The sequence below is a fragment of the Amycolatopsis sp. NPDC051061 genome (genome assembly GCF_040682935.1).
GTDB lineage: Bacteria > Actinomycetota > Actinomycetes > Mycobacteriales > Pseudonocardiaceae > Amycolatopsis.
Genome location: NZ_JBFBBZ010000030.1, coordinates 54529 through 110665 on the forward strand (window position 1 = coordinate 54529; position 56137 = coordinate 110665).

General features: G+C 71.3%; 49 protein-coding genes (1 of these 49 cut by a window edge). 18 read left to right on the forward strand and 31 right to left on the reverse strand.

All coding sequences use genetic code 11. The annotated features are described in order from the left end of the window. Positions 1-49 precede the first annotated feature (49 nt). The 6 genes from AB0N03_RS33760 to AB0N03_RS33785 form a co-directional block, all read right to left on the reverse strand. Positions 50-2422: a polysaccharide lyase 8 family protein gene (locus AB0N03_RS33760; RefSeq protein WP_364380250.1), complete on the reverse strand. Its 2373-nt coding sequence runs from the start codon at positions 2420-2422 to the stop codon at positions 50-52. Between the two features lie 145 nt (positions 2423-2567). After that, positions 2568-4022: an aldehyde dehydrogenase (NADP(+)) gene (locus AB0N03_RS33765; protein ID WP_364380252.1), complete on the reverse strand. Its 1455-nt coding sequence runs from the start codon at positions 4020-4022 to the stop codon at positions 2568-2570. 15 nt (positions 4023-4037) lie between these two features. Then, positions 4038-5171, reverse strand: a complete 1134-nt coding sequence (locus tag AB0N03_RS33770) for a hypothetical protein (RefSeq protein ID WP_364380254.1) — start codon at positions 5169-5171, stop codon at positions 4038-4040. Positions 5172-5175: 4 nt separating this feature from the next. After that, positions 5176-6432: a glucarate dehydratase family protein gene (locus AB0N03_RS33775; RefSeq protein WP_364380256.1), complete on the reverse strand. Its 1257-nt coding sequence runs from the start codon at positions 6430-6432 to the stop codon at positions 5176-5178. Next, entirely contained in the window at positions 6432-7367 is a 936-nt protein-coding gene (locus tag AB0N03_RS33780) for a 5-dehydro-4-deoxyglucarate dehydratase (RefSeq protein WP_364380258.1), read from the reverse strand. Before AB0N03_RS33780 ends, AB0N03_RS33775 begins: the two co-directional genes overlap by 1 nt. 50 nt (positions 7368-7417) lie before the next feature. Continuing rightward, positions 7418-8923, reverse strand: a complete 1506-nt coding sequence (locus AB0N03_RS33785; protein ID WP_364380260.1) for a sodium:solute symporter family protein — start codon at positions 8921-8923, stop codon at positions 7418-7420. Positions 8924-9082: 159 nt separating this feature from the next. Between AB0N03_RS33785 and AB0N03_RS33790 the strand changes: the two genes are divergently transcribed. Next, on the forward strand, positions 9083-9895 hold the full coding sequence (locus AB0N03_RS33790) for an IclR family transcriptional regulator (RefSeq protein ID WP_364380262.1): 813 nt from the start codon (positions 9083-9085) through the stop codon (positions 9893-9895). 26 nt (positions 9896-9921) lie between these two features. After that, on the forward strand, positions 9922-10728 hold the full coding sequence (locus tag AB0N03_RS33795) for an NAD(P)-dependent oxidoreductase (protein ID WP_364380264.1): 807 nt from the start codon (positions 9922-9924) through the stop codon (positions 10726-10728). Positions 10729-10820: 92 nt separating this feature from the next. Here the strand turns inward: AB0N03_RS33795 and AB0N03_RS33800 are convergent, their stop codons facing one another. Then, positions 10821-11978, reverse strand: a complete 1158-nt coding sequence (locus tag AB0N03_RS33800) for an integrase core domain-containing protein (protein ID WP_364380266.1) — start codon at positions 11976-11978, stop codon at positions 10821-10823. Between the two features lie 230 nt (positions 11979-12208). Between AB0N03_RS33800 and AB0N03_RS33805 the strand changes: the two genes are divergently transcribed. After that, on the forward strand, positions 12209-12940 hold the full coding sequence (locus AB0N03_RS33805) for a polysaccharide deacetylase family protein (protein ID WP_364380269.1): 732 nt from the start codon (positions 12209-12211) through the stop codon (positions 12938-12940). Here the strand turns inward: AB0N03_RS33805 and AB0N03_RS33810 are convergent. Beyond that, positions 12882-13871 (reverse strand): histidine kinase, encoded by a 990-nt coding sequence (locus AB0N03_RS33810; RefSeq protein WP_364380272.1) that lies wholly within the window; start codon positions 13869-13871, stop codon positions 12882-12884. The two genes, AB0N03_RS33805 and AB0N03_RS33810, sit on opposite strands and share 59 nt — an antisense overlap. Positions 13872-13894: 23 nt before the next feature. Between AB0N03_RS33810 and AB0N03_RS33815 the strand changes: the two genes are divergently transcribed. Both AB0N03_RS33815 and AB0N03_RS33820 read left to right on the forward strand, forming a co-directional pair. Beyond that, positions 13895-14473 (forward strand): response regulator transcription factor, encoded by a 579-nt coding sequence (locus tag AB0N03_RS33815; protein ID WP_364380275.1) that lies wholly within the window; start codon positions 13895-13897, stop codon positions 14471-14473. A gap of 147 nt (positions 14474-14620) precedes the next feature. Next, positions 14621-14986: a hypothetical protein gene (locus AB0N03_RS33820; RefSeq protein ID WP_364380278.1), complete on the forward strand. Its 366-nt coding sequence runs from the start codon at positions 14621-14623 to the stop codon at positions 14984-14986. Positions 14987-14994: 8 nt separating this feature from the next. Here the strand turns inward: AB0N03_RS33820 and AB0N03_RS33825 are convergent, their stop codons facing one another. Further along, positions 14995-15612: a TetR/AcrR family transcriptional regulator gene (locus AB0N03_RS33825; RefSeq protein WP_364380281.1), complete on the reverse strand. Its 618-nt coding sequence runs from the start codon at positions 15610-15612 to the stop codon at positions 14995-14997. A 68-nt stretch (positions 15613-15680) separates the two neighbouring features. Here AB0N03_RS33825 and AB0N03_RS33830 point away from each other — a divergent pair, with 68 nt between their 5' ends. From AB0N03_RS33830 to AB0N03_RS33850, 5 genes are all read left to right on the forward strand, one after another. Further along, on the forward strand, positions 15681-16319 hold the full coding sequence (locus AB0N03_RS33830; RefSeq protein ID WP_364380284.1) for an MSMEG_1061 family FMN-dependent PPOX-type flavoprotein: 639 nt from the start codon (positions 15681-15683) through the stop codon (positions 16317-16319). Between the two features lie 2 nt (positions 16320-16321). Further along, positions 16322-17206, forward strand: coding sequence for a PDR/VanB family oxidoreductase (locus AB0N03_RS33835; protein ID WP_364380286.1), 885 nt, complete (start codon positions 16322-16324; stop codon positions 17204-17206). After that, positions 17206-18417 (forward strand): helix-turn-helix domain-containing protein, encoded by a 1212-nt coding sequence (locus tag AB0N03_RS33840; protein ID WP_364380289.1) that lies wholly within the window; start codon positions 17206-17208, stop codon positions 18415-18417. Before AB0N03_RS33835 ends, AB0N03_RS33840 begins: the two co-directional genes overlap by 1 nt. 73 nt (positions 18418-18490) lie before the next feature. Next, positions 18491-20266, forward strand: coding sequence for a maleylacetate reductase and hydroxyquinol 1,2-dioxygenase domain-containing protein (locus AB0N03_RS33845; RefSeq protein ID WP_364380292.1), 1776 nt, complete (start codon positions 18491-18493; stop codon positions 20264-20266). Further along, positions 20263-22005, forward strand: a complete 1743-nt coding sequence (locus tag AB0N03_RS33850; RefSeq protein ID WP_364380295.1) for an FAD-dependent monooxygenase — start codon at positions 20263-20265, stop codon at positions 22003-22005. The genes AB0N03_RS33845 and AB0N03_RS33850 overlap by 4 nt, the downstream gene beginning before the upstream one ends. A gap of 133 nt (positions 22006-22138) precedes the next feature. On the opposite strand, the gene AB0N03_RS33855 is transcribed toward AB0N03_RS33850, so the two are convergent. The 4 genes from AB0N03_RS33855 to AB0N03_RS33870 all read right to left on the reverse strand — a co-directional run bounded on the left by AB0N03_RS33855 (position 22139) and on the right by AB0N03_RS33870 (position 28566). Then, positions 22139-23119 carry a peptidylprolyl isomerase gene (locus AB0N03_RS33855; RefSeq protein WP_364380298.1) on the reverse strand — a complete coding sequence of 327 codons (981 nt, stop codon included), beginning with the start codon at positions 23117-23119 and terminating at the stop codon, positions 22139-22141. Positions 23120-23204: 85 nt separating this feature from the next. Next, positions 23205-25481, reverse strand: coding sequence for a Tat pathway signal sequence domain protein (locus AB0N03_RS33860; protein WP_364380301.1), 2277 nt, complete (start codon positions 25479-25481; stop codon positions 23205-23207). 25 nt (positions 25482-25506) lie between these two features. Beyond that, positions 25507-27798, reverse strand: a complete 2292-nt coding sequence (locus tag AB0N03_RS33865) for a glycoside hydrolase family 95-like protein (RefSeq protein WP_364380304.1) — start codon at positions 27796-27798, stop codon at positions 25507-25509. A 141-nt stretch (positions 27799-27939) separates the two neighbouring features. Further along, on the reverse strand, positions 27940-28566 hold the full coding sequence (locus tag AB0N03_RS33870) for a helix-turn-helix domain-containing protein (protein WP_364380307.1): 627 nt from the start codon (positions 28564-28566) through the stop codon (positions 27940-27942). 46 nt (positions 28567-28612) lie between these two features. Between AB0N03_RS33870 and AB0N03_RS33875 the strand changes: the two genes are divergently transcribed. Beyond that, positions 28613-29452 carry a methyltransferase domain-containing protein gene (locus AB0N03_RS33875; protein ID WP_364380310.1) on the forward strand — a complete coding sequence of 280 codons (840 nt, stop codon included), beginning with the start codon at positions 28613-28615 and terminating at the stop codon, positions 29450-29452. On the opposite strand, the gene AB0N03_RS33880 is transcribed toward AB0N03_RS33875, so the two are convergent. From AB0N03_RS33880 to AB0N03_RS33905, 6 genes are all read right to left on the reverse strand, one after another. Then, positions 29449-30870, reverse strand: a complete 1422-nt coding sequence (locus AB0N03_RS33880; protein WP_364380313.1) for a M1 family metallopeptidase — start codon at positions 30868-30870, stop codon at positions 29449-29451. The two genes, AB0N03_RS33875 and AB0N03_RS33880, sit on opposite strands and share 4 nt — an antisense overlap. 91 nt (positions 30871-30961) lie before the next feature. Continuing rightward, the gene (locus AB0N03_RS33885; RefSeq protein WP_364380315.1) at positions 30962-34903 is read right to left on the reverse strand and encodes a Pls/PosA family non-ribosomal peptide synthetase; all 3942 of its coding nucleotides are present in this window, start codon (positions 34901-34903) and stop codon (positions 30962-30964) included. 253 nt (positions 34904-35156) lie between these two features. Next, the gene (gene der / locus AB0N03_RS33890) at positions 35157-36665 is read right to left on the reverse strand and encodes a ribosome biogenesis GTPase Der (protein ID WP_364380318.1); all 1509 of its coding nucleotides are present in this window, start codon (positions 36663-36665) and stop codon (positions 35157-35159) included. Between the two features lie 16 nt (positions 36666-36681). Next, positions 36682-37350, reverse strand: coding sequence for a lysophospholipid acyltransferase family protein (locus tag AB0N03_RS33895; protein ID WP_364380321.1), 669 nt, complete (start codon positions 37348-37350; stop codon positions 36682-36684). Further along, positions 37347-38051 (reverse strand): (d)CMP kinase, encoded by a 705-nt coding sequence (gene cmk / locus AB0N03_RS33900; RefSeq protein WP_364380413.1) that lies wholly within the window; start codon positions 38049-38051, stop codon positions 37347-37349. Before cmk ends, AB0N03_RS33895 begins: the two co-directional genes overlap by 4 nt. A gap of 198 nt (positions 38052-38249) precedes the next feature. Next, positions 38250-38816 (reverse strand): TetR/AcrR family transcriptional regulator, encoded by a 567-nt coding sequence (locus tag AB0N03_RS33905; RefSeq protein ID WP_364380324.1) that lies wholly within the window; start codon positions 38814-38816, stop codon positions 38250-38252. Between the two features lie 91 nt (positions 38817-38907). Between AB0N03_RS33905 and AB0N03_RS33910 the strand changes: the two genes are divergently transcribed. Genes AB0N03_RS33910 through AB0N03_RS33920 form a run of 3 tightly spaced genes read left to right on the forward strand, consistent with a single transcriptional unit; the run spans position 38908 to position 40996 of the window. Further along, positions 38908-39276, forward strand: a complete 369-nt coding sequence (locus tag AB0N03_RS33910) for a DUF4267 domain-containing protein (protein ID WP_364380327.1) — start codon at positions 38908-38910, stop codon at positions 39274-39276. Between the two features lie 36 nt (positions 39277-39312). Next, the gene (locus tag AB0N03_RS33915; protein ID WP_364380330.1) at positions 39313-39795 is read left to right on the forward strand and encodes a TrkA C-terminal domain-containing protein; all 483 of its coding nucleotides are present in this window, start codon (positions 39313-39315) and stop codon (positions 39793-39795) included. Positions 39796-39802: 7 nt separating this feature from the next. Then, a complete protein-coding gene (locus tag AB0N03_RS33920) occupies positions 39803-40996 on the forward strand; it encodes a cation:proton antiporter (protein WP_364380333.1) in 1194 nt (397 codons plus the stop codon). 101 nt (positions 40997-41097) lie between these two features. Here the strand turns inward: AB0N03_RS33920 and AB0N03_RS33925 are convergent, their stop codons facing one another. The 7 genes from AB0N03_RS33925 to xerD form a co-directional block, all read right to left on the reverse strand. Next, on the reverse strand, positions 41098-42939 hold the full coding sequence (locus AB0N03_RS33925) for a Xaa-Pro dipeptidyl-peptidase (RefSeq protein ID WP_364380336.1): 1842 nt from the start codon (positions 42937-42939) through the stop codon (positions 41098-41100). A gap of 178 nt (positions 42940-43117) precedes the next feature. Continuing rightward, entirely contained in the window at positions 43118-43870 is a 753-nt protein-coding gene (locus AB0N03_RS33930; RefSeq protein WP_364380339.1) for a pseudouridine synthase, read from the reverse strand. After that, positions 43857-44774, reverse strand: a complete 918-nt coding sequence (gene scpB / locus AB0N03_RS33935; protein WP_364380416.1) for an SMC-Scp complex subunit ScpB — start codon at positions 44772-44774, stop codon at positions 43857-43859. Before scpB ends, AB0N03_RS33930 begins: the two co-directional genes overlap by 14 nt. Positions 44775-44815: 41 nt before the next feature. Next, positions 44816-45730 carry a segregation/condensation protein A gene (locus AB0N03_RS33940; RefSeq protein ID WP_364380342.1) on the reverse strand — a complete coding sequence of 305 codons (915 nt, stop codon included), beginning with the start codon at positions 45728-45730 and terminating at the stop codon, positions 44816-44818. Continuing rightward, positions 45730-46140 carry a cobyrinic acid a,c-diamide synthase gene (locus AB0N03_RS33945; protein WP_364380345.1) on the reverse strand — a complete coding sequence of 137 codons (411 nt, stop codon included), beginning with the start codon at positions 46138-46140 and terminating at the stop codon, positions 45730-45732. Before AB0N03_RS33945 ends, AB0N03_RS33940 begins: the two co-directional genes overlap by 1 nt. Continuing rightward, positions 46137-47108 (reverse strand): ParA family protein, encoded by a 972-nt coding sequence (locus AB0N03_RS33950; protein ID WP_364380348.1) that lies wholly within the window; start codon positions 47106-47108, stop codon positions 46137-46139. The genes AB0N03_RS33945 and AB0N03_RS33950 overlap by 4 nt, the downstream gene beginning before the upstream one ends. A 146-nt stretch (positions 47109-47254) precedes the next feature. Beyond that, positions 47255-48157 carry a site-specific tyrosine recombinase XerD gene (xerD, locus tag AB0N03_RS33955; protein ID WP_364380419.1) on the reverse strand — a complete coding sequence of 301 codons (903 nt, stop codon included), beginning with the start codon at positions 48155-48157 and terminating at the stop codon, positions 47255-47257. 109 nt (positions 48158-48266) lie between these two features. On the opposite strand from xerD, the gene AB0N03_RS33960 reads away from it, so the two are divergent. Further along, complete coding sequence (locus tag AB0N03_RS33960; protein ID WP_364380351.1) at positions 48267-48794, forward strand: DUF1707 domain-containing protein; 528 nt, start codon at positions 48267-48269, stop codon at positions 48792-48794. 95 nt (positions 48795-48889) lie between these two features. Here the strand turns inward: AB0N03_RS33960 and AB0N03_RS33965 are convergent, their stop codons facing one another. From AB0N03_RS33965 to AB0N03_RS33980, 4 genes are all read right to left on the reverse strand, one after another. Then, positions 48890-49519: an NUDIX hydrolase gene (locus AB0N03_RS33965; protein ID WP_364380354.1), complete on the reverse strand. Its 630-nt coding sequence runs from the start codon at positions 49517-49519 to the stop codon at positions 48890-48892. Next, positions 49516-51216 carry a CTP synthase gene (locus AB0N03_RS33970; RefSeq protein ID WP_364380357.1) on the reverse strand — a complete coding sequence of 567 codons (1701 nt, stop codon included), beginning with the start codon at positions 51214-51216 and terminating at the stop codon, positions 49516-49518. The genes AB0N03_RS33965 and AB0N03_RS33970 overlap by 4 nt, the downstream gene beginning before the upstream one ends. A gap of 89 nt (positions 51217-51305) precedes the next feature. After that, positions 51306-52463 (reverse strand): acyltransferase, encoded by a 1158-nt coding sequence (locus AB0N03_RS33975; RefSeq protein WP_364380360.1) that lies wholly within the window; start codon positions 52461-52463, stop codon positions 51306-51308. A gap of 216 nt (positions 52464-52679) precedes the next feature. Next, positions 52680-53336, reverse strand: a complete 657-nt coding sequence (locus tag AB0N03_RS33980) for an aminotransferase class I/II-fold pyridoxal phosphate-dependent enzyme (protein WP_364380363.1) — start codon at positions 53334-53336, stop codon at positions 52680-52682. Between the two features lie 74 nt (positions 53337-53410). Between AB0N03_RS33980 and AB0N03_RS33985 the strand changes: the two genes are divergently transcribed. Beyond that, a complete protein-coding gene (locus AB0N03_RS33985) occupies positions 53411-53785 on the forward strand; it encodes a hypothetical protein (RefSeq protein ID WP_364380366.1) in 375 nt (124 codons plus the stop codon). Here the strand turns inward: AB0N03_RS33985 and AB0N03_RS33990 are convergent. Then, the gene (locus AB0N03_RS33990) at positions 53755-54438 is read right to left on the reverse strand and encodes a GntR family transcriptional regulator (RefSeq protein WP_364380369.1); all 684 of its coding nucleotides are present in this window, start codon (positions 54436-54438) and stop codon (positions 53755-53757) included. The two genes, AB0N03_RS33985 and AB0N03_RS33990, sit on opposite strands and share 31 nt — an antisense overlap. Before the next feature lie 209 nt (positions 54439-54647). Here AB0N03_RS33990 and AB0N03_RS33995 point away from each other — a divergent pair, with 209 nt between their 5' ends. Both AB0N03_RS33995 and AB0N03_RS34000 read left to right on the forward strand, forming a co-directional pair. After that, a complete protein-coding gene (locus AB0N03_RS33995; RefSeq protein WP_364380372.1) occupies positions 54648-56069 on the forward strand; it encodes an NCS1 family nucleobase:cation symporter-1 in 1422 nt (473 codons plus the stop codon). Then, positions 56066-56137, forward strand: partial view of an aspartate/glutamate racemase family protein gene (locus tag AB0N03_RS34000; RefSeq protein ID WP_364380375.1) — the 5' end (the start) only. The gene runs 636 nt beyond the window's last position; the window shows 72 of its 708 coding nt (coding positions 1-72); its start codon is at positions 56066-56068; its stop codon lies off the right edge, out of view. Before AB0N03_RS33995 ends, AB0N03_RS34000 begins: the two co-directional genes overlap by 4 nt.

A 56137-nucleotide genomic window follows, 5' to 3' on the forward strand; every position in this document is an offset into this window, starting at 1 on the left:
GGGACCCCGCCGGACCGGGTCGGGGCACCGGTCCGGCGGGGAGGACCACTTACCCAGGCACGACCTTCGTCGCGCCGAACGAGCCCTTGAGCGGCACCACCACGGACTTGCCGTGCACGGTCACCGTGACGCTGTCCTGTGTCTGCGTCGGGTCCGAAACCGCCAGCACGCGCCGGTACCCGGACCTCCCGATCGCGACCGACGCGGGCCCGGAGACGCGCACGTCGCCGACCGAACCGGCCGCGAAGAAGTTCGCCAGCAGCGTGTCGCCGACCTGGACGGCCTGGACCGTCGCGGTGTTGGCCCGCACCTGCCACGCCCAGGACGCGGCGACCGTGCCGAGGACCGACGCCCCGGGCAGCACCGCGTACGCGTACTTCGCGTCCGTCGGCTGCGCGCCGTGCTCCAGCACCAGCTTCTGGTAGCGACGCGTGTTCGGCGTCGTGGTGCCCTTGGTGTTGGCGCCCGTGTCGATGTCGCGCCACGCGCCGGTGCGGTCCTCGCGCAACGCCGTCACCGAAGCGTCGTCCAGGAGCACGTATCCGCCGACGTTCTCCAGGTGCACCCAGTGCGGCCGCCGCAGCGCGGAGGCTTTCCCGAGGTCGGTCGCGACGCGCCGGAAGTCCGCGGTCAAGGCACCGCGACCGCCTTCGCCGAGGTTGCGGTTCTCGATCGTCGTGCGCACCTTCGCCGCCGAGGTGCCGGTGATCCCCGCGCCGAGGCAGACGATCCCGGACGGCGTGAAGAACCACGACTTCTTGGCGACCAGCGACCCGTCCCAGGACTTGAAGTCGAACGCGTAGGTGCCGTGCTTGTCGTCCCAGCGGACGCCGCCGGTGTGCGGGTTCGGGCCGACCGGCACGTTGCCGAACTTCGGGTCCACCGGGCCGTCGTTCTCGGTCGTGCCCGGCAGCAGCAACGGGTCGACGGTCGGCCAGTAGGCGTCGGTGTAGTGGCCCTTGGCGTTCGGCAGGAACGTGTAGAGCACGCCGTCGCCGACGTAGTAGCCCTTGAGGTTCTGGCCGTTGATGGACTCGTAGCGCGAGATCCGCGTCGAGCTGACGCCCAGCGACGCCGACCAGTCGTCGGTGACGTGCACCATCCGGTCCTGCTGGCCGAAGTCCCGGTGCGTGGCGACGACCCGCGCGGGGCGCGCGCCCGAGGCCAGCATGTCCTGCGCGAACTCGATGCCCGGCGTCGCCACCAGGTCCGGGCCGGGCGCGAACCGCTCCGGGTCGGGGATCTTCAGGAACGGCGCGTAGGTGCCTTCCTTGATCCACTTCGCGGCGAGGGCGTTGAGGTCGGTCTTCGTCTTCCCCGACGCCGTGCGGGCCAGCACGAGCGTCGCGACCGTCAGCTGGTGGCCGATGTCGTGCCCGGTCTCGCCCTGCCGCGACAGCATCCGGCCGCGGACCGGCTCCATCAGCGCGCCCGCGTAGACGAACGGCGCGAAGCTGTCCGCGACCAGCGCGTAGATCTTGTCCTTGAGCGCCTGCGGCAACGCGAACCCGGTGCCCGCCGTGACGTGGATGGCGCCGGCGAGCGCGGTGAGCAGGACGATGCCGTAGTGCCCGGGGTACGGGATGGTGTCGTGCTGGATGAACGAGCCGTCGACGTGGAAGCCGTCGCCCGCCGCGCGGTCCAGCTTGGCGACGACGCTCGCCGCTCCTCCGCCCGCGACGTCGGTGAGGGCGTCGATGCCCGTCTTGATCCACGCCGTGTCGCCGATCAGCGCGCCGGCGACGATCGAGATCAGGGCCTTGTCCGCGCGGTTGGCACCGGTCTCGACGACCGCGGTGTTGTTCGCGCGGACGTTCGGGTTGCCGACGAACCGCTTGATCGGGCTGACGTACCGGGCCAGCTCGTCGGCGGTCAGCTGGTCGGCGACCACCGAAAGCGTGTGCAGCACGTAGTACGGGACGCCGATCTCGTAGGTGTACCAGTTGCCGATCTCGCCGACGTCCGGGTTGTACTGGCTCGCGTGGATCAGCTCGAGCGCCGCCTTGATCCGGTCGAGCACCACCGGGTCGCCGGACAGGGCGCCACCCGGCGTGCCCCAGTCGACGGCGATCGCGCGCAGCCGGGCGTACATCGACGTCGTGTAGTCGCTGCCCGGGCCGAGCGGCAGGTCCGTCCACAGTGGAGCGCCACCGCCGGCGACGGACAGGCTCGCGTTGTACGCCTTGGCGACGCGACCCAGGTTGGCCAGCGCCTCGGTGCGTTCCGGCGACGGCCGGTTGATGCCGGACTGCAGCTGCCGGTAGGCCGCGACGATCGGCGCGGTCGCGGCCGGCGCCCCGGTCGCGGCCGCGGGGCCGGCCGCGGGTGCGGCGCCGGCGACGAAGGCCGGGCGGGTCAGGAGCACGGTGGAAGCGGCCGCCAGGGCACCACCGCGCAGGGCATTTCTCCGGTTCACGGGCATGACGACGACTCCCAGGATCAAGACAGCCTTGGCTTGCGGGGAAAGGGATTCAGTTGTGCGGCGGCGGATTCGGTTCTCGGCACCGGAAACTGTCGGTGCCGGGCGATAGAGTGGAAACGGGGGGCGCCCCCGCGGGATCAGCGGGTCAGCGGGAGCCGTTGGTGCGGCGGGGCAGCTGCCAGGGGTTGGCCTCCTGCAGGGGTTCGGGCAGCAGGGCGTCCGGGAAGCCCTGCCACGCCAGCGGGCGCAGGAAACGCTCGATCGCGGCGGTGCCGACGGACGTCGTGGTCGGGGCCGTCGTGGCCGGGTACGGGCCGCCGTGCTGCTGGGCCCAGCTCACCGTAACGCCGGTGGGCCAGTCGTTCCACAGCAGCCGGCCGGCGATGCGGGCCAGCGCCGGCAGCACCGGCCGGATCCAGTCCACATCGGACTCCTCGCCGTGGATCGTGGCGGTGAGCCCCGGTTCGATGACGTCGAGCAGGCGCAGCAGCTCGGCCTGGTCGGCGTAGGTGACGATCAGCGACGCCGGCCCGAAGCACTCCTCGTGCACCGCGTCGCCGCCTTCGAGGAACTGCTTGCCGGTGGTCGCCAACAGGGTCGGCGTGAAGGCCGGCGATTCCGAAGCCGACTCGGACACGACTTCGACGCCGGGCACCTCCCGCAGCTGCGCCAGCTTGTCGGCGTACCCGGCGGCGATGCGGTCGTTGAGCATCGGCTGGGCCGCGGCGCCGTCCAGCGCCGAGCGAAGCGTCTCGGTCAGGTTGTGGTCCTCGGGCAGGAACAGCAGGCCCGGCTTGGTGCAGAACTGGCCGGCGCCGAGGCTGAACGACCCGGCGTAGCCCTTGGCCACGGCTTCCCCGCGCGCGGCGATGGCGGCCTCGGTGACGACGACCGGGTTGACGCTGCCGAGCTCGCCGTAGAACGGGATCGGCCGCGGCCGCGCGTTCGCGATGTCGAACAGCGCCCGCCCACCGGGGATGGAGCCGGTGAACGACGCCGCCGCGATCCGCGGGTCCTTCAGCGCGGTGACGCCCTCGTCCTGGCCGAAGATGACGTCGAAGATGCCTTCGGGCGCACCCGCGCCGACCAGCGCTTCGCGCACGACCCGGCCGGTCAGCGCGGACAGCTCGGGGTGGCCGGGGTGGGCCTTGAGGATCACCGGGCAGCCCGCGGCGAGCGCGGACGCCGTGTCGCCGCCGGCGACGCTGAACGCGAACGGGAAGTTGCTGGCCGCGAACACCAGCACCGGGCCGATCGCGGTCTTCACGCGGCGGATGTCCGGGCGCGGGCCCATCGGCCAGTCCGGATCGGCGTGGTCGACGGTGGCGCCGAGGTACTCGCCGTCGGTGAGCACCTCGCCGAACAGGCGGAGCTGGAACGTCGTGCGCTTCAGCTCGCCGGCCAGCCGCGGGGTGGCGGGCAGGTGGGTCTCGCGGTGCGCGAGCGGGACGAGGTCGTCCGCGGCGGCGTCGAGGGCGTCGGCGGCCGCGACCAGCCAGCGGGCGCGCTCGGCCGGGGTGGCCGCGGCGGCGGGGCGGGCGGCCGCGGCGGCCCCCGTCAGGATCTTCTCGAGCGTGGCGGTGTCAGTGGCCTGGCTCATTTCGGGTACAGCTCCTCAGTGCGTTTCGTGGGCGGCGGCGGTGGCCGTGCCCAGGTCGCTCCAGCGACCCGGACCGGCCAGTCCGAGGTGGTACAGGTGCAGCTCCGCGGCGCCTGCCTTGGCCAGCTCGCCGACGTACCCGGCGATGTCCGGCACCGGCGCGGCGGCGACCGCGGTGATGTAGCTGCCGATCGCGACCCGGTCGGGCAGCGCTTCCCTGGCCGCCGCGACGGCCTCGGCGCCGGTGGCGGGCGCCCACCCGAACAATACGACCGCGTCGACGTCGTCCGCAGCGGACGGCGTCAGGCCGGGCAGCGCGCCGGTGACCCACGGGTCGAGCGCGCCGTGCAGCACGACCCGCGTCCCCTCGGGCAGCTGGGCCAGCACCGCGGCCCGCAGCTCGTCGGTCGCCTTCTGCCGGGTCCGCAGCAGCAGCTGGGTCAGCGACGGCGGCAGGTCGTCGGCCGTGACGCCCAGGTCACCGGTCGCGACCAGCCGCCGGACCTCCTCGACGAGCTGGGCGCGGACGGTTTCGGCGTCGAGATCCCACGAAGAAGCGCAGGCGTCGCAGCAGCAGATCGACAACAACCGGGCCACCGCGGGCGCCCAGACGCCGTCGGTCTTCTCGTGCTGGTGCTGGTGCACCGCGCCGAGCGGGCCGCAGGCCTCGAGGATCACCGACGACAGCTCGAGCCCGGCGACGGCTTCCGCGGTCAGCGTCGCGGCGTACTCGCGCACCGCGGGCTGCGACGGGCACAGAGCCCAGGGGTAGGCCTCGCCGAAGCAGTTGCGCACCACGACGTCCGGGTGCTCGTAGCCGAGCTGGGAGTTGTGGGTCAGCACGATCCAGGCGGCCGCCGGGATCCCGGCTTCGTTGAGGAGCCGGACAGCGTCACCCCCACTGTCCTCCGACGACACCCAGTCCGGAGTGGACGGACGCAGTGAGCCCCAGGCCTCGGACCGCAAGGGCCGGTAGAAGGCCGCGTGCCGCGCGACCACAGCGGTGTGCGAAGCCGACCACGGCGTCGCGGCGCGAGCGCTGTGGTACGACAGCGCCACGGCCACCTCGTCGACGCCGAGATCCCGGGCGCGCGCGGCGAACCCGGCCTCCAGGACGTCCCAGGGGTAGGCGTATCCCGTCACCTTCACCGGATCACCACCTCGCCGTGTTCGGCTCGAAGCCCTCGACGTACTTGCGCATGTAGGTCACGTCGTCCCGCTTGGTCAGTCCACATCGGACGTAGTTCTCGTGCAGCCGGGCCAGCGCGTCCTCGTCCAGCTTGACGCCGAGGCCCGGGGCCGGCGGCACCGCCACGGCACCGTCGCGGAACTCCAGCACGCCGGGCTCGATGACGTCCTCGACCTTCCACGGCCAGTGCGTGTCGCAGGCGTAGGTCAGGTGCGGGGTCGCCGCGGCGACCTGCACCATCGCGGCCAGGCTGATGCCGAGGTGGCTGTTGGAGTGCATCGACAGGCCGACGCCGAAGCTCTCGCACGTCGTCGACAGGGACTGCGTCGCCCGCAGACCTCCCCAGAAGTGGTGGTCCGAGAGCAGCACGCCGATCGCGCGCGCCCGGAAGCCCGGGTCGATGTCGCCGAAGTTCACCACGCACATGTTGGTGGCCAAGGGCATCGACGCCTTTTCGGCCACCCGCGCCATGCCCTCGATGCCCGGTGTCGGGTCTTCGAGGTACTCCAGGACGCCGTCCAGCTCGGCCGCGACCCGGATGCTCGTCTCGACCGTCCACGCGGCGTTCGGGTCGATCCGCAGCGGGTGCCCGGGGAACGCCTCGGCCAGCGCGCGGATCCCCTCGACCTCCTGCGCGGGCTCGAAGACGCCGCCCTTGAGCTTGATCGAGCGGAAGCCGTACTCGTCGATCATCCGCTTCGCGGAGCCGACCAGCGTCTCCGGTGTGGTGATCTCGCCCCAGGAGTCTTCACGGCCGTCGACGTGCTTGCCGTACTTGTAGAACAGGTAAGCCGAGAACTCGACGGCGTCGCGGGCCTTGCCGCCGAGCAGGTCGGTGATCGAGCGGCCGAGGTACTGCCCCTGCGCGTCGAGGCACGCGACCTCGAACAGCGAGTAGACGCTCGCGACGGTCTTGCGGATGGAGAAGCCGCCGATCAGCCCGTGGGCGTCAGTGAGGACCGTGTCCGAGAGCGCCCGCGCGACCAGCCGCTGCAGACCGGGCAGGTCGAAGACGTCGTGGCCGCGCAGCTGCGGCAGCACCTTGCGCACCTCGCCGAGGAACGCGTCGTCGCCGTAGGACTCGCCGAGCCCGACGATGCCGTCTTCGCACTTGACCTGCACGACGCTGCGCAGCGCGAACGGCTCGTGCACGCCCATGACGTTGAGCAGCGGCGGGTCGGCGAACGCGACCGGCGTCAGCACCACATCGAGGATCTTCATCAGCCCAGCGCCTTCAGCGTGACGAAGCCGTCCTCCACGACCTTCTCGAGCCGGTGGATCTGCTCCGGTGTCGGCTCGACCAGCGGCGGCCGGACCGGGCCGACCTTGTCGCCGCGCAACCGGGCGGCGGCCTTGACCAGGGACACGGCGAAGCCGGGCGTCTCGTCCCGCAACGCCACCAGCGGCAGGTAGAAGCCGGTCAGCAGCGCGTCCATCACGCGGGTGTCGCCCTCGCCGAGCGCGCGGTGGAAGCGGTGCGCGATCTCGGGCGCGAAGCAGTGCACGGCCGAGGAGTAGCGGGCGACGCCGATCGAGGCGTACGCCTTGGCCGAGACCTCCGCGGTCGGCAAGCCGTTGAAGAACAGGAAGTTCCGCGCCCGCTCGGTGTCCAGCGACCGGATCGTGGTGACGATCCGGGTCATCACCTCGACGTCGCCGTAGCCGTCCTTGAGGCCCACGATCGAGGGAATCTCCAGCAGCGAGGCCGCGGCCGGCGCGCCGAACACGCCGGTGCCGCGGTGGTAGACGATCACCGGCACCGACGAGTCGCCGACGGCGTAGCGGACGAAGTCGACCAGCCCCGCCTGCGGCCCGGAAACGAGGTACGGCGGCAGCAGCAGGACGCCGTCGGCGCCCCCGGCCTGGGCCGCCGCGATCCCGGCCCGGGCCGCCGCCGCGCCGCCGCCGGCGCCCACCCAGACCGGGACGCGGCCGGCGGCCACCTCCCGGGACCGGGTGAGCACCGAGGCGTGCTCGGCGGGCGAGAGCGAGCTGAACTCGCCGGTGCCGCACGCGACGAACAGCGCACCGGCGCCGGCCGCGATGTGGCTCTCCACGTTCTCCGCGAGCGCGTCGAGGTTGACCTCGAGGTCCTCGGTGAACGGGGTGAGGGGGAACGCCAGCAGGCCGTCCAGCTCGATCTCGTTCTGTGCCATCAGTTTCCGCTCTCTCGTCCTTCTTCGGTTTCGGCCGGGTGTGGCCAGCGTCAGGCGGGCACGGCCGTGCCTTCCTTCGTGCGGTCGACGTCGTCGTCGGTGTTCACGGTGTCGACGATCTCATCGGCGACCGCGCTGCGCTCGGGCGCGATCAGGCCGAGGCCGACGTACAGGGCGAGCGAGACCAGGATCGGCGTCGCGACGAGCACCGTCTGGTTCGCGTTGAAGACGTAGTAGCAGAGACCGTAGTCGAGCAGGCCGCCCGCCCAGGAGATCAGCGCCGCGCGCGGGCCGCACTTGCGGAACCACGGCAGCATGCCCAGCAGCAGCGGGATCGAGATCGGGCCCATCAGCGCGGCGACCCAGTTGACGACGATCTGCAGCACGCCACCGAGGTTCTGCGCCTGCGTGGCCACGAGCATCGTCAGCGCGACGAAGATCACCGTGGTGATCCGCGCCGCCTTGAGGCCCTGGACGTCGGTCCACTGCCGGGTGCGGCGGAACATCGCCGGGATCATGTCGCGGGTGATCACCGCGGAGATCGCGTTGGCGTCGGAGGAGACCATCGCCATGGTGTGCGAGAAGATCCCGGCCAGCACCAGGCCGATCAGGCCCGGCGGCAGGAACGTGGTCGTCATGATCGCGTAGGACTGCGTGGGGTCCTTGACGCCCGGGATGAGCAGCGGCGCCGCGAACATCGGGAACATCAGCACCAGCGGCCACACGAGGTACAGCGCGGACGAAAGCCGCGCGCTGCGCCTGGCCTCGTGGGTGTTCGGCGCCGCCATGTAGCGCTGCGCCAGGTTCCACATGCCTCCGTTGTACTCCAGCGTCTTCACGAGCACGTAAACGAGCAAGAAGATGGTGGTGTACTTGGACGTCACCGGGTCGAGGTGGTTTTCGGGCAGCTTGTCCCACATCGTCCAGAGCGCGGAGATCCCGCCCAGCTTGCCCAGCACCACCACGATCATCACGATCGCCGCGATGCCCTGGATGACGAACTGGCCGAAGTCGGTGAGCGCGTCGGCCCACAGGCCGCCGATGGTGCAGTAGACGAGGGTGACGGCGCCGGTGATGAGGATGCCGAGGTTGTAGTCCAGGCCGGCGAAGACGTGCAACAGCGTCGCGACGGCGAACCACTTGGCCGCGATGTCGAAGATCTTCAGCAGGCTGCCGCTCCAGGCGAGCGCCTGCTGCGTCGGCACGTTGTACCGCTTCGCCAGGTACTCCAGCGGCGAGGCGACGCCGAGCTTCGAGCGCAGCCGGTTCCAGCGGGCGGCGAACAGCCAGCTGCCGATGCCCACGCCGATGCCGATGCTGGCGAAGCCCCAGAAGTACACGGTGACGCCGCTGGTGTACGCGACGCCCGCGTACGCGACGAAGAGCACGGCGCTGTAGCCGGACATGTGGTGCGAGATGCCGGCCAGCCACCAGGGCATCTTGCCGCCGGCCGTGAAGAAGTCCTTCACATCGCTCACCCGTTTGTGCGACCACCAGCCGATCACGATCATCAGCGCGAAGTACGCGCAGACCATCGTCCAGTCGAGTGCGTGCACCGCAGGCTCCTTTCCGCGTCCACGGTGATGCGGTCTCGAAGGAGATGTTCACATCCATGAACGGAGTCTGTTATAGTGATTATGTTCATCCATAAGAACGTTGTTCGGGACGCTAATATGGCCGGAGTCACAAGTCAACGGCCGGACGGAGGCGCACAAATGCCGCAGAAGGTGGACAACCTGGACGCCCGAGTGGACGGTGCCCCCGCCGAATCCTCGGGAGTGAAGTCCGCGCGGCGCGCGGTCGACCTCATCGAGACCTTCGCGGCGAATGACGTCTGGCTGTCTCTTTCGGACCTGCACGCGCGCACGGGCTTCCCGCGCTCGTCGCTGCACGGCCTGCTGCGGACGCTGCTGGAGGCCGGCTGGCTGGAGGCGGACGCCAACACCGCCCGCTACCGCCTCGGCGTACGCGCGCTGATCTGCGGCACGGCGTACCTGGACCGCGACGCCGTCGTCCCGTTCGCCACCGAAGCCCTGGAGCGCATCCGGGAGAAGACCGGCTTCACCGCGCACTTCGCGCGGCGCAACGGCACCGAGGTCGTCTACCTGGAGACGCGCGAGTCGCAGCGCTCCACGCACCTCGTCTCGCGCGTCGGACGCACGCTGCCCACGCACGCCACCGCGCTGGGCAAGGCGCTGCTGGCCGAGCTGACGCAGGAGGAGATCGAGGCGCTGATGCCGGCGTCGCTGACCGCGCTGACGCCGAACACCATCACCACGCTCGAAGGCCTGCACGCCGAGTGCGCCGCGACCCGCGAGCGCGGGTACGCCGCCGAGATCGAGGAAGGCACCCTCGGCGTCCGGTGCGTCGCCGCGGTGATCCCCTACCGGATCCCGGGCACCGACGCGATCAGCTGCTCGATGCCGATCTCCCAGGTGACCGACGCCGACGCGCAGCGCGTCGGCGAGCTGCTCGCCGAAATCACCGCCGAGCTCGGGCAGCAGCTGCGCCGGGCCGGTATTCGCTGACCGCCGCCTTTACCGAGAGGAATCCCATGACGGACCAGCGTGTGCTCATCACCGGGTCGGCGGGTGTCGTCGGCACCCTGATGCGCCCCCGCTTGAAGCGCGACGGCCGCGTGCTGCGCCTGCTCGACCTGGCCCCGCAGACGGCATCGGACGCCTCCGAAGAGGTCGTGACGGCGTCGGTCACCGACCCGGCGGCGATGGCGTCGGCGTGCGAAGGCGTCGACGCGCTGATCCACCTCGGCGGGCACAGCCGCGAGAACACGTGGGAAGCGACGCTCGACGTCAACATCAACGGCACGCACACGGTGCTGGAAGCCGCGCGGTCGACGGGGATTTCGCGGGTGATCCTGGCTTCCAGCAACCACGCGGTCGGCTTCCGCCGGAACGACTCCGATCTGCCGGCGGACTCTTCGCCGCGGCCGGACACGTACTACGGCGTCAGCAAGGCGGCGATCGAGGCGCTGGGGAGCCTGTACCACTCGCGCTTCGGCATGGACGTGATCGTGATCCGCATCGGCTCGTGCTTCGAGACGCCGTTGCCGCTCGGCCCGCGCGGCCTGACGACGTGGCTCTCGCCGGACGACGGCGCCCGGCTGTTCGAGGCTTGTCTTTCCGCGCCGTCGCCGGGGTACCGGCTGATCTGGGGCGTCTCGGACAACACGCGCCGGATCTACTCCTTGGCGGAGGCGGAGGCGCTGGGCTACAAGTCCCTGGACGACGCGGAGGTGTACGCGGAGCAGCTGGCTTCCCGCCCCGCGCCGACCGGGGCCGCGGCCGAGTACGTCGGCGGCCCGTTCTGCACCGCTCCCCTGGGCGTCTTCAACCCGCTCTGACGAAGTTCGTGAAGGCCACCTTGAGGAAGTTAGAGTTCCTGTTTTGTCTCGGTTGATCTGTCGCAGGGTTGTCTCGGTTGTTGTGACACATGTTAGGCGGCCGGGGTGAGTTTGCCCTGGTAGGTCTTGGTGTGGTCGAGGTGGATGTAGCCGATCGGGTCACCGTCGTTGGTGTAGGCGGTGGCCCGGTCGTGGTCGGCGACGATGGTGATGGTCTGTGCGGCGTGGGCGGTGCCGATGCGGATGCGGTGGCCGCGGCCGAGGTTGATGGTGCCGTTGTCGCTGACTTTGAGCTGGTGGATGGTCGCGTCGTCCTGGACGGGCAGATGCTGGGGGCCGCCGAGCTGTTGCGCGGTGGCCCAGATGTCGTGCGGGGTGCGGCGGCCGAGCGCGCTGTGCCGGCGGCGGGTGTTGTAGTAATCGCGGTAGGCGTCGAGCAGGGTCTGCAGGTCGGCCAGGGTCGCGGGCTGGACGGGCTGGCAGGCGAGCCAGCGTTTGAGGGTCTGGTGGTGGCGTTCGACCTTGCCGCAGGTTTGCGGGTGATACGGGCTGGAGTGGATCAGGCGGCTGCCCCAGCCGGTGACGGTGCAGGTGAATGCCGAGGGTTTGGTGTTGACGCGGTGCCGGGAGGTGAACGCGGATCCGTTGTCGGACAGCACAATCGCCGGTGCGCCGCAGGCGTCCTTGGCGGCGGTGACCGCGGCGATGGCCGCGGCCGAGGTCTCAGACACAGCGGCGTGGCAGGCCACCAGCAGCCGGGTGCAGTCATCAAGCACGTCAAAGACCACCACTGTCGTCCCGTCGGCGAGGACGACCTCGGTGGCGTCGATCTGGTAGCAGTCCCGCGGCCGGGCATAGGCGAAGCGGCGCAGCGAGGCTTTCGGTCGTTTCTTCGGGTTGCGTTCGAGGAGGCCGGCGCGGGCCAGGATCCGGTTGATCGTGGCTCGTGCCGGCACCTGCCAGCCCCGCGCGTCCCAGCCCTGCTCGAGGGCCAGCACCTGCAGCGCGTCCCGGATCGGGTCAGCGCCGTTGTCGGGGATCAGCTCGGTGCGCAGCCGCACGATCTGGGCCACCACCGGTTCCGGCGTCGCATGCGGGGAGGTTTTGGGCCGCCGCGACCGCTCCCGCCACTGGCCCTCGGCAAGGATCCGGGCACGGTGCCGATAGAACGTCCGCCTATCGACACCGTTGACCCGGCACCACTCCGACACGTTCCCCAGCTTCGCCTGAACCGCCAACGTCGCGTCCATCAGCAGCATCTTCGCCCGTTTCCGCGTCATGGCCAGCAACCACAACGCTGATCAAGCGACAGACCCCGAATATCACCCGACCCGGGTGTGTCACATGCCGAGAGACACAAACTGTGTCACATCAGCTGGGACTCAACAGGAAGTTAGAGTTCCTGAAGGTGGCCTTCACGGCTTTGGTACTAGTACCTTCGCGGCTTCCCGGCTGAGCGGGCCGTCGCCAGGGTGGCGCCATGATCTTGAAATCCCGCCGCGCGCGGAAGTGGACCATCGTCGTGGCGTGCGTGCTGGTCGTCGTCCTCGCCGCCGCGTTCACGCTGTTCGAAGTGTCGAAGTCGCGGACCTTCCAGTTCTTCGGCACCCTGGTGAACCGCGTCGAGACCACCGAGAAGATCGTCGCGCTCACCTTCGACGACGGACCCGACCCGGACGGTACGCAAGTCATCCTCGACACGCTTCGCAGTCGTGACGTGCCCGCTACCTTCTTCCTCATCGGCCGGGACATCGCCGCGCACCCCGATCTCGCGCGCGCCATCGCCGCAGCGGGGCACGAACTCGGCAACCACAGCTTCAGCCACGAGCGGATGATCGGCGTGACACCGGCCTGGGTCGCCGACGAGGTCGAGGCCACCGACGCCCTCATCCGGGCCTCGGGCTACACCGGCGAGATCCTGTTCCGGCCCCCGAACGGCAAGAAGCTCTTCGCGCTGCCGCACTACCTCGCCGAACACAACCGCACCACGATCACCTGGGACGTCGAACCCGACTCCGAGGGCATCCCGGACGCCGCCACCGTCGAGCGCACCACGCTCGACCAGGTCCGCCCGGGCTCGATCGTGCTGCTGCACGCCATGTACGGCTCGCGCGAGCAGACGCGGCAGGCGATCGGGCCGGTCGTCGACCAGCTCAAGCTGCGCGGCTACCGGTTCGTGACCGTGTCGCAGCTGCTGGCAGCTCGACACTGACGACCCACTCGCCGTCCCGCGGCCCGTGCGTCAGGGCTCCCCCGGCCGCCGCGGCCTGCTCCGCGAGCCCGGCCAGTCCGTAACCCCCGCCCGCGCGCGGACTGCCTTTCAGCGGGTTGCGCGCGGTGATCGTCACCCGGTCGCCGGTTTCGACGTCGAACCGGAGACGGGCACCAGGACCGTTGTGCCGCAAGGCGTTCACCGCCGTCTCCGCGACGAACCGCTCGGCCAGCTCGCGCACCGGACGCGGCAGGGCGGGCAGCACCGGGTCGCGCTCGAGGACCAGGCCCGCGGTGCGCAGCCGGGCCAGCACCTCGGCGAGGTCCGGCGCCCGCTCGGAGTCGTCCCGGAGGTCGTCGAGCGTGCGCCGGACCAGCGTGAGGGCACCGCGCCCGGCGGCCAAGAGGGTGTCGAGGCGTTCGCGGTCGGCGTCGGTCAGGTCGCCGACCGCGCGCAGCGTCTCCGCCTGCACGAGCATCACGGCCGTGGTCTGGGCGAGGGTGTCGTGCAGCTGCCGGGCCGCGCGCTCGGCCCGGTCGGCGAGCGCGCGCCGGCGTTCGGCGCCGAGCAGCCAGGCGACCGCGCAGATCGTGAGGGCCAGGACCGTGCCGTCGAACGGACCCTTCGCCGGGAACACGGCGCCGCCGACGACGAGCGCCGCCGCGGCCGCGAGCCACCGCCGCGGGGTGCTGTAGAGCGCGAGCAGCACCGGCACGTACATCGTGTTGCGCGGCTGGTCGAGCAGCAGGTGCCCGGCCGTCGCGAGGGTGACGGCCACCAGCACGGCGGCCGGCGCCCGGCGCGACCACAGCAGCGGGACCAGCTGGACGGCGCTGAGCAGCGCCGCGACCCAGCCCTGGTGCGGGGTCCAGGCCCCGCCGGCGAAGAACACCGCCGCGGCCGCGGCCGTCGTGACGAGGGACTGGCGCATGCGCCCGACACTAGAGTGCGAGCATGATCCGGGTTCAGGTCGTCGACGACCACGCGCTCGTGCGCGAGGGCATCGCCCTGATCCTGGGCGCGCGGCCGGACCTCGACGTCGTCGCGCAGTACGCGAGCGGGCCGGAACTGCTGGCCTCGCCCGTGGAAGCCGACGTCGTCCTGCTCGACCTCTACCTGCCCGGCATGGACGGCCTCGAAGTCCTGCGCCGGCTGCGGACCCCGGCGCCGCGCGTCCTGATGCTGACCACGGTCGGCCGTCCCCGCGAGATCCGCGAAGCGCTCACCGCGGGCGCGGCCGGGTTCGTGCTCAAGGACTCCTCCGGCGACGAGCTCGCGGCCGCCGTCCGCGCCGCGCACCAGGGCGTGACCGCGCTGAGCCCGGCGGCGGCCTCGGCACTGAGCGGCGGCGGCGCGCTGACCCCGCGCGAACGCGACGTCCTGGAGCTGCTCGGCGAAGGACTGTCCAATCGGGACATCGCGACGCGGCTGCGGCTGGCCGAGCGGACGGTCAAGGCGCACGTCGGGAACGTGCTGGCCAAGCTGGGTGTCACCAGCCGCACGCAGGCGGCGCTCGTGGCCAGGGACCGGTGAACTGGCTCCCGGCTTGGTGCGCGGAGCACCTGGGCAGCGTCCCGGGCGAGGTGCTGTTCGAGCGCACCTCGCTCTCGGCGGTCGTCGGGCTGCGGCTGGCCGACGGCCGGGAAGTCGTGGTGAAGGCTGGCCACGGACCTGCCGTGCGTGCTGGGCCACGCCGACTTCGAAGCGCAGAACCTCCGCTGGCACGACGACATCCGGGCCGTGCACGACTGGGACAGCCTGGCGTGGCAGCCGGAGGCGGCGCTGGCCGGCGCGGCGTCCGGGGCGTTCGCCAGTGACTCCCCGCCGACGCTCGCCCCGATCGGGAGTTCCGCCGCGTTCCTCGCGGCCTACCAGGACCTTCGCGGCCGCCGGTACACCGCGGAGGAGCAGGAGGTCGCATGGGCGGCGAGCCTGTGGGCGGCGGCGCACAACGCCCGGTGGGAAGCGCTGCACGGCGATCCCCCCGTGTCCGGCGACGCGGTCCGCGCGCAGGCGGCCGAACGCCTCCGCCGCGCGAACGCGTGAGCCGGGGTTCACCCCTTGACGTAGCGCGTCAGCATCGCGACCAGCTCGGTCTCCAGGCATCCGGTGTCCACCGGCTCGTGGTCGGCCACGAGCTGGTGGATCACCAGCTCGACCGTCGTGACGATCAGCCGGGCCGCCGTCTCGGTGTCGGTGACCCGGACCTCGGGGTGCTCGTCCAAGAGCGCCCGCAGGTACGCGGCCAGGTCCGTCTTGAGCCGTTCGACCCGCTCGAGGACGTCGTTCGACTTCGGGGCCTGCTCCAGCAGCACCCGCAGCAGCCGGGGCTCGTCGAGGTGGCTCTCGATCGCGCCGCGGACGAAGAGGCGGAAGATCTCCTCGATCGGTCCCGGTAGCGCTTCGCGCTGGACACGCTCGGCGATCGCCGCGCCGTCGTCGAGGTGCCGGACGAGCAGCTCGGCGAGGATCGCGTCCTTGTTCGGGAAGTACTGGTACAGCGAGCCGATGGAGATCCCGGCCCGCTCGGCGATGCGGTTGGTGGTGCCGGCGGCGTAGCCGTGCTCGCCGAAAACGTGAGCAGCCGCGGTCAGGATCCGCTGCCGGGTCAGCTCGGCGCGGACCTGCCGCGGCTGTTTACGTGGCTGGATGCGGCGCTGGTCCGACGACACGTCGCTCCCTTCGGCGCGTCTCGAAAAGCGAGTAGCGCAAGACCTGAATATTTGCTCATAATTATGCCATGACCAGCACAAACACGCTGAACACGCGGTACCGGCGGGTCTCCATGGCCGAGGTCCGGAGCCGGCTGGGCGCCCCCGAAGAGATGATCGAGGGCAAGAAGCTCGACCACGTCGACAAGCACGCCCGCCGCTTCATCGCCCACGCTCCGTTCCTCGCCCTCGCCTCGGCCGACGCGGCGGGCCGCACGGACTGCTCACCCCGCGGCGACTACCCGGGTTTCGTGAAGGTCCTCGACGAGCACACGCTCGCGCTGCCCGACCGGCCCGGCAACAAGATCGCCGACTCGTTCCGCAACATCGCCGAGAGCGACGGCGTCGGCCTGCTCTTCCTCATCCCCGGCCTGCGGGAGACCCTGCGCGTCAACGGACGCGCGTACGTCACCGACGACCCGGACGTGCTCACCCGGATGCGCACCGAAGCCAAGGCGCCGATGCTGGCGATCATCGTCGAGGTCGCCGAAACGTACTTCCACTGCGGGCGGGCGCTGCTGCGGTCGCGTCTCTGGGACCCGGCCAGCCAGGCATTGGCCGCGGAGCTGCCGTCGGCCGGCGAGATCGTCACCGACCAGCTGGGCGTGGCCGTCGACCCGGCGGTGTTCGAGCAGATCCTCGAAGACAGCTACCGGAAGTTGTACTGACCATGCAGAAAACAATGCTGGACCGCGTCGAGCGCGTCGCCGACGACGTCGTCTCGCTGGTGCTTCGCGGTGACGAAGGGCCCCTCGAAGCGTGGGAGCCGGGCGCGCACGTCGACCTCGCGCTGCCGAACTGGCTGACGCGGCAGTACTCGCTGTGCGGTGACCCCGGCGACCTCTCGGCGTACCGGATCGCGGTCCGGCTCGATCCGCTGAGCCGGGGCGGCTCGGAGTACGTCCACTGGTACCTCCGCCCGGGCCGCACCCTCGAGGTTTCTTCGCCGCGCAACCACTTCCCGCTGCGGCCCGCATCGGAATACCTGTTCCTGGCGGGCGGGATCGGGATCACGCCGATCGTGCCGATGCTGCGGGCGGCCGTCTCCGCCGGGGCCGCCGCTTCGCTCGTGTACGTGGGGCGCTCGGCTTCGACCATGCCGTTCGCGTCGGAACTCGTTGCCGCGTATGGCGAACGCGTGCGGCTGTTCTCTGGCGGACGGCCGGATCTCGCTGACTTCGTGAATTTCTCGGGTGCGGTCTACTGCTGTGGGCCGGCGTCGATGCTGGCCGCGGCGGAGGCGGTGTTCCCGCGGGTGCACGCCGAACGCTTCCAGCCCACGCGGCGCGTCTTCGGGCCGGACGAGCCGTTCGAGGTGGTGTGCGCGCGGTCCGGGGCGACGATCCGGGTCCCGGCCGACGAGTCCCTGCTCGACGCGTTGAACCACGCCGGGCGGCCGGTGCCCTCGGGGTGCCGCGAAGGCGTCTGCGGGAGCTGTGAGCTGTCGGTTCTCGAGGGCGAACCCGAGCACCGCGACGAAATCGGCGCGCCTGCGGGGCGGATGTACGCGTGCGTGTCACGGGCGTCGTCGCCGCGGCTCGTGCTGGACGTCTGATGATGATCACTCTCGAAGTCCTGGCGAACACTGCGCCCAGCCCGGCGTTCCGGACCATCACGCTCGGCGGTCCCGGGGTGGCGGACCTGGAGGTGGCGGGCGACGACCAGGCCGTGCGGCTGTTCTTCCCGCGCGTCGGCCAGGCCGGGCTGCGGATGCCGACCCTGGACAACGAGGGCTGGATGGCCGAGCCGCCCCCGGCTGACCCAGCCGGACGACACGCGTACCGGGATGGACGACACGCCGCTCGTGGCTGTGTCGTCCGGCTGAGTACGCGAGTCGTCCGGCCGGGTTCGCGTACCATCGCGGGCAGCCTCGACGTCGAGGAGGCAGGCGTGGGCGAACTCGGGCTGACCGACACCAACGGTATCCTCGCGCTGCCCTGGGTCCGGCCCGAACGGACCAGCGCCGGGCTCGGCTGGGACCGGGTCTACGTCTCCAAGCAGCGGGAACGTCCCTACCGCGCCGAGTTCGCGGCGGCCCGCAGCCACCAGCTGATCCTGCACCTCGACGGCCCCGTGACGGTCCGGCGCGGCATCGGGACCCCGCGCGAGCGCAGCCGGCGGATGCCCGCCGGCGGGCTGTTCCTGCAACCGTCGCACGCCGATCTGTCGGTCGAGCTCGGCGGGGAGCTCGAAACCGTGCACGTGTACATCGCCGACGACGCCGTGCAGGAATCCGCCGGCGAGCACGCGCCCGTCCGGCTCGCCGAGGAGCTCGGCAGCTCCGACCCCCTGCTCGAACAGCTGGTGCTCAGCCTCGACGGCGTCGTCCGCGACTGGGAGCCGGGCGCCCGCACCTACGCCGACCAGCTGGGCGCGCTCATCGCGGCGCAGCTGGTCCGCCGCCACCGCGCCGGCCCGGCCCCAGAGCCCGCCCCGGCGCGCGGACTCTCCGACCGGCAGTTCGCGCGGGTCCGCGACCTGATGGCCGAACGCCTGGCCGAGCCGGTGCCGCTGGCGGAGCTGGCCGCGCTCGCCGGGCTGAGCGTGAGCCAGTTTTCGCGGCAGTTCAAGGCCCGCACGGGCCTGCCCCCGCACCGGTTCCTGCTGCGGCTGCGGGTCGAGCAGGCGGGGCTGCTGCTGCGCACGGGCGACGACCCGATCGCCGAGATCGCGGCCCGCTGCGGCTTTTCCCACCAGGAGCACTTGACGCGGGTGCTGCGAGCCCAGCTCGGCACCACGCCAGCGGCGCTGCGCCGGGCGGGCTGACACGCGCTTTTCGTGCCGCCCCGCAGCACGAACGTGCAGGACCGCGCCCCGCCACAGCCGGATACTCCCCCGCATGACCTCGTTCACCTACGCCGCGAACCCCGTTCGGGTGGTCTTCGGCCGCGGCACGCTCAGCACCCTCGGTGACGAGGCCCGCCGCCTCGGACTCCGGCGCGTCCTGCTCGTCAGCAGCCCCCGGTACGCCGGGCAGGCCGCCGACGTGCTCGGCCCCCTGCTGGCCGCGCGCTTCGAAGACGCCGCCATGCACACCCCCGTCGACGTCACCGAGCGCGCGCTCAAGGTCGTCGCCGAGCACGACGTCGATGGTGTCGTCGCCGTCGGCGGCGGCTCGGCCACCGGGCTGGCCAAGGCGATCGCCCTGCACACCGACCTGCCACAGCTGATCGTCCCGACGACCTACGCGGGCTCCGAGCTCACCGAAGTCCTCGGTCAGACCGCCGACGGCCGCAAGACCACGCAGAAGACCCCGAAGGTCCGGCCGGAAACGGTCCTCTACGACGTCGACCTCACGCTCGGGCTGCCCGTGCCCTTCTCCGCCGCCAGCGGGCTCAACGCGCTCGCCCACGCCGTCGAGGCCCGCTACGCCCCGGACGCGAACCCGATGACCGATCTGCTCGCGGCCGAGGCGACAAGGCTGCTCACGAGCGCTCTGCCGCGCCTGGCGCAGGATCCGTCCGATGTGGACGCTCGCACCGACGCCCTGCGCGGGGCGTGGCTGGCCGGCACCTGCCTCGACGCCGTCGAGATGGGCCTGCACCACCGGCTCTGCCACCTCCTCGGCGGCAAGTTCGGCTTGCCGCACGCAGAAACGCACGCCGTCCTCCTCCCGTACGTCATGGCCCACAAAGGACTTGCCGACGCCGGCGACGTCTTCGAACTTGCGCACTGCCTTCCGATCCCGCACTCGCTGGCCGAGCTGGGGCTCACCGAAGCCGACATCGCCGGCGAGCCGGAGGCGGACCTGCTCCGCCAAGCCCTGAACGGCACCCGCCCGGCCGCGCCCCCGAGCCTCAAGGCGCTCACGAAACAGGTCGTCGACAGCTTCGCCGCCGCGCCGGACCGCGTCCGCGAGCTCCTCACGGACCTGGTCGAGACGCTGCACGGCTACGCGATCCGCACCGACCTCACGCAGGACGAGTGGGAGTACGCGATCGGCTTCCTGACCCGCGCCGGCCACCTCACCACCGACACCCGGCAGGAGTTCATCCTGCTGTCGGACACCCTCGGCGTGTCGAGCGTCGTCGACGTCCTGACCAACTCGCGCACGCCCGACACCACGCCGTCGGCCGTGCTCGGCCCGTTCTACGTGGACGGTCCCCCGGAGACCCCGCAGGGCGCCGACCTGGCCGAGGGGCTGCCAGGCACTCCACTGTGGACCGACGTCCGCGTCACCGACACCGACGACCAGCCCGTCCCGGACGCGATCGTCGACGTCTGGCAGTCCAATGAGGACGGTTTCTACGACGTCCAGCTGCCCGACGTCGACGGCCCGGTGCTGCGCGCCCGCTTCCGCACCGACGCCGAGGGCAGGCTGCGCTTCCGCACGATCGTGCCGAGCGCGTACCCGATCCCCGCCGACGGCCCGGTGGGGCAGATGCTCGACGCCGTCGGCCGGCACCCGTACCGGGCGCCGCACGTGCACTTCATGATCGCCAAGCCCGGCTACCGGACGCTGATCACCCAGCTGTTCGTCGCCGGGGGCGACTACCTCGACTCCGACACCGTGTTCGGCGTCAAGGACGGCCTGATCGTCGACTTCGCCGAGCGGCCCGGGGAAGACGGGCGCCGGCTCGAGTTCACCTTCCGCATCTCAGGGAGCAGCGAATGAGCTATGACACCGACGTCATCGTGGTCGGCAGCGGGCCGGCCGGCGGATCCGCCGCGCTGCTGCTCGCCACCTACGGCGTGCCGACCGTGCTGGCCACCAAGTACGGCTGGACGGCCAACACGCCCCGCGCGCACATCACCAACCAGCGCACCATGGAGGTGCTGCGCGACCTCGGCGTCGAGCAGCAGGCCCTGGCCGTCGGCACGCCGCCGGAGCTGATGGGCGACACCGTCCTCTGCACGTCCCTGACCGGGCCGGAGATCGGCCGCATCGCGAGCTGGGGCACCGGTGACGCCTCGGCGGCCGAGTACGGCGCGGCCAGCCCGTGCCACATGATCGACCTGCCGCAGACCTACCTCGAGCCGATCCTGGCGAGCGAAGCCGCCGCGCGCGGCGCGAAACTGCGGCTGGACACGGAATTCCTCGACTTCACGCAGGACGAAGACGGCGTCACCGCGCGGTTCCGCGATCGCGTCCGCGGCGACGAGTTCACCCTGCGCGCCAGGTACCTCGTCGGCGCGGACGGCGCGCGCAGCCGCGTCGCCGAGCAGGCCGGCCTGCCGATCGCCGGGCAGACCGGCAAGGCGGGCAGCATGAACATCACGTTCACCGCCGACCTCACGCCGTACGTGGCGCACCGCCCGAGCGTCCTGTACTGGGTGATGCGGCCCGGCGCGCACCTCGGCGGGATCGGGATGGGCCTGGTCCGGATGGTGCGGCCGTGGAACGAATGGCTGCTGACCTGGGGTTACGACATCGAGCAGGCCCCGCCGGAGGTCGACGTCGAAGAGGCGACGCGGCTGGTGCGCGACCTGGTCGGCGATCCTTCGCTGGCGGTCGAGATCACCTCGACGTCCCTGTGGACGGTCAACCACAACTATGCGACGGAATACCGCGGTGGCCGGGTGTTCTGCGCCGGGGACGCGGTGCACCGGCACCCGCCGTCCAACGGGCTGGGCTCGAACACCTCGATCCAGGACTCCTACAACCTCGCGTGGAAGCTCGCGATGGTGCTTCGCGGCGAAGCGGGCGAAGGGCTGCTGGACAGCTACAGCGCCGAGCGGGCGCCGGTCGGCAAGCAGATCGTGGACCGTGCGAACCTGAGCCGCGACCAGTTCGGGCCGATCTTCGCCGCGCTGGGCATCAGCGGCGACACCGACGCCGACGGCATCACCGCCGGGCTCGAGACCTGCCTCGCGCCCACGGCCGAGGGCGCGCTGAAACGGCGTGAGCTGGAGAAGGCCATCGAGCTGAAGCACTACGAGTTCAACGCCCACGGCGTCGAGATGGACCAGCGGTACGCCTCGGGCGCGGTGCTGCCGGACGGGGTCGTGGCTTCATCGGAGCGGGACGCCGAGCTGTTCCACCGGCCGAGCACCGAGCCGGGAGCGAAGCTGCCCCACGCGTGGCTGGTCGGCCCGCACGGGCGCCGGGTGTCCACTTTGGACCTCGTCGGCGGCGGCCGCTGGACCGTGCTGACCGGCCTGACCGGCACGGCGTGGCGCGACGCGGCGGCCAAGGTGGGCGCGGAGCTGGGCCTCGACCTGCGCGCGGTCCGCGTCGGCGACCCGGAAGGCCGCGACGCGTACGGCGACTGGTCCCGCCTCAGCGGCATCGACGAGGACGGCTGCCTCCTGATCCGTCCGGACGGCTACGTCGCCTGGCGCCACCGCACAGCCGACGCCGAAGCGGCGAAGTCCCTCCTGAGGGCCCTGAAGTCGCTCCTCGACCGTGAGTGAGGGGTCGACACGCGTGATCAGGAGGTCGACACGCGTGATTGAGGCGACGACACGGCGAGGCCGGCCGCGGTAGCTCGTGTCGACCCTCAAATCACGCGTGTCGACCCTTCAATCACGCGTGTCGGCTCTTCCTTCACGGGGTGGTGACCTGGGTGAAGGTGACCGGGATCTTCGGGGGTCCGCTGCCGTCGCCGATGCCGGGACGGGCCGGGTCGATGCCGCCGCGGGCGACGTTGTCCAGGACGCCGAGGCCCGCGTCGTCGATGCTGCCGAACACCGTGTACTCCGGCGAAATCTGGACGTTGCCGAAGACCAGGAAGAACTGGGACCCACCCGAGTCGGGCTCCGCCGTCTTCGCCATGGCGAGGACGCCGCGGCCGTACGTCAGCTCGGGGAACACCTCGTCGCGGATCGTGTAGCCGGGGCCGCCGGTGCCGTCGCCCACCGGGTCGCCGCACTGGAGCATCTGCAGCCCGGACGTCACGGACAGCCGGTGGCACGCCGTGCCGTCGTAGAACCCCTGTTTCACCAGGCTCAGGAAGTTGACCACGGTGCAGGGGGCGAGCGCGCGGTCGAGCGTGAGGCCGATGTCGCCGGCGCTCGTGGCGAGGGACACCCGGGCCGTGCCGGACGACGACGCCGGGCCGTCGGGCGGCGGGGCGACCTTCTTCGGCGCCGGCGAGGCCGGGTCCGGCGTGAAGGCGCACGTCACCGGGTCGGCCAGGGGTTTCGTGCGCTTCGGCAGCGGGGCCCGCGCGCCGCCCGGCTGCGCCGCCGGGACACTCGGGACGGTGGTCACAGGAGTCGGCGACGCGACCGTCGCCGACGTGGCGGGCGAGGTCCCGATGGCGCCCTTGGCGTCCGGCTCGCGCAGGAACCCGGGGTAGCCCCAGGCCAGGAAGGCCAGCGCCATCAGGATGACGACGACGACCGAGCCGACGATCAGCACGATGGCGGCGGGCGACGTCTTCTTCGGCGGCACCGGCGGCTGCCACTGCGGGTACTGGGAGAACTGCTGGTAGGGCTGGTGCGGCCCACCCGCGGCGTACCCCGGCGGCTGGGGCGGTGCCCCGTTCGGACTGTCCCAGCCCGGCCGCTGCCCCGGCTCGCTCATCCCCGCTCCCCTCGTCAGGGAGCCCATTCTGCCGTGCGGGCCCGCTTGCCGGGTGCGAACGCGGAAAGCCTGCCCGATCAGCCCCTCACGGCAACCCCCACGGCGCGCTCGCCCCGCCCGGCGCGACCGGCCGCACCCCGAAGTCCGGCCGATCCACCTTCCGGTACACGAAGGCGTCCTCACCGCGGCCCAGCTCCACCTGAACGTCCCCGTTCGCCGCCCGCCGCCAGCGCCGCGCACGACCTCGCGCGTCCGTCACCGCCAGCTCGCCCTCAATGCCCGGCCGCAGCACGCACGGCGCCCCCGCCTCGCTGTGCACCTTCAGCCAGCGCGTCTTCCCGCCCGCCCGGGACGCGCTCAGCAGGAACGCGCCCTCGGTGCGGAAGTCCCGCAGCGCGATGTCGCCCCAGGCCGCGGGTACCGCCGGGAACAGCCGGACCACGCCACCCCAGCTCTGGACCAGCATGTCCTGCAGGGACTTCGCCGCCGACAACGGCGTCTCGATGACCGGCCCCGACTCCTTGTACATCGTGTTCGGCTGGATGTACCGGCGCTGCAGCTCGCCCAGGTAGAACGCCGCCTGCTCGCCACGCAGCATCTGCGCCGAGATCGACGCCGCCCCGGTGAACGTGTACCCCTGCAGCGCGCCCTCGAAGCCGACCCAGTGGTTCAGCGACGTCTCGATGATCTGCCGGTGCTCCGGCTGCTCCCACGTGACGTCGTAGAGCGGGTAGATCTGCAGCATGTGCGAGTAGTGCCGGTGCGACTTGGCGAACGGCACACCCGCGCCGATCATGTACCCGTTCACATCGGCCGGGTAGTCCACCAGCGAAGCCAGGACGTTCCGCCACTGCGGCGCCAGCGGGTCGCCGGGCGCGGTCTCCAGCAGCGTCTTGCAGCCCCAGCGGATCAACGACAGGTCGTAGTTGCAGTCCGGGGCGTCGACGCCGTACTCGGGCGAGAACGTCGGCGGCAGGTGCAGCTTCCCGTCCGGGCCCGGCGCGAGGAAGTGCAAGTAGTAGTTGATCGCCTTGCGCAGCAACGGGAACAGTGTGCCCGACAGCAGCTTCCGGTCCATCGTGTGGCGGTAGGACAGCCACACGTTGTGCAGCGCCCACGTCAGGTTGCCGACCTCCGGGGTCGGCGGGTCCTGCCCCGGGACCCCGACGGGGAACCCGCTCGTGGCGTTGGAGACGCCGTTGAGCAGCGTCATGTCGGTCGTGCGCGGGATGCCCGCGGAGTCGGCCTGGTACGGCGACGCGACCTGGCTGGTCAGGGTGCTCCGGTACTTGTCGAGGGTGTAGCTGACGGCGTCCAGCTCCAGGTGGTTCGAACCGTGGATGAGCCAGTACTCGAGCTGGACGTTGAGGTTCCACCACGTCGCCGGCCACGGCGTGTTCTCCAGCCACGGACCGGACGTCGCCATCACCGGCGCCTCGCGCCGCGCCGCCGACGCGATCTTGTACAGCTGGATCCAGTAGAAGCTCTGCAACCGGGTGTCCGGAATGGACAGGAAACTGTGCCGGTAGTAGTCGTGCCACCAGCGCCGGTGGTCCTGGGTCAGGGCACCGAACGGCAGGGCACGGCGGACCGTCGAGAGCGCCCGCGCCGCCGACGTCTTCGCCGGGTGCGACCACGCCACCGACGTGTACAGCGTGCGCGCGCCGCCGCGGGTGACCTCCCGCCAGGCCGTCACGTGCTCGCCGCCGGCCAGCAGCGGCTGGACGGCCAGCCGCGCGTCACCGCTGCCGGACAGCTGCACCGGCGGGTTCGCCGTGTAGCCGGCGGGCGGCGGCTTGTTCCACACCGGATCGGCGCGCGGGCTGACCGCCACCGCCGGGTGGAACACCCACTTGAACGCCCGTTCCCCTTCGGATGGCCGGATCTCGACGGCCACCAGCGACTGTCCGGTGTGGACGATCGCCCGCAGGCTCAGGCTGCCCACCACGGTCGTGATCGTGCCGGTCAGCTCGGCGTTCCAGAGGTCCATCCGCCAGTCGATCGCGGTGATCGCGCCGACCGGCTCGAGGGTGAAGTACCCGATCGGCAGCCGGGCCAGGCCGAAGAGCGAGCCGAACTCCGGGCGGTGGTCCTGGACCTGGCTGTGCTGGACGTTGAACCGGATCGCGTTCTGCCCGGGCTCGGCGTAGACGCCCGAGCCGAGGAACCCGTTGCCGAGGAACGGGCCTTCGTACCAGGTCTTCGGCAACCGGCGCCAGTACAGGTCGGCGGTGCCGAGGAACCCGGCCCAGCCGAAGTCGTCGCTGCCGGGCACGTCGGCGAACGCGGGTGTGACGCCCGCCGCGCCGGCGGCGATCCCGGCGAGCGCACCACCGAGCGCGGTCCTGCGGGTGATGTCCATGGCGACCTCCTTGTCGACAGCGGATTCAGCTCGGCAGGCCCCACGCCGGTGCGGGGCCGATAGCCGGGACGTCCCGGGGCGCGCAGTCCGCCCGGCCGCCACGAGGGGTGACGACGGCGGTGCCGCCGCGCCGCAGCCCGATCGCGACCCGCCCGGGCCCGACCGGGCGTGACGGCAGCCGCCGGCCGTGCTCGTCGCGGACGTCGACGTCGCCGGTGACACCGTGCTGCAGGACAAGCGGCTCACCGGCTTCGCTGTGCACGCGCACGAACTCCGTCTTCCCGTCGCGGCGGGAGGCGTCCACGAGGAACGCGCCTTCCGCGCGCAGGCCCGCGATCGAGGCGTCGCGCCAGGTCGCCGACACCGACGGGAAGACTTTGAGCACGCCGCCGGAGCCCTGCATCAGCATGTCCACCACGGACTGAGCGGCGGTGATCGGGCTTTCGATCGCGAAGTTGGATCCTTCGCGGTACATCGTGTTCGCGGTCAGCTCGGTGTCGGCGACGACGTTCCGGTCGAGGAAGAACTTCAGGTACCGCAACGCTTCCTCGGGCGCGTCCATCACCGAGCTCATCGATGACGCGGCCGCGTAGCTGTAGCCGTGCCAGGCGGTCTGGTCGGCGATCCAGTGCCGGAACGTCCGCCTCATGAGGTCGCGGTCGCCCACGCGGTCCCAGACCTTCTCCCGCAGCGGGTAGAGCCACAGCAGGTGCGAGAAGTGCCGGTGCGACGCGGCCAGCGGGACGCCGTCGCCGATCAGCACACCGTCGGCGGCGGTTTCGTGGTAGGGCACCAGTTTCGCGCCGATCTCCCGCCAGATCGGGACGCGCGGCTCGTCGAGGCGCAGGATCCGCGCGGTGTCGACGAGCGTGCGGGCGGCCCAGCGGATCAGCGACAGGTCGTAGGTGCAGTCGGGCGCGTCGGCGTACTCCGGCGACCGGGTCAGCGGCAGGTGCAGGTAGCCGTCGGGACCGGTGAAGAGGAAGTGGCGGTAGAAGTTCAGCGCCTTGGCCAGCGTCGGGTACAGGACGTCGCGCAGCACCCGCCGGTCCAGGTGGTGGCGATAGGCGAGCCAGACGTTGTGCAGGCCCCACAACAGGTTCCCGGTCTGGTCGGTCTTGGACGTCGTCCCGGGGACGCCGACCGAGCGCGTGCCGCCGGGGCGCAGCCGCCAGTCGCCCGGGTGCGAGAGCGCGTAAGTGTCGCCGTCGCGATAGGCCGGCGGTACGGACGTCTCCAGGTTCGCGTGGTCGCGCCGGAAGGTCTCGGTGACGGCGTCGAGCTCGGGGTGGTTGCTGCTGTTGACGATCGGGTAGGTGACCTGGACGTTGAGGTTCCACCAGACCGCGGTCCAGCTGTTGCCGACCTCGGGGAACCACGGGCCCCACTCGGCGACGACCGGCCCGCCCGCCCGCGTGGCGGCCGCGATCTTGTAGAGCTGGATCCAGTAGAACCGCTGGACCTGCTTGTCGGGCACCGAAACGAAGCTGCGGCCGTGGTAGTCGTTCCACCAGCGGCGGTGGCGGGCGAGCAGGGTGTCCGGGTTCGCGGCAAGCGCTTTCCGGACGGCCGTGAGCGCGTCCGCCGTGTGCGTCGTGCCCGGGAAGCTGTAGGCGACGGTCGCGGCGAGCAGCCGGCGCGCCCCGATCGTGCGTTCGCGCCACGCCGTCGTGTAGCCGCCGCCGGCGAGCATCGGCTGCGCGCAGTACCCGTCACCGAGTTCGGGCGCCGGGTTCGCGACGTACTCGGGCGGCTTGCGGACGGTCCGGGTGGTCGCCGACTCCAGCGGCTGGAACGCCCACGCGGCACCGGTCTCCCCCGCGCTCGGCGTCAGCGAGACGAGCAGCACGCCCAGGTCGTTGTGCACGACGGCGGAGAAGGCGACCGAGCCCCGCGTGGTGGTGATCGTGCCGCCGAGCTCGGCGTTGTAGAGGTCGAGCGTCCAGTCGACGGCGGTGATCGCGCCGGCCAGGGTGAGCGTGAGGTAGCCGATCGGCAGCCGGGACAGCCCGATCCCGGCCTCCCACTGGACGCGCTGGTCCTGCACCTGGGTGTGGCTCAGCATCACCTTGAGGACCTGCGGCGTCTTCCCGGCGTAGACCTGGGCGCCGAGGTAGCCGTTGGCGAGGAACGGGCCCTCCTGCCAGTTCTTCGGCAGCCGCTTCCAGACCATGCGCGCGTCGGCGGCGACATCCCGGTACGGGTTCCCAGCGGCCAGCGCGGGCGGGGCCGCGCTGGACCACAGGCCACCGAACGCGGCGGCCCCCGCCGCGACCGAGGCGGAGCGGAGCACGGTACGCCGCGACACTGCGTCCATGAAGCGTCCTTTCGGATTCATACTACGTTTCACGAGATCCACAGGCGGCGTGCGGCCATGTTTGCAGACAGAGGCCCGAAAGGCCAGGGTGGTTCACCCAGAAAGCGGCAGAGACATCCGATGTATGGTCCGGCGAGTGGGTCAGATCCCGCGGCAGATCTGCGAAACCAGGGTGTCGGCCGCCCAGCTCTCCCACCGCTCGGGCGACCAGCCGCGGTCACGGACGAACACCTGGTAGAGCTCCGGGCTCAGCAGCCCGAACAGCAGGTCCGCGACGTGCTCGGCGGTCAGCCCGGCCCGCACGCCCGGCTTGGCCACCAGGGACCGGGCGGCTTCGAGGTGGACGGCGAACCGCGGGTCGGCGTCGGCGTCCCACTGCCCGGCGATCGCCGGGTCGGCCGAGGCGGCCGCGCGCAGCATCTCGACGATCGGGGCGACGCGCTCCAGGATCGCGCGCGTCCCGCGGACGTGCAGGCGCAGGTGGCCCTCGGCCGTCGGGGCCGCGAGGACTTCGCGGAACCACGGGCGGTCCATCGTCGCGACCGGCTCCAGGTCGCCCGCGATCGCGACGTCGACCAGCTCCTTGAGCAGCACGCGCTTGTTGCCGAAGGTGAAGTAGATCGTCTGCACGGCGACGTCCGCCCGGTCGGCGATCTCCTTGAGGGTCGTCGCGCCGTACCCGTTGAGGACGAACAGCTCGCGAGCCGCCTCCAGCATCCGCCGGCGCGTCCGCGGGGCATCGCGGACCCGTTTCTTGCGCTGTTCCATTACTGGAGTGTACATCTAGAGTAGAACTCTAGTAACGGAGGAAGCCATGCAGGCCATCGCCAACGCCCGGCAAGCCGAAGCCTGGAACGGGTGGGAGGGTGTCCACTGGGCGCGCAACCGGGCCCGCTACAACGCGATCGTCGGCGCGTTCAACGACGACCTCTTCCGCATCGCCGCGATCGCCCCGGGCGACCACGTCCTCGACGTCGGCTGCGGCACCGGCCACGTCACGCTGCTGGCGGCGCGCCGGGCCGACCCCGGACACGTCGTCGGGATCGACCTTTCGGCTCCGATGTTGGAACGCGCCCGCGCCGACGCGGCGGCGCAGGACATCGCCAACGTCCGGTTCGAGCAGGGCGACGCCCAGGTGCACCCCTTCGCCGACGCCGGTTTCGACGTCGCGATCAGCCGGGGCGGGGTGATGTTCTTCGAGGACGCGGTAGCCGCGTTCGGCAACATCCGGCGTGGGCTGCGGCCCGGCGGGCGGCTGGCCTTCCTCGGCCCACAGGGCGGCGGCCCCGACAGCGACTACGCCCGCGCGACCGCCGCGCTCAAGCCCCTGATGCGCGCACCGTCACCCGCGTCGCGGGGCATGGGGTCCCTGGTCGACCCGGCCCGCATCCGCGAGGTGCTCGAGGCGGCCGGGTTCGACGGCATCCGCGTCGAGCCGGTCACCGCGCCGATGGACTACGGCCGTGACGCCGCCGACGCGGCGGAGTTCATCCTCGGCCAGGGACCGGTCCGCACCAACCTGGCCGGACTCGACCTGGGTCTCGTCGAACGGACGCGGGAGCAGCTGACGGAGGGGCTCGAGGCGTACGAAACTCCCGAAGGGGTCCGGATTTCCGGCGCGGTCTGGCTGGTCGACGCGACCCGGGCGGTCTAGGCCCCGGGCAGCGGCGGCAACGCCGGGGTGCCCAGCCAGCGCGTGAAGAACGCGTCCAACGACCGCGCCGCACACGCTTCCGCCATGGCGACGAACCCCTCGGTCGTCACCAGGCCGTGCCGGTGGTCACCCGTCCACGCCTTCAGCAACGCGAAGAACGCCGGATCGCCGATCTCCGCTCGCAGCGCGTGCAGCGTCAGCGCGCCTCGCTTGTAGACGCGCTCGTCGAACATGCGGGCCACCCCCGGGTCGGCGATCCGGACGTCCGCCGGCCGGGCCTTGATCCGCGTGTGCCAGCCGCGGGCCAGTGCCTGCGCCGACTGCCCGCCCGACTCCTCCGACCACAGCCACTCGGCGTAGGTCGCGAAACCCTCGTTCAGCCAGATGTGGCGCCAGTCGGCCACCGTCAGGCTGTTGCCGAACCACTGGTGGGCCAGCTCGTGCACCACGAGCCGCTCGTACGTGCGGCGGCCGTCGACGTGGTTGGCGCCGAAGATCGCCATGCCCTGCGCCTCGATCGGGTCGTCGAGGTCGTCGTCGGTGACGACGATGACGTACTCGGCGAACGGGTACGGGCCGAACAGCCGCTGCAGGAACTCCATCATCCGGCCCTGCCGGCCGAAGTCGCGGTCGAACGCCCGGCGCAGCCGTGACGGCACGGCCGCCCGCTGCGGCACGGTCTCGAAGATCGACTCCACCTGCCCGCTGGCGCGCCCGATGCCGAGGCTCAGCCGGCGCGATCCCACCCCCGTGTGGGGGAACCAGCCGCGGCCGGACAGCTCGACGTCGTCGTAGCGGCCGATCTGCACGCTCATCAGGTAGGTCGCGGTCGGTTCGGACCGGTCGAACACCCACTTCGTCGTGCTGGCCGACGTGGACCGTTCGACGAGGGTGCCGGTGACCGCGACCAGGTACGGCGACGCCGTCGTCACGGTCACGCGGTAGGCCGCCTTGTCCGCCGGGTGGTCGTTGCACGGGAACCACGAGGGCGCGCCGACCGGCTGGCTCGCCACCAGCGCGCCGTCGGTCAGCTCGTCCCAGCCGACGTCGCCCCAGCGGCTGCGGACCGGCCGCGGGTTGCCGACGTAGTGCACCTCGACGGTGAATGCGGCACCCGACACGATCGACTTCGCCGGCCGGACGTGCAGCTTCGCGCCGCGCTTCAGGTACTTCGCGGGCTTCCCGTCGACCAGCACGCGATTGATCCGGAACTCGCCGAAGTCCAGGCTGACGCGGGAAAGCGCCTGCGTCGCCTCGGCGGTGATCACCGCCGAGGCCGAAAGCCGGTTCGGGGCGACCTTGTAATCGAGGTTGAGGTCGTAGTGCCGGACCCGGTAGCCGCCGTTGCCGTGGGCGGGGAGGTAGGGATCACCGGAAGTATCCGCGCCGGGTGCCGGAGCCGGAGCCTTCGCAATCACCCGTGCCGAACCTTTCCTCGTGCCGACGTACCGAACCAGGCTCGCACGGCACAGGTGAGTCCGGCGAGCCAGGCAGGTACTTCGTGACCTTCTACTTACCCGTCCACGCGGAGATCGGGTTGCCGAGCCAGCGGGTGTCGGCCGGCACCTCGTCGCCGCGGGTCACCAGCGACCCCGGGCCGACCGTGGTGCGCGCGCCGATGCCGGCGCCGGGCAGCACGATGCCGTGCGGGCCGAGCGTCGCGCCCTCGCCGAGGTTCACCCGCGACATGCTCATGATCCGGTCGTGGAACAGGTGCGTCTGCACGACGCAGCCGCGGTTGATCGTCGCGCCGTCACCCAGCGACACGAGGTCGGCCTCGGGCAGCCAGTACGTCTCGAGCCAGACGCCGCGGCCGATCTTGACGCCCATCGTGCGCAGCCAGGCCGGCAGCAGCGGCGTGCCGCCGATCGAGCCGATCAGCCACGGCACCGCGAGGGCCTCGACGAAGGTGTCGGCCAGCTCGTTGCGCCAGACGAAGGAGCTCCACAGCGGGTGGTCGACCTCGCGGAACTTCCCGACCAGCAGCCACTTCATCACGGTCGCGGTCAGCGCCGCGACGATCCCGGCGGCCAGCAGGGCGGGCCCGGCCAGCAGCGCGGCCACCGCGAAGCCGAACGCCGTAGCCGCCCACAGCAGCCCGAAGGCGACCGTGACGGTCAGCGCGACCCCGCACATGACCGGGATGATCCGGCACAGCTCGACCAGCGCCCGCGCCGCCTTGAGGTGCAGCGCCGGGGTGTAGGTGCGGCTCGTGTCGGCGTCGCCGATCGCGCGGCGGACCGGCAGCGGCGGCATCCCGAGGTACGACGAGCCCTTCTTCGCCTTCAACGGCGTCGAGGACAAAACACCTACGAGTCCGCGCTTCGGCACCGAGCGGCCGGGCGCGGTCATCCCCGAGTTGCCGAGGAAGGCCTGCTTGCCGATCCGCGCCGGGGCGACGTGCAGCCAGCCGTGGCCGAGTTCGTAGGTGGCGACCATGGTGTCGTCGGCCAGGAACGCGCCGCTGTCGACCTGGGTCATCTTCGGCAGCGCGAGCACGGTCGACGCCTCGACGTTGCGGCCCACCTTCGCGCCGAGCAGCCGCAGCCACACCGGCGTGAACAGGCTGGCGTACAACGGGAACAGGCCTTCACGGGCCATGCTCATCAGGCGCTCGGTGGCCCAGACCTGCCACGCGACGCGGCCGTGCACCGGGTGGTAGCCCTCGACCATGCCGATGCTCAGCGCCCGGACGCCGGCGAGCACGAGCAGCATGTAGGCGGCGAAGTACGCCACAGTCGCGACCGGGACGAAGACCAGCGCGCGGGTGAAGGCGTCCAGCAGGGTCGGCGCACCGGCGATCGCACAGCCGAGCACGGCGGCACCCGCCAACGCGGCCACGCCGGGCAGGAAGCCGAGGGCCAGGGAGGTCACGCCGTAGACCGTGGCCCAGAAGTGCGACCGCGGCGGCCGACCGGCCGGCCACTTCAGCGCGTCGCGCTCGTCCTTGGCCACGCGCGCGGCCGGCGAACCGGCCCAGCGCTGCCCGGCCGGGACGGCGCCGCGGACGGTCGAGCCGGCCGCGATCTCCGCGCCCTTGCCGACGCGGACGCCGGGGAACAGCGTGCTGCGCGCGCCGATGCGGGCCTCCGCGCCGACGCGGACCTTGCCGATGTGCACGCGGTCGCCGTCGACCCAGTGGCCGGTCAGGTCGACCTCGGGCTCGATCGCCGCGCCGCGGCCCAGCTTGAGGAACCCGGTGACCGGCGGCGGCGAGTGCAGGTCGACGTCCTTGCCGATCCGCGCGCCGAGCGCCTTGGCGTAGGTGGTCGTCCAGGACGCGCCGGCGATGCTGTCCGCGCCGCTGAACTCCGCGAGCTTCTCGGCCGTCCACAGTCTCAAGTGGACACTCCCGCCGCGCGGGTAGGTGCCGGGGCGCACCCCGGAGAGCAGCACGCGCCCACCGCCCGCGGCGATCGCGATCCGGCCCGCCGGGCTGAACAGCACGACCCAGGCCAGGCCGATCCACGCCCAGTTCAGCGTCGGCGCCCAGGTGAACCCGAGCAGCGACAGGATGTTCGACAGCGTGGCGGCGAGCGTCGCCCAGCGCAGCCCGACCAGGCCCATCAACGGGACCATCAGGACCGTCTGGATCGCACCGGCGCGGCGCGGGGTCGGCACGATGTCGCGGCGCTCGGTGGCCTGGCCGCTCAGCGCGTCCAGCATCGCGGCCAGCGCGCCCAGCCTCGGGTAGGAGTAGATGTCGGCGACCGACACCTGCGGGTGCCGGGTGCGGATGCGCCCGACGACCTGCGCGGCGGTCAGGCTGCCGCCGCCGTGGGTGAAGAAGTCGGCCTTCGGGTCATCGACCGACACGCCGAGGATCTCGGCCCAGCCTTCGGCGAGCCACGTCTCGGTCGGCGACAGCCCGGCGGCGTCCACAGTGGACAGCGGCCACGGGAGGGCGGCGCGATCGACCTTGCCGGAGGTGCGCGTGGGCAGGTCGTCGACGACGGCGAGCAGCGGCACCAGCGCGGCGGGGAGGTGCTCGCGCAGCCGGTTCGCGGACTGCTCGTGGTCGAAAGCCGCTCCTGCGGCGGGGACGACGTACCCGACGAGGACCTGGTTGCCGGCCTTGGTGCGGCGGATCGCGGCGGCCGCGCCCTGCACACCCGGCAGGGCCTGCAGCGCGGCGTCGACCTCGCCCAGCTCGATGCGGCGGCCGCCGAGCTTGACCTGCTCGTCGAGCCGGCCGAGGAACAGCAGGCCGTCGGCTTCGGCGCGGACCATGTCGCCCGAGCGGTAGGCGCGCTGCCAGCCCAGCGACGGCAGCGGCGCGAACTTCTCGGCGTCCTTCTCCGCGTCCAGGTAGCGGGCCAGGCCGACCCCGCCGATGACCAGCTCGCCGGTGTCGCCCATGGCGACCGGCCGGCCCTCGTCGTCGACGACCGCGAGCTGCCAGCCGGCCAGCGGGAGGCCGATCCGCACCGGGCCCTCGCCGGTCAGCTGCGCGGCGCAGGCGACGACGGTGGCCTCGGTCGGGCCGTAGGTGTTCCAGACTTCGCGGCCTTCGACGGCGACGCGCTCGGCCAGCTCCGGCGGGCACGCTTCGCCGCCGAAGATGAGCAGGCGGACGTCTTCGAGGGCGTCGGCGGGCCACAGCGCGGCCAGCGTCGGCACGGTCGAGACGACCGTGATCTGCTGCGCAACCAGCCACGGGCCCAGGTCGACGCCGGTGCGGACCAGCGCGCGCGGCGCCGGGACCAGGCAGGCGCCGTGGCGCCAGGCCAGCCACATCTCTTCGCAGGAGGCGTCGAAGGCGACGCTCAGGCCGGCCAGGACGCGGTCACCGGGACCGATGGGCTCCTCGGTGAGGAAGATTTCGGCTTCGGCGTCGACGAAGGCGGCGGCACTCGCGTGGGTCACCGCGACGCCCTTGGGCTTGCCGGTGGAGCCGGAGGTGAAGATGATCCACGCGTCGTCGGCCGGGCCGGGAACGCCGTCACGACCACCCGGCGTGCTGTGGACGTTGATCTTCCAGTCGGTCGCCACCGCGGCCACCTGCGCTTCTTCGAAGACCAGCTCGGCGCGCTCGTCCGGGTCGTCCGCGTCGACCGGCACGTAGGCGGCGCCGACGGACAGGGTGGCGAGGATCGCGACGTACAGCTCGGCGGTGCCGGAGGAGATCCGGATGCCGACGCGGTCGCCGAGGCCGACGCCGTAACCGCGCAGGCGGCGGCCGTAGACGTCGATCTCCTCGAGGAGCCGCCGGTAGGTCAGCGTGGTCGTGCCGTCGTCGATCGCGGCGGCGTTGGGGTGCTGCTCGGCGGTGGCGGCGAGGACGTCGAGCAGGGTGCGCTCGCCGGCGCCGAGGCCGGACCAGAACAGGGCCCGGTCGGCGACCGGGGCCGTCGACGGCGCGTGCGTCACCTCGGCGACGCACGGCAGCGGCAGGGTGATCTCGGTGTCGAGCTCCGGGGCCGATTCGGCGGGTTCGATCGTGACGGTCATCGGACGCGCACCTCGACCGTGTCGAAGACGCGCAGGGACGGACTATGGGCGCGCAAGCCCATCACTCACCTTCCGCGAGCCTCACCGGGCTTGCACTCCTGAATGAGGCGCCCGCAACGACCTTTCACCCTACTCGCGGATGAAGGAAACATATCTTCGAGATCACGACGGAGTGTCGGACCTCACCACCCGCGCCCTGACCAGCGTGATCCAGGTCGCATCAGCGGGATCACGCCGGCCGGGCGTCAGGAAATCACCGGGATTTGGCGGGCCTGGCCGCTTTTCCGCCGGCCTTCGGTTTCGCGTTCTTTTCGCGGACGCGCACATTCACCCGGACGGGGCTGCCTTCGAAGCCGAACCGCTCGCGGAACTTGCGCTCGATGAACCGGCGGTAGCCCGCCTCGAGGAAGCCGGTGGTGAACAGCACGAGCGTCGGCGGCCGGATGCCCGCCTGCGTCGCGAACAGCACCTTCGGCTGCTTGCCGCCGCGGACCGGCGGCGGGGTGGCCGCGATCAGGTCCGACAGCCACGCGTTGAGCTGGCCGGTCGGCACCCGCTTGTCCCACGACGCCAGCGCCGTTCGCAGAGCCGGGGCGATCTTGCGCACCGAACGGCCGGTCAGCGCCGAGACGTTGACCTTCTCCGCCCACGGCACGCGGACCAGGCCACGCTCCAGCTCGCGGACCATCGCGTGCCGGCGGTCCTCGTCGACCAGGTCCCACTTGTTGAACACCAGCACGCAGGCGCGGCCGGCCTCGACGACCATGGTCAGCACCCGCAGGTCCTGCTCCGAGATGGGCTCGCCGGCGTCCAGCAGCACGACCGCGACCTCGGCCGCGTCGATCGCGGTCTTGGTGCGCAGCGAGGCGTAGTACTCGGCGCCGGCGGCGAAGTTCACGCGCTTGCGCAGACCCGCCGTGTCGACGAACCGCCAGGTCTCGCCGTCCAGCTCCACCAGCGAGTCGACCGGGTCGACGGTGGTGCCCGCGACCGAGTCGACGACCGAGCGCTCCTCGCCGGAGAGCTTGTTCAGCAGGCTCGACTTGCCGACGTTCGGCTTGCCGACCAGCGCGACGCGGCGGGGGCCCGACGTCGCGGCGACGCCCTCGCGCGGCGCCTCGGGCAGGGTCTTGAGGATGGCGTCGAGCAGGTCGCCGGAGCTGCGGCCGTGCAGCGCGCTGACCGGGTGCGGCTCGCCGAGGCCGAGCGACCACAGCGACGCGGTGTCCGCGAGCAGCCGGTCGTCGTCGACCTTGTTCGCCACGAGCAGCACCGGCTTCTTCGAGCGGCGCAGCACCTTGGAGGCGGCTTCGTCGGTGGCGGTGGCGCCGACCGAGGCGTCGATCACCAGCAGCACGGCGTCCGCGGTCTGCATGGCCAGCTCGGCCTGGGCGGCGACGGACGCCTGCAGCCCGGTCGCGTCCGGCTCCCAACCGCCCGTGTCGACCAGGGTGAACTTGCGCCCGCCCCAGTAGGCGTCGTAGGCGACGCGGTCGCGGGTGACGCCCGGCACGTCCTGGACCACGGCTTCGCGGCGGCCGATGATGCGGTTGACCAGCGTGGACTTGCCCACGTTCGGCCGGCCGACCACGGCGAGCACCGGTTGCGCGAGCGCGGCCTCCTCGGCCGCTTCCGCCGCCTCGATCTGCGCGTCGAGCTTGGCGAACTCGGTCTCGTCGGACCAGGTGCCGTCGATCTCGCCGACGCTGTCGAACGCCGCCGACGCACTTTTTCCCGCGGAGGCGGAATCAAACTCAGCCATCAGAACCCAATTTCCCTTATGGCGTAACGAATCCGTTTTCGGAACGCCAATCGTCCAAAGTCTTCACGAGCGCCGCGAGCTCGCCGCGCAGCTCTTCGGTGCCCTGGTCGAGCCCGGTCTTCCCGGGACCGACCTTCGGTGCGAACGGCTCCCCCACGAGGATGTCCACGCGCGGGCGCCAGCGCCGCTTGCCGTCCGCCGGCTTGCGCGTGCCCCGCGTCGCGACCGGGAGCACGGTCGCGCCGGAGGCCCGGACCAGCCAGGCCGCGCCGCGTTCGGCCGCGCCGACGTCCCCGGCACCGCGGGTGCCCTCGGGGAAGATCCCGACGACGCCGCCGCCTTTGAGCACGCCGACCGCCGTCATCAGCGGTTGGCGATCGATCGCGCCGCGCTTGAGCGGGATCTGCCCGATGGCCCGCAGGAACTTCCCGGCGAGTCCGCCGAGCAGGTCGAACATCTCGGCCTTGACCAGGAACGCCGAACGCCGCGGCAGCATTCCGAAGATCAGCTGCGGCTCGATCATGGAACTGTGGTTGGCGACCACCACCACCGGCCCGGTGGCGGGCATGCGCTCGCGGCCGTGCACGCGGATGCGGAAGGCCGAACGCAGATGGTACCGGCCGAAGATCCGGCCGGCCTCGTGGAGCCAGCCGACGGAGCCTTCCGGCAGTCCGCCAGCTTTCATCGAGCTACCTCGGCGTTGCACCCCGCCAGCAGTCCGCGGTGGTTGGCCAGTTCGCTGAGGGCGACGATCACCTGGTCGATCGAGAGTTCCGAGGTGTCGACGTGCACGGCGTCCTCGGCCGCGCGCAGCGGTGAGGTCGCGCGGGTCGAGTCGAGGTGGTCGCGGCGCTCGACGCTCGCCAGTGCGTCGGAGACCGACGACTTCCGGCCGGCCGCGCTGTCCTGGGTGCTGCGGCGCGACGCGCGGACGTCGGCCGAAGCGGTCAGGTAGACCTTCAGCGGCGAGTCGGGCGCGACGACGGTGCCGATGTCCCGGCCCTCGACGACGATGCCGCCCCGGTGCTCCAGCACGTCGTCGATGATCTGCCGCTGCCGGGCGACGAGCAGTTCACGCACGTGGGGCACGGCGGAGACGGGCGAGACGGCCTTGGTGACCTCGGGACCGCGGATGTCGGCGGCGACGTCCGCGCCGGCCAGCCGGATCTCGAGCCGGTCGGGGCTGGTGCCGATGCCGAAGTCGGTCTTGTCCGCCAGGGCGGCGACGGCGGCGGCATCGGCCGGGTCGACGCCGGCTCGCAGCACGGCGAGGGTGACCATCCGGTACATGGCGCCCGTGTCGAGGTAGCCGGCCCCGAGCCGCTGGGCGAGCTTGCGCGCGACGGTGGTCTTCCCGGTCCCCGACGGGCCGTCCAGCGCGACCACACCACGTAGGGCTCCCGTCACCGGCACTCTCCTCGCGTTCTCGTCTCGTTCGGCTCGGGGTCCATTCTGCCGGTCGGGGTGCGGAGGAGATCAGTCGGCCCGTGCGCGGGCCGGTTCCGCCGTGTCGTCCGTCCGATCACGCGAGCCGACCCTCCAGGCACGCGAGCCGACCCTCCAGGCACGCGTGTCGCCCCGGACTCACTCGGCCCGCGCTCCGAAGCGGGCGACCACCAGCGCGAGACGCTCGGCACGGTGTGCCGGTGACAGGCGATGCCCCCGGTCGAGGGTGATCAGGCCGTGCAGCGCGCTCCAGAAGACCTCGGTCAGCACGCCCGCGTCCTGGGTACCCGCCACCGGCTCGATCACGGCCACGAGCCCGCCGTAGGCCTCCTGCATCACCGCCGGCGTGTCGTCCTGGGCGAAGGGCAGCTCCGAAGCCAGCGTGAACATCGCGTCGTAGAGCGCGGGCTTGGCGTCGGCGAACTCGACGTACGCTCGCGCGACTCCCGCGACGCCGCCGTCCCGAGCCGCCGCGAGCGCCGAGGCCAGCTCGGCGAAACCCTCCAGCGCGGCCGCCGCCATGATCGCGTCCTTGCCGCCCGGGAAGTGGCTGTACAGCACCGGCTGGCTGTACTCGATCAGCGCCGCCAGCCGGCGCGTCGTGACCGCGTCCCAGCCTTCCGCTTCGGCGAGCTCCCGGGCCGCGGAGACGATCCGCTGCCCGCGCTCGGTCCGGTCGCGCACACGCCGTTGTCGCTGGGTCATACCGGTGATGCTAGCACTGCTAGACAAAATAGCGATGCTAGGTTAGCGTTGCTAGCAATCCTAGCGGTGCTAGAAAACTGGAGGGAACACCATGCTTGTCGCCGGCTACATCCTCGTCGCGATCGTCTCGCTCGGGATCATCTACGTCGGGCTCAACTACCTCTTCGCTCCGGCGAAGATCGCCGCCGGCTTCGGCTTCACCGAAATCCCCGAAAACGGTGACACCTTCTTCAACGTCAAGGGCGGCCGCGACGTCGGGGTCGGCCTGGTCCCGCTGGCCCTGATGCTCTACGGCGACCCGCACGCGCTGGGCTGGGTCATCCTCGTCGAGGCGTTCATGCCCCTCTGCGACATGCTGATCGTCTTGCGCCACCACGGGAAGAAGGTCATCGCGTACAGCGTCCACGGCCTCACCGCCCTCGTCATGGTCGTCGCGGCGGGCCTGCTGCTGCTCGGCTGAACGTCGCGAATCGGACATGTGGGTTACGGTGGTCGGGTGAACGTCGAAGTCACTCCCCTGCCCGGCATCGGGGTCCGCAAGGACTTCAGCACCCGTACCGGCCGCCGCATCGGCGTCGTCACCCAGCGGGACGGCCACACCGAGCTGATCGTGTCGAAAGCGGACGACGCCGACGCCTGCGCGGCGTCCATCCCGCTGACCGCGGACGAAGCGGGCACGCTGGCCAACCTGCTCGGCGCGCCGCAGCTGGTCGCCCAGCTCACCGAGGAGCACCGGGACCTGCCGGGGATCAGCACGCGGCAGCTGCCGATCAAGCCGTCCGCCCCCTTCGACGGCCGGACGCTCGGCGACACGGCGATGCGCACGCGCACGGGCGTCTCGGTGGTCGCGGTGGCGCGGGCGGGCCAGGTGCACCCCTCGCCCACGCCCGACTTCACCCTCACCGGGGGTGACTTGCTGGTCGCGGTCGGCACGAGCGAGGGCCTCGAAGCCGCCGCCAAGATCCTCAAGTACGGCTGAGCGCACGATGGACCACACCGCGCTGTCCCTGATCGAACTGGGGGCGGTCTTCTTCGTGCTGGGCGCGCTCGGGCGCCTGGCCGGCAAGATCGGCCTCTCCCCCATCCCGCTCTACCTGCTCGGCGGCCTCTGCTTCGGCTCCGGCGGACTGATCCCGCTGACCGACATCGGCGGCTTCACGCACCTGGCCAGCGAAATCGGCGTCGTGCTGCTGCTGTTGCTGCTCGGCCTGGAGTACTCCGCGGCCGAGCTGTTCACCGGCCTGCGCCGCTCGTGGACGGCGGGCCTGCTCGACATCGTCCTCAACGCCGCCCCCGGCGCGGCGGTCGCGCTGCTGCTGGGCTGGGGCCCGGTCGGCGCGATGGTGATGGCGGGTGTCACGTACATCTCGTCGTCCGGGATCGTCGCGAAGGTCCTCGGCGACCTCGGCCGGCTCGGCAACCGCGAGACGCCGGTGGTGCTGTCGATCCTCGTGTTCGAGGACCTCGTGATGGCGCTCTACCTGCCGATCCTCACGGCGGTGCTGGGCGGCGTCAGCTTCCTCGGCGGCATGGAAGCCGTCGGGATCTCGCTGCTGGTGATCACCGTGGTGCTGGTGATCGCGCTGAAGTTCGGCCGGTACGTCTCGGCCGCGGTCGACAGCCCGGACCGCGAGGTGTTCCTGCTCAAGGTCCTCGGCGCGGCGCTGCTGGTGGCGGGGCTGGCCTCGGCGATGCAGGTGTCGGCCGCGGTCGGCGCGTTCCTGCTCGGCATCGCGATCTCGGGCTCGACGGCGGAGAACGCGACGCACCTGCTGGAACCGCTGCGCGACCTGTTCGCGGCGGTGTTCTTCGTGGTGTTCGGGCTCAACACGAACCCGGCGTCGATCCCGCCGGTCCTCGGCTGGGCGGTGGTGCTGGCGGTGGTGACGACGCTTACGAAGGTCGGCACGGGCTGGTGGGCGGCGCGGCGGCAGCGCATCGGGAAGATGGGGCGAGCCCGCGCCGGAGCGGCGTTGGTGGCCCGGGGCGAGTTCTCGATCGTCATCGCGGGTCTGGCGGTGACGGCGGGCGCGGTGGACGGCGAGCTGGCGGCGCTGGCGACGGCGTACGTGTTGCTGATGGCGATCCTGGGCCCGACGGCGGCGCGGGTGGTGGAGCCGATCGCCCGTGCGCTGCAACGGAAGTCGACCACTCGGACGGCTCCCGCCGAAGCGAGTTAGCCCGGCCCGAGCGCCCCAATGTGGCCTTCGGTGCGTTCAACGCACCCAAGGGGCCCTTCGGTGCGTTCAACGCAACCAAGGCCACATTGGGGCGCTTGGGTCTAGCGCAGGTCCGTGCGGCCCGCCGACGGCACGTGCGCACCGCCGCCCGCGGACGGGTGCGTGGTCGCCGCCGGGACGACTCCGGCCAGCGGCACCGACGCCGACGTCCGGGCCAGGTCCAGCGTCACCCGGCCCGGCTGGGCGGGACCTCGGATGAAGCTGCCGTCGGTGCCCCCGATGATCAACGCCAGCGCGTGCCCCTTCGGCACGATGTGGTCCGTGGACGCCAGATCGAACGTCATCGTGTACGCCGTGCCCGGCGTCAGCGGCCGTTCCTGCGAGAGCGACCCGTAGTTCGCCAGGTCCGCCCACCCGCGGCTCAAGATCGTGTAGTTCACCTTCTTCACGTCCGCCGACGCGATCCGGTAGCAAGCGTCGTCACCTGTGGTGGACGAGCCCCAGCAGTTCTCCGTCGTCCCCGTCTTGATCCCCTCGCCGCTGCCGGCGAAGTTGCGGATCGTCGCCGGGCCGAGGTCCACCAGCAGCGCCGAAAGCCGGGCCGACGTCGTGCCCGGCGTCGCCGTCACCGTCACCGCGGAAGTCCCCGAAACCTGCAGGTCCGACGCCAAGGTCCCGGTCGAGTAGGTCAGCGCCGCGCTGCCCGGGTTCGTCACCCACGTGTCCTCGCCGACGTTCGGGTTGTCGGTGAACGACGCCGTCCCCGACGCCGCCGAGGTGCCCAGCGTGCCGCCGCTGTGCGGCCGCAGCGTCGTGGCCACCGCGCCGGCAGCCGGGTACGCGCCCTGGTCCACCCACTGGTCCGGCTGCCGCTCGACGCTCGCCTGCGGCCCGTTCTGGACGCCGTTGTCGATGCCGAGCAGGTAGTGGTCGAACCACCGGTGCAGCAGGTCGACCCAGCCGGCGCGCCGGTAGTCGAACGGGTCGACGTGCCCGGTCTGCGACAGCCAGATCTTCTTCTCGACGTTCAGCCCGCTCCACCACTGTCCGAAGTGGATCGTCTTGACGTTCAGATCGTTGACGCCGTGGGAAAGCAGCACGCTGGCGCGCACGTTGCCCGCGTGGGTGACGTAATCACGGTCCGCCCACAGCGGCCCGTAGTCGCCGTTGGCCGTCGCGCCCTGCTTCAGGACCTGGTTCTGCGCCGAGCAGTTCTGCCCGCTGTTGCGCGCTTCGACGGTCTGCGCCAGCCCGTCCGGGTTGAAGCCGAAGGTCGCGCCGTCGGACCGGTAGTAGTCGTACCAGGAGCTGATCGCCGAGATCGGCACGATCGTCTTCAGGCCCGCGACGCCGGTCGCCGCGACGCCGTTGGCGATCGTGCCGTCGTAGGACTTCCCGATCATGCCGACGTTCCCGGTGCTCCAGCCCGCGGTCACCGCACTGCCGCCGGTCTTCGCGCTGTAGCCGGTGGCGCGCCCGTTCAGCCAGTCGACGACCTTGCGCGCCGAATCGACGTCCGAAGCGCCGCCGACGTCCGCGCAGCCGGCCGAGCGGTTCGTCCCGGCCAGGTCGACGAGCACCGCGGCGTACCCGCGCGGCACGAAGTAGTTGTCGTAGAACAGCGGGAACTTCACCGGCTTCCCGGCGCTGTCGTACGACTTGAGCTCGCTCTCGTTGCCGCGCCCGCAGCACGAGTAGTACGGGCTGGCGTCCATGATCACCGGCACGCGCGACGTCGCCTCGCTCGGCCGCACGATGTCGGCGGCGACGCGGTCGGACCGGCCGTCGCCGTCACCGTCGTGGCCGATGTCGACCCAGACGGTTTCGCGGATCGCCTTAGCGTAGTCGTAGACCGGCTCGCTCGCCCGGGGCGCCGCGTGCGCCACCCCGGGGAGGAACGTCGTGAAGAGGATGAGCGCGAGCAGTGCCAGACCGGATCGCATGCCTCCACGCTGGCAGCCCACGGCGGGCCGGCGCCACGGCGGAAAGTCGGGACTGTGACAACCGGGGCTTCGCCCCGGGCCGGGGGCTTCGCCACCCGGACCCCCGAAAAGCGTCAGAGGACAACCGGGGCTTCGCCCCGGGCCGGGGGCTTCGCCACCCGGACCCCCGAAAGCGGCGTCAGAGCTCGACGTTCCGGTAGAGCGAGCCGACCTCGCCCTTGGTCAGCCGGCGGATGGAGCCGACACGCTGGTTGCCGAGCTGGACGTCGCCGACCGCGGTGCGGACCAGCTTCAGCACCGGGTGCCCGGTGTCCTTGAGCAGGCGGCGCACGATGTGCTTCTTGCCCTCGTGGATGACCAGCTCCACCAGCGACTTGCCGGAGTGCATGTCCTTGACCCGGAACTGGTCGACCTTCACGATGCCGTCCGGCAGCTCCCAGCCGTTGCGCAGTTCCTTGCCGAGCCCGCGCGGCACGAGGCCGTCGACCTCGGCGAGGTAGGTCTTGAGCACCTGGTAGGACGGGTGCATCAGCCGGTGCCCGAGGTCGCCGTCGTTGGTGAGCAGCAGCAGGCCCTCGGTGTTCTCGTCGAGCCGGCCGACGTGCACGACGCCGGGCGTCTCCTCGTAGCGGCCGGCGAGGTAGTCGCCGACGCACGGGCGGCCGCGGTCGTCCGACATCGTCGAGTGCACGCCCTTGGGCTTGTTCAGGGCGAGGTAGATCAGGTCGTCGCGCAGGTTCACGCGGGTGCCGTCGACGTGGATGACGGCCTCGTCCGGGTGCACCCGGCGGCCCAGCTCGGTGACGACCGCGCCGTCCACCTCGACCCGGCCGGCCGCGATCAGGTCCTCCGCCGCCCGCCGGGAGGCGACCCCGGCTTGCGACAGCACCTTCTGCAGGCGGATGCCGTCGGGGTGTTCACTGGATGTCATCGATGGTGTCCACTTCGGGTAGCAACGGAGCGATGGCTGGCAAGTCGTTCAGTGACGACAGCCCCAGTCGCTCCAGGAACAGCTCGGTCGTCACGTACAGCGTGCCGGTCGTCTCGGGGTCGGTCCCCATCTCTTCGATGAGGCCGCGCGCGAGCAGCGTCCGGATCACGCCGTCCACGTTCACGCCGCGCACCGCGGCGACCCTGGAACGGGTCACCGGCTGCCGGTACGCGATCACGGCGAGGCTCTCCAGCGCGGCCCGGGTCAGCTTCGACCGCTGGCCGTCCAGCAGGAGCTTCTCCACGAACGGGGCATAGACGTCTCTAGTGTAGAACCGCCACCCTTCACCGACGCGCCGCAGGTCGATCCCGGAGGACCGGTCGGTGAACTTCTGCGCCATCGTCCGCAGCGCGACGACGATCCGGGCCTTGGGCTGGCCGACGGTTTCGGCGAGCAGTTCTTCGCCGGCGGGCGAGTCGACGATGAGGAGGAGGGCCTCGAGGGCAGCTTCGAGGGTCTCGTCGGAAGTGACGTCGGGAAGGGAGTCGGTGTCGCCGGTCGCGACGAGATCGGAGTCGGGGGCTTCAGAGTCGGGAGCTTCAGGGCCGGGCTCGGCCGGCTCCGCGGCTCCGGGCTCCCAAGGCGCGGAGCTTTCACGTGAAAGCTCCGCGTCGGACTCGGGCTCGACGGCTTCGGCCGCGTCGGACTCGGGCTCGGGCTCGACGGCTTCGGCCGCGTCGGACTCGGGCTCGGCGGCAGCCGTCTCCTCGACCAGCGGCTCCACCGGCGAACCGTCCTCGGTCACCGGCTCGCCGGACAGCGCCTCGTCCCACGCCAGCTCCGCCGCGCCCTCCGCCGGCTCGCCCAGGGGCGGGACCGGGGGCACCACCTCGGCCGCCGGCACCTCCGCCCCGGACTCGTCGGCCGGTGTCCTGTCTTCGGGGCTCACCCGTACTCCTCTTCGTCTCCGGCGGACCGGTCCAGCTCGGCCGCCGCGGAGGCGTCGGCCATCGAACCGCCCGTCCAGCGGACGTGCAGCTCCGCCAGCGCCTCCGTCTGCTCGAACTGGACCGTCGCCTCGCGGTAGAGCTCCAGCAGCGCCAGGAAGCGCGCCACGATCTCGACCGTGTGCTCGCAGTCGTCCACCAGCTCGCCGAACGTCGCCTGGCCGCGCTCGGCCAGCATCACCCGCAGCAGCGCCGCGTGCTCGCGCACCGACACGCGGCCCATGTGCAGGTGCGCGAGCGACACCGTCGGCGGCGGCTTCGGCCGGAACACCGCCACCGCGATGTCGGCGAACTTCGCCGGCGTCACGCCCAGCATCACCTCGGGCAGCAGCCCGATGAACCGCTCCTCCAGCGCCACCGACCGCGGGTAGCGCCGCAGCGCGCCCTGCTCCAGCTCGCCGAACAGCGCCGCCACCTGCTTGTACGCGCGGTACTGCAGGATCCGCGCGAACAGCAGGTCACGGGCCTCGAGCAGGGCGAGGTCGTCTTCGCTCTCCACTTCGGCCGACGGCAGCAGCCGCGCGGCCTTCAAATCCAAGAGCGTGGCCGCGATGACCAGGAACTCCGTCGTCTCGTCGAGGTTCCAGTCGGTGCCCAGCGCCCGCGTGTACGCGATGAAGTCGTCGGTGACCCGGTGCAGCGCCACCTCGGTGACGTCGAGCTGGTGCTGCGAGATCAGCTGCAGCAGCAGGTCGAACGGTCCCTCGAAGTTGGCCAGCTTCACCTTGAACTTCGACGTGCTCAGTTCCTCGTTGGCCAGGCCTTCGGGGACCATGCCGCCGTGCACCGTCTGGTGCTCTTCGGGGACCTGGTCCTCCGGAGCCGATGCCGGGACCGGTGCCGGCTCGTCCATCAGCCCTCGGTTTCGCCGCCGTCTGAGCCGACCACCCGCAGCCGCTGCACCAGCACCGACTCCTCGCCGTTCTGGTCGAAGTCCGCCAGCAGCACCGCGACGGCTTCGCGGACCAGCCGGCCGCGGTCGACGACCAGCTCGTGCTTCGCGCGCAGCGTCAGCCGGGCCTGCTCCATGGCGACGAGCTCGTCGCCGGAGACGTACACGGTGATCTTCGCGTCGTGCTTGGTCCGGCCGGACCCGTGCGGGGCCACGCCGCGGGCGAGCTGCTCCGACCGGCCGTTGCCCGAGGGCTTCGGCTCGACGGGCTCGACGGGCGCGGGCGGCGCCTGGGACGGGCGATCGAGCTTGGGACTGGAGGTGAGGCGGAAGAGTTCCGACGCTCCGGGCAGGGAGGCGCGCCTGCTCACCGAGCGATCACCTCGCGGGCCAGCTGGCGGTACGCCGCGGCGCCGGCCGACTTGGGCGCCCAGGTCGTGATCGGCTCACCCACGACCGTCGTCTCGGGGAACCGCACCGTGCGGTTGATGACCGTGTCGAACACGGTCTCGCCGAATGCCTCCACCACGCGAGCCATGACCTCCTTCGAGTGCAGGGTTCTCGGGTCGTACATGGTGGCGAGAATCCCGACTATGTCCAGTTTGGGGTTGAGCCGTTCCTGCACCTTCTCGATCGTGTCGATCAGGAGCGCGACGCCTCGGAGACTGAAGAACTCGCACTCGAGCGGGATGATCACGCCGTCCGCAGCGGTCAGCGCGTTCACCGTGAGCAAGCCGAGCGAGGGCTGGCAGTCGACAAGAACATAGTCGTAGTCGTTGATGACCGGACGAAGGACCCGTAACAACGTGTGCTCGCGTCCTACCTCGGCGACGAGCTGGACCTCCGCCGCGGACAGGTCGATGTTGCTCGGCAGCAGGTCAACGCCGTCGACGCGGGTTTTCAGCAGCACGTCGGTGGCGCTGACCGCGCGCTCCATGATGGCGTTGTAGACCGTCTGGTCCAGTTCGTGCGGCTGGATGCCCAGACCGACGGCGAGCGCACCCTGCGGGTCGAAGTCGACGAGCAGCACCTTGCGCCCGCACTCGGCGAGCGCGGCGCCCAGGTTGATGGTCGACGTCGTCTTGCCGACGCCGCCCTTCTGGTTGCACATCGCCATGATCTTGGCCGGGCCGTGGCGGTCCAGCGGGGGCGGTTCGGGGATCTCGCGGATCGGGCGGCCGGTCGGCCCGATGCCGGTGAGCTTCACCTTCTTGCCGTTGCGCTCTCTCGGATCGTCACCCTCGTGGCGGGTCGGGGTGGCGATGGTGACCTGGCTGAGGTTCGCCGCCGCCGACCCGGCGGACTCGGCCGGGTGGGCCGGCTGGTTCGGTGTCGACATGGCGGGAAAGCTCCTTGTTCGTCGAGTCCGCCGCAGCCTATGCGCGGAGCCGGAGCCCCGGCAAAGCAACGCGCCGGACCCGAGGGGGCAATGTCACTCGACCGTCGGTGCAGGCTACGAAGGCCCTTCGCCGCTTGTAGGGCCGTCTAGCCCAATGCCCGCGGGTGCGCCGTGGCGTACACCTCGCGCAGGGTGTTGACCGTGACCAGCGTGTACACCTGGGTCGTCGTCACCGAAGCGTGGCCGAGCAGCTCTTGCACGACCCGGACGTCCGCGCCGCCTTCGAGCAGGTGCGTGGCGAAGGAGTGGCGGAGGGTGTGCGGCGAAACCACCGCGACGATCCCCGCCCGTCCGGCGGTGTCCTTGAGGACCTGCCACGCGCTCTGCCGCGAAAGCCTGCTGCCGCGGGCGTTGAGGAACAGCGCCGCGGTGCCCCGGCCGTGGGCGGCGAGCGCCGGCCGGGCGCGGACGGTGTAGGCGCTCAGCGCGGCGAGCGCGGGACGCCCGATCGGGACGATCCGCTGCTTGCCGCCCTTGCCGTCGAGCAGGACGGTGCGTTCGACGTCGTCGACGTCGTCGATGTCCAGGCCGACCGCCTCGGAGATCCGGGCGCCGGTGGAGTAGAGCACTTCGAGCAGCGCCCGGTCGCGCAGCGGGCGTTCGCCGTCGGGCGCCGGGGTCTCGAGCAACCGCAGGACGTCGTCGACCGGCAACGCCTTGGGCAGCCGCTTCGCCGGGGTCGGCGGCCGGACCTCGCGGGCCGGGTTGTGCTCGGTGAGTCCCTCGGCGTGAGCGAACTTGTGCAGGCCTCGCACGGCGACCAGTGCCCGCGCGGCCGACGACGCGGCCAGCGGCCGGTGCTCGTCGTCACCTTCCCGGAGAGCGGCACCGAAGGACGTGACGTGCGCGGAGGTGACGTCGGCGATCTTGGCGACGCCCGCGCCGTCCAGGTGCGCGGCGTACCGGCGCAGGTCACGGGCGTAGCTGTCCAGGGTGTTGTGCGCGGTCCCGCGTTCGACGACCAGGTGGTCGAGGTACGCGGCGATCACGTCGGCCGTGCTGTGCGGGCTGGAGGCCACGCCGGACACCTTAGGCCGCAGGGGGTCCGTGACCCGGCAGAAACCCCGTTCTCAGCTCCACGCGGTTACCTTGGATTCCATGGAGTCGGACGAGCTCCGCATCGGCACGGCCGAGCGCGAGGAAGCGGCGAGGCTGCTCGCCGACCACTTCGGCATGGGCCGCATCACGCCGGACGAGTACGAGACCCGCGTGACGGCCGCCTACGCGGCGGCGACGCTGGGTGACCTGCGGCCGCTGTTCGGCGACCTGCCGCAGCCGCACCCGGGTTTCTTCGCGCCGCCGCCGATGTACTCGCAGCCCACGGCGCAGCTGCCGATGTACGGGCAGCCGGTGCCGGACCCGTACGCGCCACCCCTCCCGGTGCCGTACGCGCCACCGACACCGGTCCCCTACTCCTACCGGTCCAAGACCGTGGCCGGGGTGCTGCAGATCGTGCTGCCGTTCGGTGTGGGGCGGTTCTACACCGGCCAGGTCGGGCTGGGCCTGCTGCAGCTGTTCGTCTGCCTGATCACCGCCGGGATCGGCGCGGTCTGGCCGTTCATCGACGGCATCCTCCTGCTGGCCAACGGCGGCCTGGACGCCGAAGGCCGCCCCCTGCGCCCCTGACCGAGCGCCCCAATGTGGCCTTCGGTGCGTTCAACGCACCGAAGGGCCCCTTGGGTGCGTTCAACGCAACCAAGGCCACATTGGGGCGCTCGGGGTCAGGCTTCCTTGCGCTTGGCGAACGCCGTCGGGCGGTCCTCCCACGGGGCGTCGGCCGGGCGGGCCGGGGCCCCGCCGGTGACCACCGCGTGCGCGGCCAGCACGCCCGACACCGTGGCGCCGTTGATCAGCTCGCCCGCCAGGGCCATCCGGACGGCCTCGGCGAGCGGGAACTTGCGGATGACGAGGTCCGCCTCCTCGTCGCCGAGCACGTCCCGGTCCACATCGGACAGTCCGCGGGCCAGGAAGACCCGCACGACCTCGTCGGTGAAGCCCGGCGACGCCGCGACGTCGACCAGGGTCACCCAGTCCGACGCGGCCAGGCCGGCCTCTTCGACCAGTTCGCGACGCGCGGTGCCGACCGGGTCCTCGCCCAGGTGGTCGATCAGGCCCGCCGGCAGCTCCCACAGCCGGTGCCCGATCGGGTGCCGGTACTGGTGGATCAGCGTGACCTGCTGCTCGTCGTCCAGCGCGACGATCGCGACCGCGCCGAGGTGCTCGATCACCTCGCGGACCGCGGTGTCGCCGCCCGGCATCACGACGTCGTCGATCCGCAGGCCGACGACGCGTCCGATGTGGACGTCACGGCTGGAGGCGACGCTGAACTCGTGCTCGCCCGGCGCGGTCATCGGGCGGCCACCGGGGCTTCGGGCAGCTCGACCGGCAGCCGCTCGGCGACCTTGCGGTCCACGACGGCCTTCACGAACGCGCTGAACAGCGGGTGCGGCCGGGTCGGGCGGCTCTTGAGCTCGGGGTGCGCCTGCGTGCCGACGAAGAACGGGTGCTTGTCCGCGGGCAGCTCGACGAACTCGACCAGGCGGTCGTCCGGCGACGTGCCGGAGAACACCAGGCCCGCGTCCGAGAGCTGCTTGCGGTAGGCGTTGTTCACCTCGTAGCGGTGCCGGTGCCGCTCGGACACCTCGGTGGTGCCGTACGCCTTGGCGACCTGCGAACCCGGCTTGAGCTTCGCCGGGTAGGCGCCCAGGCGCATGGTGCCACCCATGTCCCGCTCCCCCGCGACGACGTCGCGCTGGTCGGCCATCGTCGAGATCACCGGGTGCTTGGTGTTCTCGTCGAACTCCGACGACCCGGCGTCGGCGATGCCGGCCAGGTGCCGGGCGCCCTCGATGACCATGCACTGCAGGCCGAGGCACAGCCCGAGCAGCGGCACGCCGCGGGTGCGGGCGTACTCGATCGCGCCGACCTTGCCCTCGATGCCGCGGATGCCGAACCCGCCCGGGATCAGCACACCGTCCACATCGGACAGCACGGACGCCGCGCCGGACGCGGTCTGCGCGTCGTCGGAGGCGACCCAGACGATCTCGACCTTGGCGCGGTGGGCGAACCCGCCCGCCCGCAGGGCCTCGGTGACCGACAGGTAGGCGTCCGGCAGGTCGATGTACTTGCCGACGACGGCGACCCGCACGACCTCGTTCGGGTTGTGCACCCGGTCGAGCAGGTCACCCCACACCGTCCAGTCGACGTCGCGGAACGGCAGCCCGAGGCGGCGCACGACGTAGGCGTCGAGCGCCTCGCGGTGCAGCACCTTCGGGATGTCGTAGATCGACCGCGCGTCGGGGCAGGCGATGACGGCCTCGTTGTCGACGTCGCACATCAGGCCGATCTTGCGCTTGAGGTCCTCGGGGATCTCCCGGTCGGCCCGGCAGACCAGCGCGTCGGGCTGGATGCCGATGTTGCGCAGCGCGGCGACCGAGTGCTGGGTCGGCTTCGTCTTCAGCTCGCCCGACGGCGCCAGGTACGGCACCAGCGAGACGTGCAGGAAGAAGCAGTGGTCGCGGCCGACGTCGTGGCGGACCTGGCGGCACGCCTCCAGGAACGGCAGCGACTCGATGTCGCCGACCGTGCCGCCGACCTCGGTGATGACGACGTCCGGCGTCTGGCCGGCCTCGTCGGGCTCGGCGGCCGCGGTGATCCGGGACTTGATCTCGTCGGTGATGTGCGGAATGACCTGGACGGTGTCGCCGAGGTACTCGCCGCGGCGCTCCTTGGCGATCACCTCGGAGTAGACCTGGCCGGTCGTGACGTTGGCCTTGCCGTCGAGGTCGCGGTCGAGGAAGCGCTCGTAGTGCCCGATGTCGAGGTCGGTCTCGGCGCCGTCGTCGGTGACGAACACCTCACCGTGCTGGAACGGGTTCATCGTCCCGGGGTCGACGTTGAGGTACGGATCGAGCTTCTGCATCGTGACGCGAAGCCCGCGCGCGGTAAGGAGTTGTCCCAGGCTGGAAGCCGTGAGTCCTTTACCCAGAGAGGAGGCGACGCCTCCGGTGACAAAAACGTACTTGGTAGCCCGTGACTGAAGTCCCACGGGCCGCCAGCATATCCGAAGACCGCGGATCCGCGCGCCGGGACATGCCGGAACTCTCTTTTGTGCCCTTGACCACCCTTCGGGGTGAGTCAGGCGGCCTTCGCGAGCCGCAGCCGCGGCCGTCCGGTCAGCGCGCGGCTGCCCGGCAGGCGGCGCAGCACCTCGACGATCACGATCGTCAGCGCGATCGTGGCGAAGTAGATGATCACGCTCAGCCAGGGCGCGCCGAAGCGCTCGGCCACGTGCGGGATCAGCGGGCCGAGGAACGCCAGCGCGAGCGGGTGGACCAGGAAGATGCTGAACGATCGGTTCGCCGCCCACGAGACCAGCCGGGCCCCGTGGCCGCCGTCGGCGCGGCGGCCCGACCACCAGGTGGTGAACGCGTAGATCGCGGCGATGACGGTCACGCACCACGGGATCAGGTACGGCTGGAACGGGTCGCTGGCCACCTGCGGGAACGTTCCACTGTGGACGGTCCTCAGGTAGACCCACTCGGTGCCGGCCAGCACCGCCACGAGGGCGCCGCCGAGCAGCAGCCGGTGCCGGCCGGCCCAGGCGTGCACGGCCTCGAAGTGCATGGCCACCACGGCGCCGAACAGCGTGTAGAACTGGTACGGCAGCAGCGTGGCGTACAGGTGGGTGATCGTCTCGTAGCTGACGCCGAACGGCTGGTAGGTCATGAACAGCGTCACGCCGACCTGCAGCACCCCGCTGCCGAGCAGCAGCCACTTGTGCTTGCCCTCGGTCGCCCGCAGCAGCTTCATGATCCACGGGAACAGCAGGTAGACCTGCATCGTCACGAGCAGGAAGTACAGGTGGTACCAGGCGCCGCCGGTGACGAGGTCCTTGACCAGCAGGCGCATCGACGCCTCGAGCGAGTCCGGCTGCTGCGTGCCGCTGACCAGCGAAAACGCCCAGAAGAACATCGACCACGCCAGGTAGGGCGTCGCGACCGGCGGCAGCCGCTTGCGCCAGAAGCCGGACGGCGTGATCTCGCGGCCGCGGTTCTGGAACACCAGCACGAACCCGGTGAGCGCGAAGAACGCCTCCCGCGTGAAGTGCAGCGGCGTCTCGACGGCGTTGGCGCCGACGTCCTGCGCGAAGTTCGTCGCGCCGACCACGTGGATGAGGATCACGCAGGCGAACGTGATCAACCGGAACAGGTCGATCTGGTGCAGGTACGGCGCTTTCCCACCCGGTCTCGCGATCCGGGAGGGAGCTTCGAGAGTGGCCTGGGCAGTCGTCATCGTGCCGCCGTTCCGGCACCGTCGTCGGCGTGGTTCACGTTGTCAGACTTGCCACCCATTCTGTGAATTTCCCATGAAGGCACTGGGAAGCGCCTGTTGGCGGCGGCCCGCCGGGCTGTTGGATATGCCACTCCCGCTCACGGAGCGGGGACCCGTCGATCATGTTAATACGTAAGCTCTCCGGTACCGAGCGTGACCTTCGTCATCCCGCCGTGATCAGCGGAAAACATCCCGCTCGACCTCGTGCCGGACCGCCGCGAGCGCGTCGCGGAGCTCGGCGTGTCCCACCGAACCCAGCGCCAGCCGGAGTGCCTGCGGCACGGCCGGCGTCGTCGCGAACGGCTCGGCCGTGGCGACCGCGACGCGCCGCCGGGCGAGCGCCGCCACGATGCGGTCCGGCCGGGAGTCGCGGGCGAGCGGCAGCCACCGGAAGTACGACGACGGGTGCGCGATCCCCGGAAGCCCGGCCAGCACCTGCGACGCGAGCGCCTGGCGCCTTCGCGCGTCTTCGCGCTTCCGGACCTCCAAGCGTTCGACGGTACCGTCGTCGAGCCACCGGCGCGCGATGGCCGCGGTCAGGGCGGGCGTGTTCCACGTCGTGGACCGGATCGCGCCTTCGAGCGCCGGCACGAGCTCGGGCGGCGCCGCGACGAACCCGACGCGCAACCCGGTCGCGACGCTCTTCGACAACCCCGAGACGTAGACGGTGGCTTCGGGCGCGAGCATCGCCAGCGGCGGCGGTGCGTCCTCGGCGAGGTAGGCGTACGACGCGTCTTCAATGATCGTCACGCCGTGCTGCCGGGCGATCTCGACGAGCCGCGCGCGCTGCCCGGCGGAGAGCACCCAGCCCAGCGGGTTGTGCAGGGTCGGCATCGCGTACACCGCCCGGACCCGGCGACGGCGGCAGCGGCTCGAAGACCCGCGAAGTCGTCGAAGACCCGGCGATCATGGGCACGCTGGCCCGGCTCGACCCCGCTCGGCAGCTGCTCGCCGCGCAGTGCTCCGGCACGCTCGTGCTCGCGAAGCTCGGGTTGCTCGCCGACGTGCCCGCCTGCACCGACCTGACGACGAAGCCATGGGTCCTCACGGCCGGCGTCGAGGTGCTGAACCGGCCGTTCTTCGCCCGCGGCCCGCTCGCCACCGCGGGCGGCTGCCTGGCCTCGACGTACCTCGCCACCTGGGTCCTCGCCCGCCTGCACGGTCTCGAAGCCGCCGAGCACGCCATGCACTACGTCGCTCCGGTCGGCGAGAAGGACGAGTACGTCGAGCGGGCGCTGCGGAACGTGACGCCCTACCTCGAACCGGCGACGATTTCCGCCTGATCGGTGCCGAAGAGGGACTTCAAGGTCACCTCGCGGTTGACCCGCACGTGCTCGACGGCTTCAGCGTGCGCACGGTCCGCGTCCCCCGACGCGATCGCCTCGTAGAGCCGGCGGTGCTCGTCGAGCAGCTCGGACCAGTGCTCGTTCTGGCTCGTGAGCCAGCGGAGCCTGCCCTGCAAAGGCTGCAGCATGGTCGTGAGCAGGGTGTTGCCCGCGATGGCCACGATCTCGTCGTGGAAGCGCGAGTTGAGCACGGTGATCCGGGTCGCGTCGCCGCGGGCGGTCGCGCGGGCGGCGTCGGCGAGCACCCGTTCGAGCCGCTTCAGCTCCGCCGCGCCCGCGCGTTCGGCAGCGCGTCCCGCGGCGAGTCCTTCCAGGGCTTCACGGACGTCGAACAGCTCCTCGACGTCGACCCGCGCGAGCTGCCGGACGACGATCCGGCGCGCCGACTGCTCGACGAGGAAGCCTTCGGCCTCGAGGCTGCGGATGGCCTCGCGCACCGGCACCCTGGACACGCCGAGGTCTTCGGCGAGCTCGCGCTCGACCAGCCGGTCGCCCGGGCGCAGGCGGCCGGTGAGGATCCGTTCGCGCAGCTCGTCGCGCACCCGCTGCCGGGTGGCCGCGAGGGGCTGCCGTTCGCTCGCCGACGTCACGGGTCCCCTCTCGAAAAGTGAACGTAACCTTCTGTAACGCGAGTTTATCGGCCGGAGGGTTGACGGGCGCGGACATCGGGGTGATATTTGGGATGCCAAATTTTGGTATCCCAAATCGCCGTCGCTGCACTGTGTTGCCCGGGGCTCCGCCCCGGCCGGGGGCTCCGCCACCCGGAACCCCCGAAAGATTGTGTCGATCGGAGGCCCGCATGACCGCCGCCCCGCTCACCGAATCCCAGCAAGAGACGAGCCCGCCGCCGGATCCCCGGCTCTGGAACGAAGACCTCGCCCCCGCGAAGGAGCGCCGGTGGAAGGTCTACGACATCTTCGCGCTGTGGATGTCCGACGTGCACAACCTCGGCAACTACACCTTCGCGGCCGGGCTGTTCGTGCTCGGCCTCTCGGCCTGGCAGGTGTTCACCGCCCTGCTGTTCGGCTTCGTCATCATCTACCTCGGCATGAACCTGATGGGCCGGATCGGGCAGCGCACCGGCGTGCCGTTCCCGGTCGTGGCGCGGCTGAGCTTCGGCACGTTCGGCGCCAACCTGCCCGCGCTGATCCGGGCGGTCATCGCGATCTTCTGGTACGGCATCCAGACCTACCTCGCGAGCGTCGCCATCACGCTGCTCGTGCTCACCATCGACCCGGGCCTGAAACCGTTGACCGAACACGGTTTCCTCGGCCTGCACGCGCTCGGCTGGATCTGCTTCGTCGCGCTGTGGGCGGTCCAGGCGCTGATCCTCACCCGCGGCATGGAGTCGGTCCGCAAGTTCCAGGACTGGTGCGGCCCGGCCATCTGGGTCGTGATGATCGCCCTCGCCGTGTGGATCCTCGCCGCCGGCCACTGGCACATCTCGCTGACCAGCAGCCCGAAGCAGCTGTCCACCGGCGAGCAGATCCGCCAGTGGTTCGGCGCGGCCGGGCTGATCCTGGCCACCTACGGCACGCTGATGCTGAACTTCTGCGACTTCTCGCGCTTCGCGCCGGACCAGAAGACGGTGAAGCGCGGCAACTTCTGGGGCCTGCCGATCAACTCGACGGCGTTCGCGCTGCTGTCGGTGATCGTCACCGCGGGCAGCATGCAGGTGTTCGGCGAGGCGATCACGGACCCGGCGGAGCTGCTGGCGAAGGTGCACAACACGCCGGTGCTGATCGTCGGCGCGCTGACGTTCGCCGTCGCCACCATGGGCGTCAACATCGTCGCGAACTTCGTCTCCCCCGCCTACGACCTGGCCAACATCTGGCCGAAGCGGATCACGTTCACCATCGGCGGGATGATCAGCGCGGTCGCCGCCCTGTGCGTGCTGCCGTGGAAGCTGTACTCGTCGCCGACGGTGGTCAACTACTTCCTCGGCGGGCTCGGCGCGTTCCTCGGGCCGCTGTTCGGCATCATGATCGTCGACTACTACCTGATCCGGCGCGGCAAGGTCGACGTCGCGCAGCTGTTCGTCGACGGCGGAATCCATCCCCGGGTGAACCCGCGCGCGCTGGTGACGTTCTTCCCGACCGCCACGCTGGCCGCGGTGATCGCGCTGGTGCCGTTCTTCGCCCCGGCCGCGCCGTACTCGTGGTTCATCGGCACGGCGTCGTCGGCGCTGCTGTACTTCGCGGTCTCCAGGAAGCAGCGATGAAGATCGTCGTCACCAACTGCAACACCACCGAGGCGATGACGAAGGAGATCGAAGCCGGGGCCCGCGCG

Excerpts from the sequence above, each read along its gene's own strand:
- AB0N03_RS33760 (WP_364380250.1), bottom strand. The coding sequence starts at position 2,422 with ATGCCCGTGAACCGGAGAAATGCCCTGCGCGGTGGTGCCCTGGCGGCC.
- AB0N03_RS33765 (WP_364380252.1), bottom strand. The coding sequence starts at position 4,022 with ATGAGCCAGGCCACTGACACCGCCACGCTCGAGAAGATCCTGACGGGG.
- AB0N03_RS33775 (WP_364380256.1), bottom strand. The coding sequence starts at position 6,432 with ATGAAGATCCTCGATGTGGTGCTGACGCCGGTCGCGTTCGCCGACCCG.
- AB0N03_RS33780 (WP_364380258.1), bottom strand. The coding sequence starts at position 7,367 with ATGGCACAGAACGAGATCGAGCTGGACGGCCTGCTGGCGTTCCCCCTC.
- AB0N03_RS33790 (WP_364380262.1), top strand. The coding sequence starts at position 9,083 with ATGCCGCAGAAGGTGGACAACCTGGACGCCCGAGTGGACGGTGCCCCC.
- AB0N03_RS33795 (WP_364380264.1), top strand. The coding sequence starts at position 9,922 with ATGACGGACCAGCGTGTGCTCATCACCGGGTCGGCGGGTGTCGTCGGC.
- AB0N03_RS33800 (WP_364380266.1), bottom strand. The coding sequence starts at position 11,978 with ATGGACGCGACGTTGGCGGTTCAGGCGAAGCTGGGGAACGTGTCGGAG.
- AB0N03_RS33805 (WP_364380269.1), top strand. The coding sequence starts at position 12,209 with ATGATCTTGAAATCCCGCCGCGCGCGGAAGTGGACCATCGTCGTGGCG.
- AB0N03_RS33810 (WP_364380272.1), bottom strand. The coding sequence starts at position 13,871 with ATGCGCCAGTCCCTCGTCACGACGGCCGCGGCCGCGGCGGTGTTCTTC.
- AB0N03_RS33815 (WP_364380275.1), top strand. The coding sequence starts at position 13,895 with ATGATCCGGGTTCAGGTCGTCGACGACCACGCGCTCGTGCGCGAGGGC.
- AB0N03_RS33830 (WP_364380284.1), top strand. The coding sequence starts at position 15,681 with ATGACCAGCACAAACACGCTGAACACGCGGTACCGGCGGGTCTCCATG.
- AB0N03_RS33835 (WP_364380286.1), top strand. The coding sequence starts at position 16,322 with ATGCAGAAAACAATGCTGGACCGCGTCGAGCGCGTCGCCGACGACGTC.
- AB0N03_RS33840 (WP_364380289.1), top strand. The coding sequence starts at position 17,206 with ATGATGATCACTCTCGAAGTCCTGGCGAACACTGCGCCCAGCCCGGCG.
- AB0N03_RS33845 (WP_364380292.1), top strand. The coding sequence starts at position 18,491 with ATGACCTCGTTCACCTACGCCGCGAACCCCGTTCGGGTGGTCTTCGGC.
- AB0N03_RS33850 (WP_364380295.1), top strand. The coding sequence starts at position 20,263 with ATGAGCTATGACACCGACGTCATCGTGGTCGGCAGCGGGCCGGCCGGC.
- AB0N03_RS33855 (WP_364380298.1), bottom strand. The coding sequence starts at position 23,119 with ATGAGCGAGCCGGGGCAGCGGCCGGGCTGGGACAGTCCGAACGGGGCA.
- AB0N03_RS33860 (WP_364380301.1), bottom strand. The coding sequence starts at position 25,481 with ATGGACATCACCCGCAGGACCGCGCTCGGTGGTGCGCTCGCCGGGATC.
- AB0N03_RS33865 (WP_364380304.1), bottom strand. The coding sequence starts at position 27,798 with ATGGACGCAGTGTCGCGGCGTACCGTGCTCCGCTCCGCCTCGGTCGCG.
- AB0N03_RS33870 (WP_364380307.1), bottom strand. The coding sequence starts at position 28,566 with ATGGAACAGCGCAAGAAACGGGTCCGCGATGCCCCGCGGACGCGCCGG.
- AB0N03_RS33875 (WP_364380310.1), top strand. The coding sequence starts at position 28,613 with ATGCAGGCCATCGCCAACGCCCGGCAAGCCGAAGCCTGGAACGGGTGG.
- AB0N03_RS33885 (WP_364380315.1), bottom strand. The coding sequence starts at position 34,903 with ATGACCGTCACGATCGAACCCGCCGAATCGGCCCCGGAGCTCGACACC.
- der (WP_364380318.1), bottom strand. The coding sequence starts at position 36,665 with ATGGCTGAGTTTGATTCCGCCTCCGCGGGAAAAAGTGCGTCGGCGGCG.
- AB0N03_RS33895 (WP_364380321.1), bottom strand. The coding sequence starts at position 37,350 with ATGAAAGCTGGCGGACTGCCGGAAGGCTCCGTCGGCTGGCTCCACGAG.
- AB0N03_RS33905 (WP_364380324.1), bottom strand. The coding sequence starts at position 38,816 with ATGACCCAGCGACAACGGCGTGTGCGCGACCGGACCGAGCGCGGGCAG.
- AB0N03_RS33910 (WP_364380327.1), top strand. The coding sequence starts at position 38,908 with ATGCTTGTCGCCGGCTACATCCTCGTCGCGATCGTCTCGCTCGGGATC.
- AB0N03_RS33920 (WP_364380333.1), top strand. The coding sequence starts at position 39,803 with ATGGACCACACCGCGCTGTCCCTGATCGAACTGGGGGCGGTCTTCTTC.
- AB0N03_RS33925 (WP_364380336.1), bottom strand. The coding sequence starts at position 42,939 with ATGCGATCCGGTCTGGCACTGCTCGCGCTCATCCTCTTCACGACGTTC.
- AB0N03_RS33930 (WP_364380339.1), bottom strand. The coding sequence starts at position 43,870 with ATGACATCCAGTGAACACCCCGACGGCATCCGCCTGCAGAAGGTGCTG.
- AB0N03_RS33940 (WP_364380342.1), bottom strand. The coding sequence starts at position 45,730 with ATGGACGAGCCGGCACCGGTCCCGGCATCGGCTCCGGAGGACCAGGTC.
- AB0N03_RS33950 (WP_364380348.1), bottom strand. The coding sequence starts at position 47,108 with ATGTCGACACCGAACCAGCCGGCCCACCCGGCCGAGTCCGCCGGGTCG.
- AB0N03_RS33960 (WP_364380351.1), top strand. The coding sequence starts at position 48,267 with ATGGAGTCGGACGAGCTCCGCATCGGCACGGCCGAGCGCGAGGAAGCG.
- AB0N03_RS33965 (WP_364380354.1), bottom strand. The coding sequence starts at position 49,519 with ATGACCGCGCCGGGCGAGCACGAGTTCAGCGTCGCCTCCAGCCGTGAC.
- AB0N03_RS33975 (WP_364380360.1), bottom strand. The coding sequence starts at position 52,463 with ATGACGACTGCCCAGGCCACTCTCGAAGCTCCCTCCCGGATCGCGAGA.
- AB0N03_RS33980 (WP_364380363.1), bottom strand. The coding sequence starts at position 53,336 with ATGCCGACCCTGCACAACCCGCTGGGCTGGGTGCTCTCCGCCGGGCAG.
- AB0N03_RS33985 (WP_364380366.1), top strand. The coding sequence starts at position 53,411 with ATGGGCACGCTGGCCCGGCTCGACCCCGCTCGGCAGCTGCTCGCCGCG.
- AB0N03_RS33995 (WP_364380372.1), top strand. The coding sequence starts at position 54,648 with ATGACCGCCGCCCCGCTCACCGAATCCCAGCAAGAGACGAGCCCGCCG.